49 protein-coding genes, 1 tRNA gene and 5 pseudogenes are annotated in these 55594 nt (G+C 61.7%); 22 read left to right on the forward strand and 33 right to left on the reverse strand.

The genetic code is table 11. From position 1 onward, the window contains the following. Positions 1-133, reverse strand: a pseudogene (locus P3T22_RS30425) (2-methylcitrate synthase); the annotation flags it as partial. A 290-nt stretch (positions 134-423) separates the two neighbouring features. On the opposite strand from P3T22_RS30425, the gene prpR reads away from it, so the two are divergent. The 8 genes and pseudogenes from prpR (at position 424) to P3T22_RS30465 (ending at position 12863) form a co-directional block, all read left to right on the forward strand. Continuing rightward, positions 424-2394 (forward strand): propionate catabolism operon regulatory protein PrpR, encoded by a 1971-nt coding sequence (gene prpR / locus P3T22_RS30430; protein WP_429326965.1) that lies wholly within the window; start codon positions 424-426, stop codon positions 2392-2394. 720 nt (positions 2395-3114) lie between these two features. Next, the gene (locus P3T22_RS30435) at positions 3115-4473 is read left to right on the forward strand and encodes an MFS transporter (protein ID WP_063500157.1); all 1359 of its coding nucleotides are present in this window, start codon (positions 3115-3117) and stop codon (positions 4471-4473) included. A gap of 278 nt (positions 4474-4751) precedes the next feature. Then, entirely contained in the window at positions 4752-6665 is a 1914-nt protein-coding gene (locus P3T22_RS30440; protein ID WP_429326966.1) for an SPFH domain-containing protein, read from the forward strand. A 76-nt stretch (positions 6666-6741) separates the two neighbouring features. Further along, positions 6742-7809 carry a protease modulator HflC gene (gene hflC / locus P3T22_RS30445; protein ID WP_429326967.1) on the forward strand — a complete coding sequence of 356 codons (1068 nt, stop codon included), beginning with the start codon at positions 6742-6744 and terminating at the stop codon, positions 7807-7809. Continuing rightward, a complete protein-coding gene (locus P3T22_RS30450; protein ID WP_063500160.1) occupies positions 7806-8975 on the forward strand; it encodes an SPFH domain-containing protein in 1170 nt (389 codons plus the stop codon). Before hflC ends, P3T22_RS30450 begins: the two co-directional genes overlap by 4 nt. Next, on the forward strand, positions 8972-10987 hold the full coding sequence (locus P3T22_RS30455; protein ID WP_429326968.1) for a heavy metal translocating P-type ATPase: 2016 nt from the start codon (positions 8972-8974) through the stop codon (positions 10985-10987). The genes P3T22_RS30450 and P3T22_RS30455 overlap by 4 nt, the downstream gene beginning before the upstream one ends. Before the next feature lie 2 nt (positions 10988-10989). Continuing rightward, positions 10990-11319, forward strand: a complete 330-nt coding sequence (locus tag P3T22_RS30460) for a hypothetical protein (protein ID WP_063500162.1) — start codon at positions 10990-10992, stop codon at positions 11317-11319. A 169-nt stretch (positions 11320-11488) separates the two neighbouring features. Then, positions 11489-12863: pseudogene (locus tag P3T22_RS30465) on the forward strand (NAD-dependent succinate-semialdehyde dehydrogenase). Between the two features lie 282 nt (positions 12864-13145). Here the strand turns inward: P3T22_RS30465 and P3T22_RS30470 are convergent. Next, positions 13146-14300 carry a porin gene (locus tag P3T22_RS30470; RefSeq protein ID WP_429326969.1) on the reverse strand — a complete coding sequence of 385 codons (1155 nt, stop codon included), beginning with the start codon at positions 14298-14300 and terminating at the stop codon, positions 13146-13148. Positions 14301-14574: 274 nt separating this feature from the next. On the opposite strand from P3T22_RS30470, the gene P3T22_RS30475 reads away from it, so the two are divergent. Genes P3T22_RS30475 through P3T22_RS30495 form a run of 5 tightly spaced genes read left to right on the forward strand, consistent with a single transcriptional unit; the run spans position 14575 to position 19007 of the window. After that, positions 14575-15129 carry a bacteriohemerythrin gene (locus P3T22_RS30475; RefSeq protein ID WP_429326970.1) on the forward strand — a complete coding sequence of 185 codons (555 nt, stop codon included), beginning with the start codon at positions 14575-14577 and terminating at the stop codon, positions 15127-15129. A gap of 50 nt (positions 15130-15179) precedes the next feature. Beyond that, the gene (locus tag P3T22_RS30480) at positions 15180-16151 is read left to right on the forward strand and encodes a PDR/VanB family oxidoreductase (RefSeq protein WP_429326971.1); all 972 of its coding nucleotides are present in this window, start codon (positions 15180-15182) and stop codon (positions 16149-16151) included. Between the two features lie 44 nt (positions 16152-16195). Further along, positions 16196-17497 carry a Rieske 2Fe-2S domain-containing protein gene (locus P3T22_RS30485; protein ID WP_063500165.1) on the forward strand — a complete coding sequence of 434 codons (1302 nt, stop codon included), beginning with the start codon at positions 16196-16198 and terminating at the stop codon, positions 17495-17497. 24 nt (positions 17498-17521) lie between these two features. After that, a complete protein-coding gene (locus tag P3T22_RS30490; protein WP_429326972.1) occupies positions 17522-18790 on the forward strand; it encodes a Rieske 2Fe-2S domain-containing protein in 1269 nt (422 codons plus the stop codon). Between the two features lie 13 nt (positions 18791-18803). After that, positions 18804-19007: a hypothetical protein gene (locus P3T22_RS30495; protein ID WP_429326973.1), complete on the forward strand. Its 204-nt coding sequence runs from the start codon at positions 18804-18806 to the stop codon at positions 19005-19007. A gap of 86 nt (positions 19008-19093) precedes the next feature. On the opposite strand, the gene P3T22_RS30500 is transcribed toward P3T22_RS30495, so the two are convergent. The 11 genes from P3T22_RS30500 to gtdA (P3T22_RS30550) all read right to left on the reverse strand — a co-directional run bounded on the left by P3T22_RS30500 (position 19094) and on the right by gtdA (P3T22_RS30550) (position 29843). Next, positions 19094-20410: an HlyD family efflux transporter periplasmic adaptor subunit gene (locus P3T22_RS30500; protein ID WP_429326974.1), complete on the reverse strand. Its 1317-nt coding sequence runs from the start codon at positions 20408-20410 to the stop codon at positions 19094-19096. A gap of 34 nt (positions 20411-20444) precedes the next feature. Further along, positions 20445-21953 carry an efflux transporter outer membrane subunit gene (locus P3T22_RS30505; protein ID WP_429326975.1) on the reverse strand — a complete coding sequence of 503 codons (1509 nt, stop codon included), beginning with the start codon at positions 21951-21953 and terminating at the stop codon, positions 20445-20447. A 49-nt stretch (positions 21954-22002) separates the two neighbouring features. Further along, on the reverse strand, positions 22003-22440 hold the full coding sequence (locus P3T22_RS30510; protein ID WP_429326976.1) for a MarR family winged helix-turn-helix transcriptional regulator: 438 nt from the start codon (positions 22438-22440) through the stop codon (positions 22003-22005). Between the two features lie 96 nt (positions 22441-22536). Then, positions 22537-24099, reverse strand: coding sequence for a DHA2 family efflux MFS transporter permease subunit (locus P3T22_RS30515; RefSeq protein ID WP_429326977.1), 1563 nt, complete (start codon positions 24097-24099; stop codon positions 22537-22539). Positions 24100-24189: 90 nt separating this feature from the next. Beyond that, the gene (locus P3T22_RS30520; protein WP_063500172.1) at positions 24190-24627 is read right to left on the reverse strand and encodes a MarR family winged helix-turn-helix transcriptional regulator; all 438 of its coding nucleotides are present in this window, start codon (positions 24625-24627) and stop codon (positions 24190-24192) included. A 473-nt stretch (positions 24628-25100) separates the two neighbouring features. Next, positions 25101-26165, reverse strand: a complete 1065-nt coding sequence (locus tag P3T22_RS30525) for a maleylacetate reductase (RefSeq protein WP_429326978.1) — start codon at positions 26163-26165, stop codon at positions 25101-25103. A gap of 37 nt (positions 26166-26202) precedes the next feature. Next, the gene (locus tag P3T22_RS30530; RefSeq protein WP_256390489.1) at positions 26203-26328 is read right to left on the reverse strand and encodes a hypothetical protein; all 126 of its coding nucleotides are present in this window, start codon (positions 26326-26328) and stop codon (positions 26203-26205) included. A gap of 2 nt (positions 26329-26330) precedes the next feature. Then, the gene (locus P3T22_RS30535) at positions 26331-26807 is read right to left on the reverse strand and encodes an aromatic-ring-hydroxylating dioxygenase subunit beta (RefSeq protein WP_429326979.1); all 477 of its coding nucleotides are present in this window, start codon (positions 26805-26807) and stop codon (positions 26331-26333) included. After that, positions 26804-28066, reverse strand: coding sequence for an aromatic ring-hydroxylating dioxygenase subunit alpha (locus tag P3T22_RS30540; RefSeq protein ID WP_063500175.1), 1263 nt, complete (start codon positions 28064-28066; stop codon positions 26804-26806). The genes P3T22_RS30535 and P3T22_RS30540 overlap by 4 nt, the downstream gene beginning before the upstream one ends. Beyond that, positions 28063-28779, reverse strand: coding sequence for a fumarylacetoacetate hydrolase family protein (locus P3T22_RS30545; protein WP_063500864.1), 717 nt, complete (start codon positions 28777-28779; stop codon positions 28063-28065). Before P3T22_RS30545 ends, P3T22_RS30540 begins: the two co-directional genes overlap by 4 nt. 17 nt (positions 28780-28796) lie before the next feature. Then, positions 28797-29843 carry a gentisate 1,2-dioxygenase gene (gene gtdA, locus P3T22_RS30550; RefSeq protein ID WP_063500176.1) on the reverse strand — a complete coding sequence of 349 codons (1047 nt, stop codon included), beginning with the start codon at positions 29841-29843 and terminating at the stop codon, positions 28797-28799. Positions 29844-30077: 234 nt separating this feature from the next. On the opposite strand from gtdA (P3T22_RS30550), the gene P3T22_RS30555 reads away from it, so the two are divergent. Then, positions 30078-30992, forward strand: a complete 915-nt coding sequence (locus P3T22_RS30555) for a LysR family transcriptional regulator (RefSeq protein ID WP_429326980.1) — start codon at positions 30078-30080, stop codon at positions 30990-30992. A gap of 223 nt (positions 30993-31215) precedes the next feature. Here the strand turns inward: P3T22_RS30555 and P3T22_RS30560 are convergent, their stop codons facing one another. From P3T22_RS30560 to P3T22_RS30575, 4 genes are all read right to left on the reverse strand, one after another. Beyond that, a complete protein-coding gene (locus P3T22_RS30560; protein WP_420488496.1) occupies positions 31216-32307 on the reverse strand; it encodes a porin in 1092 nt (363 codons plus the stop codon). Positions 32308-32606: 299 nt separating this feature from the next. Then, a complete protein-coding gene (locus P3T22_RS30565) occupies positions 32607-33671 on the reverse strand; it encodes a maleylacetate reductase (RefSeq protein ID WP_063500177.1) in 1065 nt (354 codons plus the stop codon). Then, the gene (locus P3T22_RS30570) at positions 33668-34390 is read right to left on the reverse strand and encodes a dienelactone hydrolase family protein (RefSeq protein WP_063500178.1); all 723 of its coding nucleotides are present in this window, start codon (positions 34388-34390) and stop codon (positions 33668-33670) included. Before P3T22_RS30570 ends, P3T22_RS30565 begins: the two co-directional genes overlap by 4 nt. Next, the gene (locus P3T22_RS30575; protein WP_158515372.1) at positions 34387-35484 is read right to left on the reverse strand and encodes a cupin domain-containing protein; all 1098 of its coding nucleotides are present in this window, start codon (positions 35482-35484) and stop codon (positions 34387-34389) included. The genes P3T22_RS30570 and P3T22_RS30575 overlap by 4 nt, the downstream gene beginning before the upstream one ends. 188 nt (positions 35485-35672) lie before the next feature. Here P3T22_RS30575 and P3T22_RS30580 point away from each other — a divergent pair, with 188 nt between their 5' ends. After that, positions 35673-36521 carry an IclR family transcriptional regulator gene (locus P3T22_RS30580; protein WP_158515373.1) on the forward strand — a complete coding sequence of 283 codons (849 nt, stop codon included), beginning with the start codon at positions 35673-35675 and terminating at the stop codon, positions 36519-36521. Between the two features lie 107 nt (positions 36522-36628). On the opposite strand, the gene P3T22_RS30585 is transcribed toward P3T22_RS30580, so the two are convergent. The 5 genes from P3T22_RS30585 to P3T22_RS30605 all read right to left on the reverse strand — a co-directional run bounded on the left by P3T22_RS30585 (position 36629) and on the right by P3T22_RS30605 (position 40883). Continuing rightward, positions 36629-37207: a cupin domain-containing protein gene (locus P3T22_RS30585; protein ID WP_063500179.1), complete on the reverse strand. Its 579-nt coding sequence runs from the start codon at positions 37205-37207 to the stop codon at positions 36629-36631. Between the two features lie 33 nt (positions 37208-37240). After that, positions 37241-37984, reverse strand: a complete 744-nt coding sequence (locus P3T22_RS30590) for a dienelactone hydrolase family protein (protein ID WP_429326981.1) — start codon at positions 37982-37984, stop codon at positions 37241-37243. A gap of 480 nt (positions 37985-38464) precedes the next feature. Then, on the reverse strand, positions 38465-39409 hold the full coding sequence (locus P3T22_RS30595) for a LysR family transcriptional regulator (protein WP_082855437.1): 945 nt from the start codon (positions 39407-39409) through the stop codon (positions 38465-38467). A 140-nt stretch (positions 39410-39549) separates the two neighbouring features. Next, positions 39550-40194, reverse strand: coding sequence for a maleylacetoacetate isomerase (gene maiA / locus P3T22_RS30600; RefSeq protein WP_063500182.1), 645 nt, complete (start codon positions 40192-40194; stop codon positions 39550-39552). Further along, complete coding sequence (locus P3T22_RS30605; protein WP_063500183.1) at positions 40191-40883, reverse strand: fumarylacetoacetate hydrolase family protein; 693 nt, start codon at positions 40881-40883, stop codon at positions 40191-40193. The genes maiA (P3T22_RS30600) and P3T22_RS30605 overlap by 4 nt, the downstream gene beginning before the upstream one ends. 342 nt (positions 40884-41225) lie before the next feature. Here P3T22_RS30605 and P3T22_RS30610 point away from each other — a divergent pair. Continuing rightward, positions 41226-41770: pseudogene (locus tag P3T22_RS30610) on the forward strand (AraC family transcriptional regulator). 93 nt (positions 41771-41863) lie between these two features. Here P3T22_RS30610 and P3T22_RS30615 read toward each other — a convergent pair. Next, positions 41864-42271, reverse strand: coding sequence for a carboxymuconolactone decarboxylase family protein (locus P3T22_RS30615; protein WP_236721022.1), 408 nt, complete (start codon positions 42269-42271; stop codon positions 41864-41866). 47 nt (positions 42272-42318) lie between these two features. On the opposite strand from P3T22_RS30615, the pseudogene P3T22_RS30620 reads away from it, so the two are divergent. Further along, positions 42319-42444 (forward strand): annotated as a pseudogene (locus P3T22_RS30620) (MarR family winged helix-turn-helix transcriptional regulator); the annotation flags it as partial. A 4-nt stretch (positions 42445-42448) separates the two neighbouring features. Here P3T22_RS30620 and maiA (P3T22_RS30625) read toward each other — a convergent pair. From maiA (P3T22_RS30625) to P3T22_RS30655, 7 genes are all read right to left on the reverse strand, one after another. Continuing rightward, positions 42449-43093, reverse strand: a complete 645-nt coding sequence (gene maiA, locus P3T22_RS30625) for a maleylacetoacetate isomerase (protein ID WP_063500184.1) — start codon at positions 43091-43093, stop codon at positions 42449-42451. A 15-nt stretch (positions 43094-43108) separates the two neighbouring features. Beyond that, complete coding sequence (locus tag P3T22_RS30630) at positions 43109-43807, reverse strand: fumarylacetoacetate hydrolase family protein (RefSeq protein WP_063500185.1); 699 nt, start codon at positions 43805-43807, stop codon at positions 43109-43111. Positions 43808-43889: 82 nt separating this feature from the next. After that, positions 43890-44936: a gentisate 1,2-dioxygenase gene (gene gtdA, locus P3T22_RS30635; protein ID WP_429326982.1), complete on the reverse strand. Its 1047-nt coding sequence runs from the start codon at positions 44934-44936 to the stop codon at positions 43890-43892. Positions 44937-45039: 103 nt separating this feature from the next. Next, positions 45040-45351, reverse strand: a complete 312-nt coding sequence (locus P3T22_RS30640) for a non-heme iron oxygenase ferredoxin subunit (protein ID WP_429326983.1) — start codon at positions 45349-45351, stop codon at positions 45040-45042. A gap of 8 nt (positions 45352-45359) precedes the next feature. Beyond that, positions 45360-45833, reverse strand: a complete 474-nt coding sequence (locus tag P3T22_RS30645) for an aromatic-ring-hydroxylating dioxygenase subunit beta (RefSeq protein WP_429326984.1) — start codon at positions 45831-45833, stop codon at positions 45360-45362. Between the two features lies 1 nt (position 45834). Next, positions 45835-47091 (reverse strand): aromatic ring-hydroxylating dioxygenase subunit alpha, encoded by a 1257-nt coding sequence (locus P3T22_RS30650; RefSeq protein ID WP_063500189.1) that lies wholly within the window; start codon positions 47089-47091, stop codon positions 45835-45837. Positions 47092-47132: 41 nt separating this feature from the next. Then, on the reverse strand, positions 47133-48119 hold the full coding sequence (locus P3T22_RS30655; protein WP_429326985.1) for a 2Fe-2S iron-sulfur cluster-binding protein: 987 nt from the start codon (positions 48117-48119) through the stop codon (positions 47133-47135). A 132-nt stretch (positions 48120-48251) separates the two neighbouring features. On the opposite strand from P3T22_RS30655, the gene P3T22_RS30660 reads away from it, so the two are divergent. From P3T22_RS30660 to P3T22_RS30680, 5 genes are all read left to right on the forward strand, one after another. Further along, positions 48252-49154: a LysR family transcriptional regulator gene (locus P3T22_RS30660; RefSeq protein ID WP_063500191.1), complete on the forward strand. Its 903-nt coding sequence runs from the start codon at positions 48252-48254 to the stop codon at positions 49152-49154. 133 nt (positions 49155-49287) lie between these two features. Next, positions 49288-50352: a selenide, water dikinase SelD gene (selD, locus tag P3T22_RS30665; protein WP_063500869.1), complete on the forward strand. Its 1065-nt coding sequence runs from the start codon at positions 49288-49290 to the stop codon at positions 50350-50352. A gap of 176 nt (positions 50353-50528) precedes the next feature. Continuing rightward, positions 50529-51596, forward strand: a complete 1068-nt coding sequence (gene mnmH / locus P3T22_RS30670; protein WP_063500870.1) for a tRNA 2-selenouridine(34) synthase MnmH — start codon at positions 50529-50531, stop codon at positions 51594-51596. Between the two features lie 29 nt (positions 51597-51625). Then, complete coding sequence (locus P3T22_RS30675) at positions 51626-52681, forward strand: permease (RefSeq protein WP_429326986.1); 1056 nt, start codon at positions 51626-51628, stop codon at positions 52679-52681. A 7-nt stretch (positions 52682-52688) separates the two neighbouring features. Further along, positions 52689-52823 (forward strand): hypothetical protein, encoded by a 135-nt coding sequence (locus tag P3T22_RS30680; protein ID WP_256390490.1) that lies wholly within the window; start codon positions 52689-52691, stop codon positions 52821-52823. Positions 52824-52837: 14 nt separating this feature from the next. Here P3T22_RS30680 and dhaK read toward each other — a convergent pair whose 3' ends face one another. The 3 genes and pseudogenes from dhaK to P3T22_RS30695 all read right to left on the reverse strand — a co-directional run. Then, on the reverse strand, positions 52838-54544 hold the full coding sequence (gene dhaK / locus P3T22_RS30685) for a dihydroxyacetone kinase subunit DhaK (RefSeq protein WP_429326987.1): 1707 nt from the start codon (positions 54542-54544) through the stop codon (positions 52838-52840). Positions 54545-54895: 351 nt separating this feature from the next. Then, positions 54896-54972 (reverse strand) — tRNA-Val (locus P3T22_RS30690). A gap of 144 nt (positions 54973-55116) precedes the next feature. Continuing rightward, a pseudogene (locus P3T22_RS30695) lies at positions 55117-55440 on the reverse strand (MlrC C-terminal domain-containing protein); the annotation flags it as partial. Positions 55441-55594 lie beyond the last annotated feature (154 nt).

The raw sequence follows: 55594 nt of genomic DNA on the forward strand, positions 1-55594 counted from the left end.
GGTAGTGCAGATCGTTGCCGGTCTTGCCGACCGTGCAAAGCGCGGTATTGCCAGCCGTCACGCCGGACAGCGCCACGGATTTCTTCGGTTTGAAGGCGCCTGCGGTCGGCGTGCTGTTATCGGCTTCACTCATAATTTCGTCTCCAACTGCGGGGGTTGCGTTCGTGCGGCAATCAGCGCGCCGAGCTTGTCTTCCAGGGTTTCAAGGCGGTGACCGGTGCAAACGGAGCCTAACAACGCAAAGATTGGGCCAGGCGGAACGCGAGCAGCTAAGTGCCTGATTTAACAAAAAATCGTCTCCTCGCCGCATCGCCACCCTATTTCATAAGTGAAATATAGAATTTCAAATTCGAAATCGACAGGTGCATAATAGGCGAACTTCTCATCCTTCCCACCTCTCCCTCCAGAGAACGAACCCCCACCGTGAGCACGCCTCCCTTCGACCCCGCGCAGCGCCCCCGCATCTGGGCCGTCAGTATCAGCCGGCTGCGCGATCTGTTCTTCGATATCGCCGGCGAGTACGTCGAACGCGCCGATCTGCGCATCGTTTCGCATGGCTTCGAAGACGCCGTGCACGAGATCGACGAGGTCGGGGCCGGGCGTCCGGATGTCGTGATTGCCGGCGGCTCCAACGGCGCGTATCTGAAAACGCGCGTCGGCGTACCGGTCGTGCTGATCAACCCAACCGGTTTCGACGTCATGCACGCGCTCGCGCGGGCGCGGCGCGACGGCGCGAAGGTCGCGCTCGTCACGCACGGCGATACGCCAGACGAGGTGCGCCGCTTCGCCACCGCGTACGGCATCGACGTGACGTTCGCTTCGTATCAGTCGGCGCAAGACGCGGAGAGCGTCGTTCTCGATCTGCGCGATCGGGGTATCGACGTCGTGGTCGGCCCGGGGCTCGTTACCGATCTCGCGGCGAACGCCGGCATGGGCGCGGTGTTTCTGTATTCACGCGCATCGGTGCGTGCCGCGTTCGATACCGCGCTCGAAGTCGCGCAGGCCACCCGCCGCGAAACGGTTCGCCGTCAACGGCTCGACAATCTGCTGCAGCATCTGCGCGACGGCGTCGTCGCGCTCGATGCGCAAGGGCGCGTCGAAGCGATGAACCAGCGCCTCGCCAGCGTGCTCGGCATCAACGCGGCGAATGCGGTAGGCCGTGCACTGCTCGACCTCGCACCCGATCTCGCCGGCAGCTTGCCGGACTCGGACGGCGACGCGTTCTGCACGGTGCGGGGCGCGAGCTATGTCGTGCATCGCGGCCCGCTGGCGAGCAGCAGCTCGGCGGCAGGCACCGTGCTCACGTTTCAGGAATCGCGCGCGGTCGAACGGCTCGACCGCACTTTGCGCTCACGGCAGCGCGTGCAGCAGTTCAGCGCGCGTTACCAGCTTGGCGATATCGTCGGCGTATCCGATTCGATCGAACGGGTCCGCACGCTCGTGCAGCGCTACGCCAAATCGGACGCCACCGTGCTGATTCTCGGCGAAAGCGGCACCGGCAAGGAGATGGTCGCGCAGAGCATGCATCAGCTGAGCGCGCGGCGTGACTTCGCCTTCGTCGCGATCAATTGCGGCGCGTTTCCTGAGGCATTGCTCGAGAGCGAGTTGTTCGGTTATGAGGAAGGCGCGTTCACCGGCGCGCGCAAAGGCGGCAAGGCGGGGCTGATCGAAGTGGCGCACCGCGGCACGCTGTTTCTCGACGAAATCGCCGAGATGCCGTTGTCGTTGCAAAGCCGGCTATTGCGCGTGCTGCAGGAGCGCGAGGTCGTGCGGCTCGGTTCGACCGAGCCGACGCGAGTGGATATCCGGGTCGTCGCAGCAACGCATCGTGCGTTGACCGAGGGCATCGAGGCGGGTGGTTTCCGCGCGGACCTGTATTACCGGCTCAACATCCTGAGCATCGCCCTGCCGCCGCTGCGCGAGCGGCCCGCCGATCTGCTGCCGCTCGCGGTCGAACTGCTGCTGCAGGCGGCGTCGCGCGAGCCCAGGCTGGCGGCACGGCTACCCGATGCGGATGCCGCAGCACGCGTGCTTAACAGTCTTGGTGAGCCGCTCAAGCGTTACACGTGGCCGGGCAACGTGCGTGAATTGCAGAACGTGATCGAACGGATTGCGGTTGAACTGGCAGACGCGGACATGGACACGAACTCAAACGGCGCCACAGAAACCGTCTTTACGCGCGAGGTACTGCGCACCGTCGCACCTGAAATCTTCGAGCAGCCCCAGGCGCGCACGAAGAAAGCTGCGCTCACGTTACGCGAGCGCAGCCGTCATGTGGAAGCAGACGAAATCCGCGCCGCCCTCGCCGCCTGCGACGGCGACCGCGATGCGGTTTGCCAGGCTCTCGGCATCAGCAAGACGACGTTATGGCGGAAGCTGAGCGCGACGCAGTAGCCTGAGCCACGCCGCCCTGTTTCACAGCATTCGCTCCGGCGCGCGACACGGCCGCGCGCTTCCTGCTGCTAGCCTATCGAACGAACCGTGACGAACGCCAGCGCAAACACGGGCATGAACGCAAGTAGCCGATGATCGGCCCATGCGCATTCAAAAACTAACGTGAAGATGAAAGTCTTTCGAAGCCAATACGCTCTGCCCGATTCGACGCGCATCTGCAACAGAGTCGGGTAATCCCGCGTTGCTCCTCGTTGTCAAACTACTTAGAGTTCGGCCTGTTCTCAGAGAGAATCCATGTTCTTTATGCGAACAAATCAGACGGAAATCATCAACGTCCGGGCCGTCCTTCTCCTCGCGCAAGTCAGGGCAGGTCAACCTGTCCGAGTACTATGCACTGCCGAAGCGCGCCGGCCCCTATGCGCCGCAGGCGTTCCGGCGCACCAACGGCAACACGCTCGGCACGGCGGCTGCGGCTGCGGCTGCGGCTGCGGCTGCGGCTGCGGCTGCGGCTGCGGGGCATATCATCGCGGCCACCGCAACCGTCGGCGACGGCTTGCAGAGCACGCCGTCACCGTTGCGCAGCCAGTTCGCTGCCGGCGCAGGCATCGTGCACCGCTTCTAAACGGCGTACGATCGTAAAAAAGAAAGGCTCGCTGCGGCAAGCCGTCACGGCGAGCCGTAACGGCAAGCCTTTCCGTATTCTGCAGTCAGGAGACCCTCATGAACCGCAGCACCGCTGTGAACGTTCAAACGTTTATCAACGACCATCCTTTCTCGCCGTTCCAGTGGCTCATCTTTTTCATGTGCTTCGTCATCGTCCTGCTGGACGGTTTTGACACAGCCGCGATCGGGTTCATTGCACCGTCGCTGATCTCCGAATGGGGCATCGCCCGGCCGGCGCTCGCGCCGGTGCTCAGCGCGGCGCTGTTCGGCCTCGCCTGCGGCGCGCTCGTCTCGGGGCCGCTGTCCGACCGGCTCGGGCGGCGTTCGATGCTGCTCGGCTCGGTGCTGCTGTTCGGCGTGGCCTGCTTTGCTTCGGCCTTTTCCAACAGCATCGAACACCTGACGATCCTGCGCTTCATCACCGGTGTCGGCCTCGGCGCGGCCATGCCGAACGCCGTGACGATGATGGGCGAGTACTGCCCCGATCGCCGCCGCGCGACCTTGATCAATCTGATGTTCTGCGGCTTTCCGCTGGGTGCGGCCTTCGGCGGCTTTCTCGCTGCGTGGATGATTCCGCACTTCGGCTGGCGCAGCGTGCTGCTGCTCGGCGGTATCACGCCGCTGGTGCTGCTGATCGCGCTGGTGCTGAAGATGCCGGAATCGGTCCGCTACATGGTGGCCAACAGTAAGCCGGTCGAACGGATTCGCGCAGCGCTGACGCGCATTTCGAGCGACGCCGCAAACGCCGGCAGTTTCGTCATGACCGAAACCGCGCCGCAAACCGGCGGCAAGGGCATGAGCGTGGTGCTCTCGCGTTCGTACATCATCGGCTCGGTGATGCTGTGGGTTGCCTACTTCATGGGCCTCGTGATCTTCTACGCGTCGATCAACTGGATGCCGATTCTGCTGAAGGACGCCGGACTCACGCCGCAACGCGCGACGCTGATTTCCGCGCTATTCCCGCTCGGCGGCGTAGGCGCCGTGCTGTGCGGCGTGCTGATGGACCGCTTCAACGCGAACCGCATCATTGCCGCCTGCTATGCGCTGACCGCGGTGAGCGTGTACTTCATCGGCCAGGCGGTCGGCAATGTCGGCGCGCTGGTGTTCATCGTGTTCGTCGCCGGCGTGCTGATGAATACTGCACAGTCGTCGATGCCGGCGCTTGCCGCCGCGTTTTACCCGACTCAAGGTCGCGGTACGGGCGTGGCGTGGATGCTGGGGATCGGCCGCTTCGGCGGGATCGCGGGCTCGTTCCTCGTGGCTGAATTGACGCGCCGCCACTTCACGTTTGGCGGCATCTTCGCGATGGTCGCGGTGGCGGGTCTGATTTCGTGCGTGGCCTTGCTGCTCAAGCAGGCGGCACGTCCGCATGTGATGGCAGAGGCTGGCGCGAAAGCGGAGTCGTTTGGGCATTGAGTTGGGCTTTACCGTGTCTCTGCTCGCAACGCCAGCTCGCCGCGTTCCATCCGGAACGGCGCGCACGGCGTTCGGGAGAGGCCGGTCACGACTGACTGACTGACTCGCGCTGCGACAAGGACAGTCCCGCTTCGCATTGCTTGTGCCCGTTGATTCTCTCGCAGACTAACCTTGAGTATCCTAAGCTGGCGCGTTAAATTGCGGCTCGCGGATCATCGCGAATGCCCACGGGGAGGCTGCACGTCACCCGATTTGTAACGCGTGCGTAAGGAATACTGATGTCAGAACGGCCTGCCGGCGAAGAAATCAACTTGGGCGAGCGACCGTCTGGACGTGGCGAAACCTCGCTGGCTGGATGGGCCGCCCTGGGACTCGCGGGTCTGCTCGGCACCCTGAGCCTGTTTAAAACCCTGCCCATCGATCTGCGCTGGAGCACGGTTCTGGCAAGCGCGTGCCTGAACGTGCTGGTTGTCACGATATGGCAGCCGTCGACGGCACGCACGGCACCTGATCCGGCACAGGAATCAGGCTGGAAGCGGGGCGTAAGTTTCGTGAAGCAGCTTGTCCGGCACGATGCCGAGGCGCCGTCCTTGAGTCTCGCACTCCGGGCTTTTCGCTGGCAGCCGTGGGGCGTGGCCATGTGCGGCTGTCTTTCCGTGGCGATCGCCGCGACAGCGTTGCAGCCCCTTTCGCCCGCCATGCTCGTTCACGCGATGGTCTCATCGTCTCTTGTGATCGTTAGCGGCGCTGCGGCGCTGACGCTGGCCTTCCTCACGCTCGTCGCCGAACGGTTCTATGCACAGGATGCGGAGCAATCCCATGCCTCGCTATCGGCATCGCTCGCCGGCATGCTGCGCGTCCTGGTGATGTGTGCGCTCGCTGCGGCGTTGTCAGCGGCGTGGTTCGTCTACCTGCACACAGCGCTCGATCTGCTGGTGCATGTTGCGGCGGTATTCAATGCTGCGATTGCCGTCGAAATGATGATCCGCGCCACGCTTCTGTGGTTCTTCGCACCGAGCGCCGGTGCAAACGCGGCTCATGTTCCGTCGAGCATCATTGCGGGTCTGTTGCGTTATCGCCGCTCACCGCTCTCGTCGATCGGCGCTGAATTGCATGACCGCTACGGTATCGATCTGCGTCAGAACTGGGTGTTGCGCAGTTTTGTGCGACTGTTGCCGGTCACCGTCGTGGCGATGGTGGCGTGTGCGTGGTTGCTGACATCGGTCGTGGTGCTAGGCCCATCCCAGCGCGCGGTATACGAACGGTTCGGCGCACCGGTAGCGGTATGGCCGCCGGGCCTTCACTTCGGTATGCCCTGGCCTTTCGGCAAGGCGCGCCTTGTCGACAACGGCGCCGTGCATCAGCTCATCGTGTCAGGTGGCGCCGACGACAGCAGCGTCGCAGCGCCCTCCACTCCCGCCGACGGCCCGACGCCCGAACAGCTGAATCGTCTCTGGGACGTCCAGCATCCCTGGGAGACAAGCCAGGTGATCGCGGGTGCAACCGGCGAGCAGCAGAGCTTTCAGATCGTCAACGCCGACGTGCGGCTCGATTACCGCGAGGGCTTGAGCGATACGGCGGCGCGTGCGGCACTGTACCGGTCGGTCGACCCGGAGAGCACCGTCCGGTCGATCGCCAATCGCGAGGTGGTGCATTACCTCGCGTCGCACACGTTGCAGGCGTTGCTCGAGACGAGTCAAACCGCCATGGCCGAGAGCGTGCGCCGTGCTGTTCAGCGGCAACTCGACCAGCTCGCGAGCGGCATCGAAGTCGTGGCAGTGGTGATCGAGAGCGTGCATCCGCCGTCGGGGGCGGCCGCGGCCTATCACGACGTGCAGGCGGCGCAGATTCGCGCTCAGGCGAGCGTTGCCGAGGCACACGGCTTCGCGGCCGGCTTGCTCGGCAATGCGCAGCAACAGGCACTGGCGGGCGTCGCCCAGGCGAGCGCCCGGGCGGCTGACACGATGGCGGCGGCGCGCGTGCAGCAAATTAATTTCGAAGCCGACACGGTGGCCTACCGGCTCGGCGGACCGGCGTTCCCCTTCGAGTACTACTTGAGCAAGTTGCAGCAGGGATTGCAGAATGCGCGCATCACGGTGATCGACGACCGGCTGACAGCCGACCGCCGGGCAACCATCGATCTGCGCTCGTTCACCGCGGGCGATCTCGCCGGCATTCCTCACGGCAATTGACCCCCTGGCTGCACCGTGCGCGCGCCGTACGGATACGCACGCCCAATGTCGGCGAAGCTGTTTTTAAGGTGACGATATGAGTTTGTTCCATTCGCATGCAGACGGTCACGATCACGGTCACGGTCACGGTCCGCATCGCCACGGCGGTGACGATGCGCTGGCTGCGGGCGGCGGTCCGTTCTACATACGGGTTCTGCTTGCGTTGCTTTGCGTGATCGTTGCGATCGCGGTGGCGAGCTTCATCTCCGTGCGTGCAGGCGAAGCCTCGGTGATTACGCGCTTCGGTCAGCCCGTGCGCGTGTTGCTCGAACCTGGCCTCGCGTGGCATCTGCCGGCGCCGATCGAAGCGGTGGTGCCGGTCGACCTGCGCTTGCATACGACGTCGAGCGGCTTGCAGGACGTGGGCACGCGTGACGGCTTGCGGATCATCGTGCAGGCGTATGTCGCATGGCGCGTCGCGGCGGACCCGAACGACGTGCGCCGTTTCGTTCGGGCCGTGGGCAACCAGCCGGACGAAGCCGCGCAGCAAATCCGCTCGCTGCTCGGCTCGTCGCTGCAAACCACGTCGGCAGGATTCGACCTTGCGTCGCTGGTCAACACGGATCCGTCCAAGGTGCGCATCTCTGCCTTTGAAGACGCGTTGCGCAGTCAGATCGACGCGCAACTGTATTCGGCTTACGGCGTGCATGTCGTGCAGGTTGGACTGGAGCGCCTGACGCTGCCGGCCGTGACGCTCGCGGCCACCGTCAGCCGGATGAGCGCCGAGCGCGAGACGGTGGCCGCGCAGCGCACGGCCGACGGCAACCGCGAGGCCGCGCAGATTCGCTCGGATGCGGACCGCGATGCCCGGCTTGCCGTCGCCGATGCGAATGTGAAAGCGGCGGAGATCGAGGCGCAGTCCCGCAAGGACGCTGCCGCGATCTATGGCAACACTTACGCGGGCAATCCGCGGCTCTACACGATGCTGCGCTCGCTCGACACGCTCGACTCGGTGGTTAGCGCCAATACGAATCTGATTCTGCGCACCGATGCCGCGCCGTTCCAGGCCCTGGTGCAGGGCCCCACCGAACTGCGGTCCGAGCCATTGCCGCAGCCCGGCGCCGGCTCGGCGCCCGCGTCGAAAAAATCCAGGTCCGCGCGATGAGGTCGGAAGCCGGCTTGCCGCCGCTCGGCCCGGGAGCCCAGGCGGTACGACTCTCGTTCTGGTTTGTCGCCGCCCTGGTCGTGCTCGCCGCTTGTGCATGGGCCGGATCGAACATCCGGCGCATTCCGCCTGATAGCCGGGCGGTCGTGTTGCGGTTCGGAAAGTTCGTGCGCACCCAGGAAGCGGGCCTGCTGATTGCGTGGCCACGTCCCTTCGAGTCGACGTTGCTGGTGCCCGGCAGTGCGCGGGTCCTGGAGCAACGCATCCAGTCGCTCGAACGTGATCCGCGGGCGCGCGCTGCGGATATGAAATTACCGGAAGCACCACCATTGGTTCAAGGACAGTCCGACACCGGCGCCGTGATCGGGCCGCAGGATACGCCACCTGGCCCACCGCTCGCGCAAGACAACGTGGCCGGCCCGGACAATCCGCCGGCCGGTGTGCAGTTGCCCGATGCGCTAGCCGGCTCCGGCTATGTGCTCACTGGCGACAACGGCGTGTTGCAACTGCGCGCCACGCTGTATTACCGGGTGGTGAATCCGTATGCCTATGTCCTGCAAAAAGATCAGCTGGCTGCGGCGCTGGAGCGAATCGTGTCCGCATCGGCGGTCGATGTCGTCGCCCAGCGTGACCTGGATGCCATCCTCGTCGCACGTCCCGAGTTGTTGTCGGCGGATCAGCAGGTCGCCGTAAAGCGTGAGCGTCTGCGGGGCGATCTCGCGCAGGAAATCGAGCGCCACTTGCGCCAGCTCGACGCGCAGCACGCGGGACTCGGCGTGGAAGTCGCGCGTGTCGACGTCGAGGTCGCGTTTCCCGCTGCCGCCGTGAGCGCGTTCAATTCGGTGCTGACCTCGTTGCAGGTGGCCGAGCGCAGCATGGCCGAGGCGCGCACGTCCGCTGAAAAAATACGCCAGGATGCGCAACAGGACGCCGACCGGATCGTGCAGAACGCACAGGCGAACGCCGTTGAGCGTGTCGCCACCGCGCAGGCCAAAACCATGACTATCCAGCAACTGGAAGTGCCGCTTCGCACCAATAGCGATCCCGGGCTTCTCGCGCGCGTGTATCGGGACCGCGTTCAGTCGGTCCTCTCGAAAGCGGGCAACGTGACGACCGTCGGACCGCACGACACATCGAATCTGATCTTGCCGGGAAATGCGCGATGAGCACCGGCGTCAAGCACACAGCGCATACAGGTGGCCACGCCTCGCACGCGGACGAAGCGAACCGCATCGCTCAGGGGCGTGCGATTGTTTTGTCGGCCTCCGAGCAACGGGGCGTCACGCAGCAAGTCGCGCTTGCCTTGCTGGCCGGCGGCCTGTTGATTCTGTCGACGGCATGGCACTACTTCGCTCCAGCGGACGAAGCGCTTGCGCAGGTCCTGGCCGGCCTCGCTTCGCTGGCCGTCGCCGGACCTGTGTTCGCCGGCGCGTGGCACAGCCTTAAGTCGCCGAGTCTGCACGGCGTGACTGACCGGCTGATAGCACTCGCCATGCTGGCGGCGTGGGCGGTGGGAGACATGGCGACCGCCGCGTTGTTGCCGATCGTCATGACGTTCGGGCATGCACTCGAAGAGCGCAGCGTGCTCGGATCGCAGGAGGCGATCCGGGCGCTCGGCAGGCTGACCTCGGGCAAAGTTCGGCGTGTGAAGGCGGACGGCTCGATCGAAGAAATGCCGTACGACGCGGTACGGGCGGGCGACCCCATCGAAGTCGTAGCCGGTGCGCGGATTCCTGCCGACGGTATCGTTCAGCATGGCGACTCCAGTGTCGACAATGGGCCGATTACCGGCGAGTCGGTGCCGCTCGATGTCGAGCCGGGGTCGACCGTGTTCGGCGGCGCGATGAATCTCGACGGTCCGCTGCGTATCGAAGTCACTCACGCGGGCAAGCAGTCGACGCTCGGCAAGATCATCGAGTTGATGCAGCGTGCCGAGCAGGCGAAGCCGCCGATTACACAGATACTCGAGCGCTACATGGGCGGTTATTTGTGCCTCGTCCTGCTGATTGCGGCGCTGGTGTGGTTCGTCTCGGCGAATGCATCGGCAATGCTGGCCGTGATTGTCGCGGCGTGTCCGTGCGCGCTGGTGCTCGCCGCACCGTCGACGGCCATTGCCGGCATCGCTGTCGGCGCGCGCCACGGCATTCTGTTCAGAAGCGCCGCTTTTCTAGACAAGTTTGCGCAGATCGATTCGCTGGTGATCGACAAGACCGGCACGTTGACCTACGGCGAAATGCGTGTCGAAGACGTGATGCTGGAACCCGGCGCCGACGCGGCGCAGGTTCTCGAACTCGCGGCGCGGCTGGGCGGCAGCAGTGCGCATCCGGTGAGCCGCGCGCTGCTGCGTTACGCGACTGAAGCCGCACCGGCCGGATTCGAACGGGAGCCGTTCGAACACGCACGCGAACTACGCGGGTTGGGCGTCCTCGCCGAGACGCCGGACGGTGTCGCGGTGCTGGGCCGCTACGGCTTGCTAGCGGACTACGTGCAGGCTTTGCCGGACCCGCGCCGGGAGATTGAAGGGCCTTGCGTTGGTCTTGCATTGAATGGGCGGTTGCTCGCGTGGTTCGGGTTTGCCGATGCATTGCGGGCGGAAGCAAAGGATGCGCTGGCGGAGTTGCGGGAGCTCGGGCTGACGCGCCAGACACTGTTGACCGGCGACCGCGAGCCGGTGGCGCGAAAACTGGCAGCGGACACCGGCATTGCCGTGGTCGTCGCGCAGGCGCTGCCGCACGACAAGCTCGATTATGTCGTGCGGGAAATGGCGGCCGGCTATCATCCGTTAGTCGTGGGCGACGGCCTGAACGATGTGCTCGCCATCAAGGCCGGCCCCACTAGCATTGCGATGGGCGAGCGAGGCATCGACATTGCCGTGGCGTCGGCCGATGTCGTACTGCTCGGCGACGACTTGCGTCGTATCCCGACGTGTGTCCGCCTCGGGCGTCGCTGCCTGCACACGGCGGCAGTCAACGCCGCGATCGGGTTGGCGTGGACTGTCGCGGTGATCGCGCTTGCCGCGACCGGCGTGCTCAGCGCCGTCTGGGTTGCGCTTTTGCACAACCTGGGCACATTCATTGTGATCGCGAATGCGGGGCGGCTGCTGCGAATGGATGAAGGTATTCCTCCGTGGGAGAATCGTGTGCACCTTGTTGAAGGTGCACACAAAGACAGGATTTGAAAATGAAACGTGTATTTGTATCGGCAGTGCTCGCAGTGTGCCTCGCGCAGCCGGCGGTTGACGCCGTTGCACAGACAGTCAGCGATCGGTGTTTTGCGATTGGCGATATTGCCGCCCAGGTGGCATCGTGGCGTGCGCACAAAAAGACGAAAGCGCAAGCGCTTGATCAAGCGGCAAAGTACTACAAGGATGAGTCCGACCGGCAAGCGGTCTTCGGCATCATCGATAAGATTTACCGGCCCGGCGCGCCGCATATGACGCCCGATCAGGCGAGCATGGCGTTTACGTCGGACTGTGCTGAACAGCACAAACCGCAGGCACCCAAGCCGTAGTGCTTGCTGTCCGTGCGGATATTTCGCTGCGCGACCGCCACCCATCCCGGCACGGCGGCGTCACGCCACATTCAGCAGAAAATGCTGTCGAGGCCCGAAAAAAACGCTCCGCGCGCCGTGAAAGCCTCGATTGCCGATTTCGTCGACGGCAATCTGAAGGAGCAACCCGATGTTTCTCGCCTTGACTCGCAACGACCTGATTCGCCCGCAGAATCTCATCGACGGCAAGTGGATCGACGCCGCCGACACCGCGCGCTTTCCCCGCGTGGCGCGATAAGCTGCCGCGCGAGCGCGCGGAGATTCTGCGCCGCTGGCACGCGCTGATCGTTACCCATACCGAAGACCTCGCCAAGCTGATGTCGACGGAACAAGGCAAGCCGCTCGCGGAAAGCCGTGGCGAAGTTGCCTACGGTACGTCGTACGTCGCCGGGTTCGCCGACGAAGCGACACGCATCTACGGCGATCTGATCCCGCAGCAACAACGCGGCAAACGCATGAGCTCGGTGAAGGAACCCGTCGGCGTGGTCGCGGCGATCACGCCGTGGAATTTCCCGCTGGCGATGATTGCGCGCAAGATCGCGCCGGCGCTTGCGGCTGGATGCACGGTCGTAGCCAAGCCCGCCGAAGACACGCCGCTCACCGCGCTCGCGCTGGCAGCGCTCGCCCAGCAGGCGGGCTTGCCGGACGGCGTGCTGAACATGCTGTCGGCTTCGCGTGAACAGGACATTGCGGCGGTCGCCGACTGGCTCGCCGACGCGCGCGTGCCCAAGATCACCTTCACGGGTTCGACGCCGGTCGGCAAGCATCTCGCCCGCGAATCGGCTGGAACGCTGAAGAAGCTGTCACTGGAATTGGGCGGCAATGCGCCCTTCATCGTATTCGACGACGCCGATCTCGACGCCGCGGTCACCGGTCTGATGGCCGCCAAGTTCCGCAACGGCGGCCAGACCTGCGTATGCCCGAACCACGTCTATGTGCAGTCCGGGGTCTACGCGCGTTTCGCCGATCTCCTCGCGAAACGCGTTGCCGCACTGAAAGTTGCGCCCGCCACCGACCCGGACGCACAGATCGGTCCCATGATCAACGCGCGCGCCATCGACAAGATTGCCCGCCATATCGAAGACGCCGTCAAACAGGGGGCCAAGGTGCTGACAGGCGGCAAGCGCCTGACCGAACTCGGCCCGAACTACTATGCGCCGACCGTGTTGATCGATGCACAGGCCGGCATGCTCGTCTGCTGCGAAGAAACCTTTGGCCCGGTCGCGCCGCTGCTCCGCTTCGATGAGGAAGCCGAAGCGATCCACCTCGCGAACGACACGCCGTTCGGCCTCGCCGCCTATTTCGACACGCAGGACGTACGGCGCATCAATCGCGTTGCGGGCCAGCTCGAAGCGGGCGTGATCGGTATCAACGAAGGCGCAGTGTCGAGCGAGGCCGCACCGTTCGGCGGTGTGAAGGAATCGGGCTATGGCCGCGAAGGCTCGAAGTACGGGCTCGACGATTACATGTCGATCAAGTATCTCTGCCAGGGCGGGCTGGACTGACAGCCTCCCGCGCGTTCTTCCTCCCGGCTCTTGGGCATTGCACCGTCTACCGCATAACCCGCTATCCTCTGACTACCGAAGCTGTGTCTGACCGGTTTGTTCATCTACACGCACCGGTTTGCGTCGTGACGATGACGAGTTCGTCGTGCAGATGCCATATCACGACTTTATCCGAACCGTCCTTGAACGTAGTACGGCGAGCGCGCGACGATCCCCTGCGTCGCGGCGCCGGTAATTAGGAAAAAGGGCTTATCTGATTAGAGGTCCAGCGTCGCTGACCATTTAGAACTGGTGGCGAATACCCACCATCGCACCCGTTTGATTCACCCCGGGCAATGGCGAGGAAGCCGGTGGGATCACGCCGCCGTCAATCGTGAACGCTGCGTTGCGCTGGTTGAACACACGCCCCGCGGTGACGTACACGGCAGTGCGCTTGGACAATAAGTACGTCGCGCGCGCTGCGAACAGGGATGCGCCCGCGGAACTCCCGCCGTTCACCGATATATGTCCGAACTGGGCGTCAAGGGCGATTTGTGGAAGGACGAAATAGGTCCCGCCAAGCCACCAGTAGTTGCTGACCGCATCAAAAAGGGTCGGCGTCTGCTCCCCGTGATTGATTCGGTGGAGAAATCCCGCACCGATAGTCGCGGTACCAAACTTCACGTAGCCGTCGATAACGGCACGTGTATCCGTTTGCGAGCTAAGCGGCAGGGGCGAGCCGACGCCGCCACCACCATAGTTGCGGTCGAAGGCCGTCGCTACGCCCCATGTCGCCGCTTCATATTTCACCATGGCAGAGATTGACTTGCAGGCCCGCCAGTCCGTCGGCGACTGCCCGGCGCATCCTCCGGCCTCCGCAGGATCCACCCCGTCACGCCCCAACGAATACGTTGCACCCACGGTCAGCCCCGATGACGTGAAGGAGTAGGCGACAGCGTTGTCGAGTCGCGGTTGAGCCAGGTACGGGTCCAGATCGCCGGCGGCATAGACATTCGGCCCCATCGTGTCTCCCGGCAAGGCCCAATAGATCTGAGAGTATTGCCGGCCCAGGGATAACGTCCCCCATCGCCCTGAAAGCCCGACATAAGCCTGCCGGCCGAATAAACGGCCACCTTGATTCAGCGCGCCGGTTGACGGGGCAAAGCCCGACTCCAATACAAAAATCGCGCTAAGACCACCACCCAGATCCTCCTTGCCACGCAGACCCCACCTTGAGGGGATCGATCCCGTGAGCGACGGCTCACGCACCACGCTCGACTTGTGAGGACCGACGTTTGTCACGTACTCAATGCCTGTATCGATAATCCCATACAGGGTGACAGAGCTCTGTGCCTGGGATACTCCCGGCGCACATACCGCAAGAAACGAAAGCCCCCACCCAAGCATCCGACGCCATGCAAAACCACACCCTTGCCGACTCAACTGCGAACCCATCATCTGTCTCCTTTTTGGTTGTGCGCTTCCGTGGAAGATAATTTTTATTCATCTTCCATGTCAAACCATTTACTGTGGGGAGTTACCCGTACCAGACACTTACGAGGTTCACGATTGCTATATCCGGCAAGCCACACCGGCAATATTCCGGCGCTTTTACCGAGATTTTTGCGCGGATCGGCGTTTGCCCTACCTCGACATCCGTCACGCTATTTAGTATCTTCCGTGGAAGACATAATTTATCGGCGTGATCAGCTGAGCAGGAGTGCGTTGACAAATGAAAGATTTGGAAGACCAACAGACAATTCACGGCCGCGGTATCGCGCCATCGCTGAACCCAGCAGTGGGGACGTCAATGGCCGAGGCAACGAGACATGCCGGGGCGAAGGATCGTGTACACCCCGGCTTCGTCTGGCACGACGACTATGCACTTGGCCATCAGGCGATGGACGAGACTCACCATGAGTTTGTCGCATGTGTACACGCGCTGCTGAGTACGGAAGACGACAATCTTGAGCACGCACTCGAAGCGTTTGCCGACCATGCGCACCGCCATTTTGGCGAGGAAGACGCCTCGATGCGCGAGACAGCCTACGGTTCAGCGGGCTGCCATATCGACGAGCATGCGGCCGTGCTCCGGTCGCTCGACGATGTACGCGCCATGCTGGCTGATGGACGAACCGAGGTTGTCCGCTCTTTTGCCAGAGCACTGATGGATTGGTTTCCGGAACACGTGCGCGTGATGGACCAAGGTCTGGCGCGCTGGCTAGTTCAGCGCCAGTTGGGCGCCTCGCCAGTCGTCATCCGGCGTCGACTTCACATCGACGCGTGACACGCTACCCTCTTTATGCCTACATCCCCATGGAAGATAAATCGATCCCAATGAATACCTTGCTGCAAGTCAAAGTCGCCAGCAAGATCTGGCTGGCGGACGACATTGGCGGCTACGAACTCTCGCCGTTGTCGGATGGTGGACTGCCTGCCTTCGAAGCAGGTTCGCACATCGACCTGCACGTGCCTCTGGGTCCCATGCGTCAGTACTCCTTGTATGACTTGCCGGGCGAAAACCCGTGCTACCGGATCGGCGTGCTGCGGGCCCCCCAGTCCCGCGGCGGCTCGGTGAAACTTCTCGATGACGTGCAGGTGGGAGACACGCTCACGATCAGCGCCCCGCGCAACCACTTTGCCCTGCACAGCGGTCAGGAAGACCGTTCGATTCTGTTCGCGGGCGGTATCGGCATCACGCCAATCCTCTGCATGGCGCAGCAACTGGCGCGCGAGCGCCGCCCATTCGAGATGCACTATTGCGGGCGCACGTTGTCGCGCATGGCTTTCGTCGACCGCCTGCAACAAGCGCAATTTGGCGACGAGTCGCAGGTGCACGTGCACGTCGACGACGGCACCCCCGGCCAGCAACTCGACGCCAGCTCCTCGATCGGTTCGCCATCGCCCGACAAGCATCTGTACGTGTGTGGACCCACCGGTTTCATGGACCACATCCTGCAGACTGCGCGCGAACTAGGCTGGGACGAGGGACACCTGCACCGCGAATATTTCGCGGCAGCGCCAATCGATTATTCGGATGACGAACGGTTCGAAATCGAGATCGGCAGCAGCGGCCGGATCATCGAGGTTCACGCGGATCAAAGTGCCGCGCACGCTTTGCTCGACGCCGGGTTCAACCTGCCGCTGTCCTGCGAACAGGGTGTCTGTGGTACCTGCATAACGAAGGTGCTGGACGGCGTTCCCGACCATCGAGACCTTTATCTGACGGACGAAGAGCGGGCAAGCAACGACAGCTTCATGCCGTGCTGCTCGCGCGCGAAAACTTCCCGGCTGGTGCTCGATCTTTGAGCCTGCCAGTCACCCACTGCCAAACATCGTAGCGAGGGATCAACATGTTGACCAGGCAAGATAACGAATTGTTGTGCCGTACTGGAACAGGTACGGCGATGGGCGATGCGATGCGCCGCTTCTGGCTGCCCGTGATCCAGTCGTCGGACATGCCGCAGGCGAATGGAGAACCGCAGACAATTGACCTGCTCGGTGAGCGGTTTGTCGTGTGGCGCGACCAGTTGGGGCGGCCCGGCATCTATGCGGAGGGGTGCCTGCACCGGGGTGCTTCAATGCAATTGGCCCGCTCGGAGGGCGATGGGCTGCGCTGCATCTATCACGGCTGGAAGTTTGCGGTGGATGGGACTGTCCTCGAGACCCCAAACGTCGAGGATCCGAAATTCAAGGAGCGCATCAAGGGTCGAACCTACCCCGTTCGGGAGGTGGGTGGCATCGTCTGGGGTTATCTGGGCCCCAAAGGTAAAGAGCCGCCCTTCCCGCATTGGGCCTTTATGGACCAGCCGGACTCGAACCGTATCAATGCCTGCGCAGTTGTCAACGCCAATTTTGTTCAGGTGATCGAAGGTCTTGTCGACTCATCGCATTTGACCGTCCTTCATAGTTCCGTACTGGCCAAAACTAACGACTCCAATCTCGACTACGCGAAGAAGACTTCGCACATGCAGTTCGACGCGGCCCCCAAGATCGAAGCCGACGAGACAGACTTCGGCTTCCACTATGTAGCCATCCGCCAAACCGGCGACAAGCGTATCGCTCGAGTCACGTCGTTCATCGCCCCCTGCTTCATCGCTAACGCGAACGGGGATGTCTGGCTTGCGATCGTGCCGGTGAACGACGAGCGCTGCAACCTGTATCACGTGTGGTGGGATGCCGAAAAGCACGTTGGCGAAGAGCCGCTGCGCACCGAGCAACTCACGTTCGTGGGTCTGGATGAGCCGACCCTGCGCAAGTACGGGATGACGGCCGACACTTGCGACTCTCCGGCGGCAATGTCCGTTGCCAATGGCTACCGTCAGGACCGCGGACAGCAGCGGAACGGTCATTTCACCGGCTTTGACAGCATCACGCAGGAAGATGCCGCATGCAGCGTGTCGAGCGGCGCGATTCGCGACCGATCGCAGGAGATGCTATCCACGGCCGACATCGCGATCAGTCGTCTTCAGCGCTGCTTGCTGACGTATGCCCGGGCGGCTCGCGACCAGCAGGAGATAGCCGCGCTGCGAGCGGACGCTGGCAGCGCCATTGGCGTATCCGGTGAGATCGGTCTCGACGAGGACTGGCGGACCCTGGTTCCGCACCATCGGATCGTTTCGTCCCATGCTGCCCGTGCAGAGCGCAGCCAATAACGAAAATCAAGAAAGGAGCTTTATATGTTGAGCCACAATGACAACGAGATTCTCTGCCGCGTCGGCCCGGGTACGCCGGGGGGCGCCTTGATGCGACGTTACTGGCACCCAGTGTGCACCTCGGCCCAGTTGCCGCATCCGGACTGCGCGCCCCTCCGCGTCCGTCTGCTCGGCGAGAACTATGTCGTATTCCGCGACACCGAGGGCAAGGTAGGCTTTCTGGAAGAGCTGTGCATGCATCGCGGTGCGTCGCTCGCACTTGGAAGGGTCGAAGAAGGCGGCATCCGGTGCCTCTATCACGGCTGGAAGTTCAGCGTTTCCGGTGCCGTAATGGAAACGCCGAACCACGCCGATCCGAAGTACGCGGCACGGATGAAGGCACCGGCTTTTCCAGCGCGCGAGGAAGGCGGCATCGTCTGGGCCTACGTCGGCCCGCTCGAGTTGCTTCCGGCGTTTTCGCGTTACGCTTTTATGGACTCCGCACCGAACAATCGCGTCGTGCTGCGCGTCAACGTCGCCTGCAATTATCTGCAGCTGGTCGAAGGCGGAGAGGACAGTTCTCATGTCGGCGTATTGCACACCAACATGGCGCGCCCCGGCTGGAAAGACGACGAATTCACGCCCAACCCTGACGTAGTCAATCCCGCTGCGCTTGCATCCAATGACCTGGAACCGGCTCTGAAAATCGAAGATACGGCCTTCGGATTCCACTATGTCGCTCTGCGCAAGACTGCGGACCCGAGAGTGCGCAACGCACGCGTGGTGCCGTTTATCGTCCCGTACGGTCGCATCATCCCTGCCCCGGCGTTTCAGTTCACCGTCCTCGAGGTTCCGGAAGACGACACGCACACAAGCACCTACATCGTCGTCCACGGCGACGCCCCGGTGACTGAAGAGAAGATTATCGAATTGCTCGGCTTGAACGACCCCAAGTACTACGACCGCAAGAATTGCACGTTCTCGGCTAGCTGGATGGACACGTTCGGCCAGAACCGCGAACTGATGAAGGAAAACTGGACCGGATTGCGCGGCGTCGAGGTGGAGGACGCAACGATCGGGCTGTCTCAGGGACCGCTCTACGACCGATCGCGCGAGCACCTGGTGCCCGCCGACCAGGCTGTCGTGCGCGTGCGCCGTGTGCTGCTGGATGCGATCAAGCGTGTGATGGAGAACCGGCAACCGCCAGCGCTCGGCCTCGACCTCCGGGGCGTGAGCGCCTGCGACCGACAACTCGAAGACGGTACAGCCTGGCAAGACCTGCTGCCAGGCCATCGCCAGACAGTGACTGCCTGAGAAGGCGACTCCCGTGACCCACAACAGCCATAACGATGTACCGGACTACTTGTCCTTGTTACGGCTCGACGGCCGCGGTTTTGTGGTGCTCGGCGCGGGCCAGGGTATCGGCGAGCAGACCGTTCATGCTCTCGCACAGGCGGATGCTCGCGTGCTCTGCGTCGACCGCACCCACGATTGCACACTTTTCGGATGCGGAACGCGCTGCGGGCAATGAGTTTTGCCTGCGCACACTGGCGTTGATGGAAGAATTGGCACTTCCGGATCTTGACGAACCTGACGATGCATTGCCGAAGCCCCGGGTCAAAGGCACGCGGCGCTCGCTGCGCAATCGCGGATGATCCCCCTCACCTTCCTCGCGGCCGACATCGCCGTCTTCGCCTGCACCGCCACCTCGTTCTGCTCGACGATCTTCGCGATCTCCGCATCGGCTTGTTCGCCGTACTGCGCAAACACGTCGGTGTGATACGTCGTGTTCACAGCAGCGCCGAGCTGCGTGCCGGAGTCGTCGCGCGTGTCGGCGTCGACCGCCATCGACAAGCCAATGCGAAGCGGATGCGCCTCCAACTCCTTCGGGTCGAGCGCGATACGCACCGGCAAGCGCTGCACGATCTTGATCCAGTTGCCGGTCGCGTTCTGCGCCGGCAACGTCGCGAATGCGCTGCCCGTGCCCGCCGAAAAGCCGATCACCCGTCCGTGGTACTTGACGCTCGAACCGTAGACATCCGCCGTCATCGTGACCGGCTGACCGATACGCATCCGGTGCAGTTGCACTTCCTTGAAGTTCGCATCGACCCACACGCCGTCGAGCGGCACGATCGACATCAGCGGCGTGCCCGGCGCGACGCGCTGGCCCACTTGCACCGAGCGCTGCGCGACGTAGCCCGTCACCGGCGCCGGCAGCGTATTGCGTGCGTAGTTGAGGTAAGCGTCGCGGACCTTGGTAGCGGCGGCTTGCACGTCCGGATGCTGTTCGATCGACGTGCGGTCGGTCAACGCATGGTTCGATTGCGCCTGCTGGCGAGCAGCGTCGAGCGATGCCTGAGCGGCGGCCACGGCGTCGTGGGCATGCGAGACGTCTTCCGCCGACACCGCACCGGTGTCGGCCACCGCCAGACGGCGCTTCAAATCGTCCTGCGCGCGGGCCAGGTCCGACTCGCGCTGCGCGATGTTGGCCGCGTAGTAGTCGTTGTTCACGTAGAGCGTGCTCACCTGGCGCACGGCCTGGCCGAGCGCCGCCTCGGCGTTCAGGAGTGCGATCCTCGAATCGGCCGGGTCCAGCGTGACGACCGGGTCGCCCACTTTCACGATCTGCGTGTCGTCCGTGTCGACCGCGTTGACCGTGCCGGTCACTTGCGGCGTGAGCTGCACGAGGTTGCCGTTGACGTACGCGTCGTCGGTCGACTCGTGATATTGCCCATACGTAAAGTAGTACCCGCCGTACGCAGCACCCGCGACCACGACCCCAATGCCCAGCAGGGCGAGCCACAGCTTGCGCTTGCCGGAGGCGCCAGGCGGCGTCGCGTTCGGCGGTGTTCCGGCCGGGGCATCGTGTGCACCGTTGCGGTTCGATTGTGCCGAGTCCGCGCTCGTGCGCTCGGTCGTGATGCTGTCGCTCATGTCAATTCTCCAAAGAGTTTGCGAACGTGCCGGTTCAACGCGCGGCGACGACGGAGTTGGAATGCGTGGCTAAAGCCGCACTGTGTGCCGAGTCGGATGACGTATCGACGTAGCCGCCGCCGAGCGCCGATGCGAGCGCGATCTGCTGGTCGCGCCGGTCCATCAGCAGGTTGGCGACGGCCTGATCGGCCCGCAGCGCGTTCATGTCGGCGTTGAGCACGGTCAGCTGATTGGTCAGTCCGCCCTTGTACTGCGTGATCGCCAGATCGTCGGCCTCGCGCGCGGCTTGCTGCGCGGTTTGCGCATCGCCAAGCTGCACGTCGCTCGAGCGAATCTGCGCGAGTTGCGTCGCCACGCCGCTCAAGGCGCTGATCAGCGTCTGGTTGTAAGTCGCGACGGCGTCGTCGAAATCGGCGTAACGGCCCTTCAATTGCGCACGCAGTTCACCCGCGTCGAATATCGGCAGATGGATCGCCGGACCCGCGCTGGCCGTGCGGCTCGCCGCCGTCAGGAAGCGGCCAAAACCGAACGAATCCAGACCGATCGCGGCGCTCAGATTGATGTCCGGGTAGAACTCGGCCTTCGCTTCCTTCACTTCGTGCGTAATCGCATCGACGCGCCAGCGGGCCGCGACGATGTCCGGGCGGCGGCTCACGAGGTCGGCGGGAAGGTTGTCCGGCAGGCGCACCTCGTCGCCGACGCCAAGCGCAGGCCGCGCAATCGCGAGCCCGCGGTCCGGGCCTTCGCCCATGAGCGCGGCCAACTGGTAGCGGGTCGTCAGGACGCTGCCGTCGAGCGCGGCGAGCGCCGAGCGGGCGGTCGCGAGATTCGCCTGCGCCGTCTTGCGCTCGACCTGGGTATCGAGCCCGGTCGCGATGCGGCCGGCCGTGATGCGGTCGATCTGTTCGCGGCGCTCGACTTCCTGCTGTGCGATATCGCGCAGCACGTAAAGCCGCGCAAGCTGGTTATAGGTGCGAGCGATCGCGGTCGTGAGCGTGAGCCTGACGACTTCCGCGTCGGCCTCGCTTGCCTGCAATTGGGAGACCGCCGCCTTCAGCGCTTCGCGATTCTTGCCCCACAGATCCAGATCGTATGAAGCGGTCAACAGTCCGCTGTTCTGGGTTTGCCAGCTACCCGCGTAGGGCGGCGGCACTTCCGCCGTGCCGCTGAACTGCTGGCGCGTCAGCGAGTAATCGGCGTCGACACGCGGCATCGTGCTGGCCTTCGCGGTTTCCACATAGGCTTGCGCCCCGGCAATGCGGGCGCGCGCCTGCGCGATCGTCGGGCTGCCCTTGAGCGCTTCCTCGAGCAAGGCCTTCAGTTGCGCGTCACCGAACTGGTCGGCCCAGCCAGCCGCCGGCCAGTGACCGCTTTCGCCCGGCAGGCTTTGCGTCGTCGCGAACTGTTGCGGCCGGGCCATCTGCTTGTCGCTGTGGATGCCCGCATAGTTGGCGCATGCCGAGAGCACCGCCGCCAGGATCGCCGACAGCCCCGCCTTCGTTACACGGATACCGCTGCCGGATTTAATAATCTGCACTTTCATTTTCTGACCTGTCAGATTAATGCTTAAAAAAAGGGGAGCGCCGCGGCGCTCACTCTCCAATGAACTTGTTAAGCAGACGGCACAGTTCTTCGAACTCCGCCCTCGTAAACTTCTTCAACCGCGCGTTGAGCACTTCCGGCGCGATACCCGGAATCCTGGCCGCGATTTCTTCGCCCTTCTTCGTCAGCATCAGGTTAACCACCCGGCGATCGTCCACGCTGCGCGAGCGTTCCAGCAACCCCTTCGTTTCCAGCTTGTCCAGCATCCGCGTCATCAGTCCGGTGTCGACGGACAGCATCTTCGAGAGCTCGAACGGCGTGGAGGCCAGGCCGCGCTGCATTGCGAGGAGAATGCCCATGTGTGGGCCGGTGATGTCGAGATCCTCGAGGGCCGTGTCCATTTCCGCAGTGATCAGGTTGCGAGCCTTGGTCAGCAGGAATCCGACGCTTTGTGTCAGCGAGAAGTTTTCGGGCGTGTAGTGCTTCATGGTGCGCCTCAATGTGAGTGACTCGCACAATAACTGCAAAGTCAGATTCTTGCAAGAACAATTTTCCGATTTCTTCCCGTCCGGGCCGCGCGCTGCTCAGTGACCGCCCGCGCCCGCTGCGTTCCTGGCACCGTCCTTGCCGGGCGTGGTGATCCAGATGAGCGGAATGATTACGACAAAGATCACCGCCGACAACCAGAACACATCGTTCAGGCCAAGCATCGACGCCTGTGCGCTCAATTGCGCTTCGAAAAAGGCTTGGGCTTTGAAGAGACTCGCGTGCAGCGTCGTCTGAATACCGGCGAGCGCGTGCACGTAGGCCGGGTTGTTCACGCTGGTCTGCTCGGCGAGTTGCGAATGGTGCAGGATCGTCCGGTCGTTCCAGACTGTGCTCATGAGCGACGTCCCCGCCGCGCCGGCGAAGATCCGCGCGAAGTTCGACAGGCCCGCGGCCGCTGGGATCTTCTCCTGCGGCAAGCCCGACAGGATGATCGCCGTGAGCGGCGTGAAGAACAGCGCCATCGGGATGCCCTGCAACAGCGTGGGCAACACGAGCGTGTAGGGGTCGACGTCCGTGGTGTAGAGCGAGCGCATGAAGAACACGCCGGCGAAACCCAGGAACGCGAGCGTCGCCAGCATCCGCACGTCCGATTTCGGCATGACCTTGCCCATCACCGGCGCAAGGAGCACGGCGAAGATGCCGAGCGGCGCGGTCACCATGCCGGCGTCGACGGCCCGGTAGCCCAGGTACTCCTGAATCCACGTCGGCAGGATCACAAGGTTGGCGAAGAAGACCGCGTACGCGACCGAAATCGCGATGGTGCCGCCCAGGAAGTTGCGTCCCTTAAACAGGCGCAGGTCGACGATCGGCCTGGCCTCGGTCAGCTCCCAGATCAGGAAGAACGCGAACCCGACCAGCGCGACGATCGTGAGCGCCCAGATCACCGGCGAATTGAACCAGTCGAGATCCTTGCCCTTGTCGAGCATGACCTGCAGCGCGCCCACCCAGACGATCAGCGAGAGGAGCCCCATCTTGTCGACCGGCAGCTTGCGCGACGGCGTTTCGCTCTTGCGGTAGAGCGCCCAGATCACCGCGGCGGCGAAGAGGCCGACGGGCACGTTGATGTAGAAGATCCACGACCAGTTGTAGTTGTCGGTGATCCAGCCGCCGAGAGCCGGCCCGGCGATCGGCCCGACCGTTGCGGTCATCGCCCACAGCGACAGCGCGCTCGAGCTTTTTTCCCGCGGAAACGAAGCGAGCAGGAGCGATTGCGACAGCGGCACCAGCGGCCCCGCCACCGCGCCTTGCACGATGCGCGCCACAAGCAGCACGGGCAGGTTCGGCGCGAGGCCGCACGCCGCGGACGACACCACGAACAGCAGGATCGCGGCCACGAAGAGCTTCACCTGCCCGACCCGCTGCGTGAGCCAGCCGGTCAGCGGAATCGACACCGCGTTGGCTGCGGAGAACATCGTGATGACCCACGTGCCTTCGTCGACCGACACGCCGAGGTCGCCCGAGAGCGTCGGGATCGCGACGTTGGCGATCGACGAGTCCAGCACATTCATGAAGGTAGCGAGAGCCACGGCGAACGTGCCCAGTGCGAACTGCCAGCCAACCAATGGCGCCGGAGCGCTCGCGTTTTTCGGCGGATTCATGTTGCGTCCTTTAAGAGGATTTGACGATCGGTTGTCCTGACAATGTCGTCATTTATCTGATATGTCAGATATTAGAATAAAAAAAACGGCCTACCCTTCCAGCAACTTGTTGAGGAGCCTGCACAAGGTTGCGAATTCCAGTGGGGTAAAGCCCGCCAGGCGCCGGTTCAACATCGCCGGCGCAATCTCCGCGATCCGCGTGGCGACATCCCGCCCTGCTTCGGTCAGCGTCAGGCTGACCACCCGCCGGTCCGCACTGATGCGAGCCCGGCGCAGGAGACCCTGTCTTTCCAGACGGTCGAGCATCCGTGTGACGAATCCCGAATCGATGCCAAGCAGCCTGGACAATCCCACCGAAGTGTGCGCCCTGTCCCGCGACAGGAGCAGCAGCACGCCGACCTGCGAACTGGTGACGCCGGTGCCCGAGAGCGCCACATCCATTTCCGCCGTGAGCAGGTGGCGTGCTTTGCTCAACGCAAAGACGATGCTATGACCGGGTCCAAAAAAGTCGTCGCAATAATGACTCATCCCTGATATCTCCGTTTCTGATTCGCAATATATCTGACTTTGCAGATATATGCAAAAACTTTTTGAGGACGACCGGACCGGGCCGACGTCGACCCGTCACACTTACCGCGAACGTGATACAAGCACCTCGACACGCCGCCCCAATCGACGTCTTTATTGCAGTAGAACCCAACGCCCGTTTTTCACGCAGAAGTCGCGCATTCCGGGTAGTACCGATTCGGTGCAGGAAAGACTCCAGTCGCTACGCATTTCCATTGACGTCTCCTTTGTTTTAATGACCGGCACTTTGTAACCTATGGTCTGCTAATCAATCAGATCAGAGGTTGCGCATTTTTCTGTGTGGATCGACTTCCAGGTTCCTTGCAAGTCCGGACGGCGGTATCGCCCAGCTCATGCGATACACGCCAGCCGCTAGCGGCCTCAAGGGGAAACCGCCAGTGTCGGATGGATAGTGCGATGAACTCCCGCCCCGCTTACCTCGAGGACGGCTCCTCTCCAGTCCATGCGGCTTGCAGCAAGTTGAGCACGGCTGCCTCGTCAACAGGCAAGGGGTTGTGGTCGATGTGGTGGTGAGATTCCGCGGCGATGGCGACAATGCTGTCGGCCGGAACGCCCAGCTCGCCTAGCGAGGCGGGAGCCCCCAAACTGCGCGCGAGCCGGTACAGTGCCACCGCAGGATGCGCGCCCATCACCGACTCCATCGCCGCGCATGCCTCGGGTATCGCCGACGCGTTGTAAGCAAGCACGTGCGGCAGCACGACACAGTTGGATTCGCCGTGGGGCACCTCGAAGCGCCCGCCCAGTACGTGACAGATCCGGTGATGCATGCCGATGCCCACCGAGTTGACCATCAAGCCGCCAATCGTTGCGCCATAAGCCGCCTCGGTCCGGGCTTCCAGGTCGGTAGGCTCGTCCGCCAGCTTCTTCAACGCACGGTAGAGCATGTCGATGCCGGTCAGCGCGAGCTGGCTGGTCAACGGATTGCTCTTCGGAACATACAGCGCCTCGATGCAATGCGCGAGTGCATTCATGCCAGTGGTCGCTGTCTCGCGGATCGGCAAAGATTGCGCGAGCACCGGGTCGACAATGACGGTGTTGGCGAGCGCCCTGGGCTCCCGCCTGGTGCGCTTTTCGCCATCCACCAGCACCCCGAACAGCGGCGTCATCTCCGACCCCGAGAGCGTGGTCGGCAATGCGATATGGGGGGCGCCGGTTTCCGCCGCAATATATTTGCCGAGGCCGATCGTCGAGCCCCCGCCAACGGTGACGACGACGTCACATTCACGGTTGCGGAATGTCTCGAGTGCGGCGCGCGCCACCTCGATAGGGCAATGCGGTACGGCACCATCGAACGAGGCGGCAAGCTGCGACGCGAGGACCTCCGCGACCTCCCGATAACGGCGGGCGCCTCCCTCCGTCGTGATGAGCAGGGCGCGCGATTTTCCCAGCTGCTCCAGTCGGATCGGCAGATCGGCGAAGCGGCCAGCGCCGAACATGACGGTCGGCGAATGGCAGAAGAAATCAAAAACTGGCTTCATCGAAACATCCTTCTCTATGTTCTGGTGGAACGCCTTGCTACTCAAAAGCGACGTAGACCCGGTCGTTACCGATCCTGACGGGATAGGTCCGGATGGCCTGCGTCACCGGCACGTCATCGACCGCGATGACGTCCTGCCACGAAAAAATCGCATCGGTATTCATGATCAAACCGGGTAGATGATGGAGTTCGGAATCATTTCGCTGTCGTAGATCGCCAGACGCGACGCAAACTTCAGACCGTTAGGTGTTGAAACTATTTCGTCGATGTAACGACCCGCATTGAATACGGTCGACAGCTGGTTCAGCTTCGTGCGGATCACGACGTAGTTGGCTTCGCTGTAGATGCGACCGTCCTCGACCGCGTGCACCAGAGGCGCACCCACAATGTGCCGCTGATAGTACGGGTCGTGGAAAAGCGTCTCCTGGATGCCGTAGACGCGATCCTTGAGCATCCCTTGGCTTTCGAACGACAGCGTCGCCAGTGGAAATCCGCGCTCGAAGTTTTCCCGGGGCTGCAGACGGTAGATGCACCGCTCGGTGAAGAACTCCGGCCACAGGTTCCAGTTGCCGGAGTCCACCGCGCTCGCGTAGTCTGCGTACAACTGCGTCAGCGCCATCCAGTCTTTCAGGTTTTCCATCATTCCGGTGCCTCCATGACTTCGCGCCAGTAGCGGTACATGCCCCGGATGAGCGTATCGCTCACCATATGATCCGTGTCGGCGACCTCATGGCCGCCGAGCTCGGCCAGTGCCCGATGAAACGGACGGCTTTCGAACGACGACTGGGAGAATTCGATCACCTCGCCATCGTCGGCCGAGACGAAGCCGGCCGGGCCGAACAGATTGGCCTGTCTCAGCCGTCGCTGGATCATCTCCTCGGAATCGTCCTCAAACGCGAAGTGCGTCCAGAAGAAGTCGAAGGAGCCGTGTCCGTTGGGCTGAATCTGCCGCGTCGAGACGCTGTTGACCGACTGCTGGAGGATGACACTCGGAAAGAGGGTCGTCATGACCGCAGTCGGGCCGCCCCACCAGGGCTCCGTCACGATATCCAGGAAGCGCGGGTCGTTGAGTTGCATGTCCTCCTTAAAGCGCGCGACCTGCGACACCTCCGACGCCTTGAGCGAGTTGCCCCGTGTGGAGATCATTGCGGCATGCCGCTTGTGCGCGTCCATCTTCAGCGCGGACCGGTTGTCGGCACGCCAGAGTCCGAAGGTCACAAACCACGTATGCAGAAGTCCGGGATGATAGGAATCCTTGATGTTCTCCTGCATCAGTTTCCAATTGCCCGGAATGCGCTGCCGGTTGTATCCGAGAACCTTCAGCTTCCGGCCGTTGAACGTCCTGTCGAAACACTGCAAGATAGTCGGCCCCAGGAAATCCTCGAACGACTCGATCCCGTGGTCGAACGAGGCAAAAACCACCCCGCCCCGTGTCGCGACCTTCAGCTTCGTCAAGCCGTTGTCCTGCATCTTGAAGTCAGCTGGCATGCCGCCCAGCACCTTACCGTCCTGCTTCACACCCCGGCGAAATGGAACGCCCTGCAGATCCCCCTCCAATGTGTAATTCCATTGGTGGTACGGACAGGTGAACCCGTCTTTCCTGTTCCCGTGACGCTCTCTGCAAAACGCCATGCCGCGATGGGCACACGCATTCTCGATGACGTTGATATTGCCGTCGGCGCCTCGGACCATGATGACGGACCGCTCACCAATTACGGTACGGGTGAAGTCGCCGGGGTTCGGAATCTCGGCTTCAAGGCCGACATAGCACCAGTGCTTGCGATAGAAGAATCTCTCCAGCTCTTTCTTGTACGTCGACTCATCGGTGTATGCCGTGAACGGGATACGACTGGTACCCTCGCCTTCCCACTTGACGGTTTGGGGAAATAGGGTGGATGTCATTGTGTTGCCTCCATCGTCCGCTGGATCACGGTCACGCTCACTTCCGGGAGTCCTTCGATTCGGCCACGCATCACATCTCCAGCCACCACGGGACCGACGCCTTCTGGTGTTCCCGTCATGATCAGATCGCCAGGGCGCAGCGGTTCGTAGAGCGACAGGTGCGCGATGCACTCCGCAGTTGACCAGATGAGCTTTGCCACATCGGATGCCTGCCTGGTCGCTCCGTTGACCGTCAATTCAATCGCCGCCGAGTTCAGATGCCCAGTTTCGCCGACGGGGTGCACAGCCCCAATCGGAGCCGACTCACTGAAACTTTTTCCAAACTCCCACGGCCGGCCTGCGTCGCGAGCCGCAAGCTGCAGGTCGCGACGCGTCATGTCCAGTCCAACGGCGTAACCGAACACATGATCGAGCGCCTCGCTCGCCGGAATCTCAAAGCCGCCCTTGCCAATGGCAACCACGAGTTCGACCTCGTACTGGTAGTTCGAGGTCATCGACGGATAGGGAACCGACACGGGCGCCGAGGCGTCCACGATGGCGCTGACCGGCTTCATAAAGAAGAACGGCGGATCCCGGTCCGGATCCTTGCCCATCTCGCGCGCGTGGGCCGCATAGTTACGGCCGACGCAGAAGATGCGATTGACCGGAAAACGCTTCTCGCTCCCATGTACGGTCAGCGAGTAAAGGGGTGAAGGCGAAACTGCGAAATCGATGTGGTTTGTCATTTCTTTTACTCCCGCGACTCGCGCCAAAGACCAAGCGCCTGATGGACCGGACGATCACTGAAACTGAACAGGTGCGTGTCCGTTGTTGCATGGATGCGCAGCTCATTCCAGGAAGGAACGATAAAGATGTCATTGGGACCGAAGCCATGCGCGGTCCCGTTTATTTCGGCGTGGCCGGAACCCTCCAGACAGACGTAGACGGTACCGTCAGTGCATCGGTAAGGTCGGGTCTCAAAACCGCGAGGGAGCCTCTGCGCATAGGCCCCGATCGTCGGCATCGGTGATCCGCCGGTGGCAGGGTTCACATAACGCAGCTTGAAACCGAGGTGTTTGTCCGGCTCCCCTTGAGCAATCCCTAGCAGCGATTCCCTGGTACGTTCGTAGGGATAGACGAACACTGGGCTCGATGAGACACCAACGGGCTGGTGGTCGATAGGCAGCATGTTCGCGCCGTATCGCTTCAGGTTGTCCCCTTCCGGCCTGATGGGCAATTGAGTGGTCACACTCGCCCGCTCCGAAAAGCTGGCATCAAGGAACTGCACCAGTGGCACGTCGAGCCCATCGAGCCAAACAGCCGGCTGAGTGCCAGGATTTCCGTGGTCGTGCCATATCCAGGAAGGGGTAAGGATGAAGTCGCCTCGTCGCATCGTGGTGCGCTCCCCATCGACAGCGGTATATGCGCCCTCGCCTTCAAGTAGAAGCCTCAGCGCCGACTGAGTGTGGCGATGGGCCGCCGCCACCTCGCCGGGCATGATCAGTTGCAGGCCCGCATACAGGGATTGCGTGATGGCCGAACGCCCGCGCAGCGCGGGGTTCTCGAGGACCAGTACGCGGCGTTCAGCCTCGGCTGTACTGATGAGGCGGCCTGCTTCCATGAGAGGCTCGCGAATCTCGGCGTAGCCCCACAGGGCCGCCACGGCGGCAGAGGCCGGCGTCGGCGTGACCAAGCGGCCAAGCACTTCCCACAACGGCGTCAGGTTCTGTTGACTGATGCGGTCGTAGTATTCGCGCCTCGCCCGCGCTTGCTCTGGTTCAACGGTGTGACTTTGCATGGGAGTTGTCTCCGATTTACGGGCCGCTCGAGTAGAACGCGTCGGCGTAGATATGCTCGGGCGGTATCCCGCGCTGTTTAAGAAGTACAGTCATCGTGCGATTGAGCGGACAGACAACTAGCTTCATGAGATTTGTTCAACTCGGAAATCTATCGTGGATGAATTCTATGAACTGCTCTAACATTGGTAAATGCGATATCGTGAATTGCCAACATTTACCTTGTGAATGAAATCGTGGAACTGAATGACATCGACCTGAACCTGCTGGTCGTATTTAGCGAACTGCTCATCGAGCGTCGTGTAGCCAGAGTGGCTGACAAGCTTGGTTTAACGCAACCGTCCGTGAGCAATGCGCTCAGCCGCTTACGCAAGCTGCTTCAGGACGATCTTTTCATTCGCACACCAAAGGGGATGGAACCAACCCCCTACGCAAGTCAGCTTGCAGAGCCAATCAGCTTCGCGTTAAGCACGATTCGAAGCTCCTTGAACCAGCAACCGGAGTTTTCCCCCGACACGAGCACGCGAAGATTCACCATCGGTATGGCCGATGTGGGGGAAATCTATTTTTTGCCCAAGCTAATGGACAGGCTGGCGCACGTCGCCCCCCATGTTTCTGTGAGCACGCTGCGCAACACGTCGGTGAATCTACGGGATGCGATGGAAGCGGGACAGGTCGATCTTGCAATGGGTTTGCTGCCACAACTAAAGGCCGGATTCTTTCAGCGCAGCCTCTTCCATCAGGCTTATGTATGCATGTTTCGCCAAGGTCACCCGCTTCAAGGGAGGAAAATTTCCCTCAAACAGTTCACCGAAGCCGACCACGTGGTTGTCGTTTCTCCGGGAACAGGACATGCGCAAGTGGACGACATGATCGAGCGAAAAGGCATTCGCAGAAACGTCCGGCTTACCGTGCCACATTTCGTCGCCGTCGGGCACATCCTTTCCAATACGGATATGATCGCCACGGTTCCGGAGCGTTACGCGATGGAGTGTCTGGCGCCATTCAAGCTCGCGTACGTCAAGCATCCGGTCGAATTGCCAGGGATCGACATCAACATCTTCTGGCATGCGAAAGTGCACAAGGAACCGGGCAACCAATGGCTGCGCAATCTGATTGCCGATACGTTCTCGGATGCCGCACGAGGGTGAGAGCCATGTCCGTCACGAACCCGGCGTCCTGCATTTTCCAACGAGGCTGCGCCATGAAGACGAGCGCCAGGCACGGAAACGGGGCGGCCGCGAACCGACTGTGCAACATGCCGCCCCTGTGGCGTTGCGATCCTGCAGGTGACATTGCGTCTGGTTGTTTCCCAGTTGTGGAGACTACATGCCCGCGCATCGGGTCGAGGTGCAACGCAGTCGTGCCCCCGATTCAGAATAGGTGGCGCATACCGAGCATCACGCCAAGCTGCTCCGCACCTGCCTCGACCGTACCGCCGGCGGATACCGGCGTGCTGCCGTGACGGCCGTTGATCATGTAACCCACGGATGAATAGACGGACGTACTCCTGCTCAGATAGTAACTGGCACGCGCAGCCAGCCCGGTCGAACTCGTCACGCCCGACTGGATGTATTTGTCGACCTGCGCGTCGAGGGCTAGCGACGCTATCGGCGTATAAGTGAGTCCGAAAAAGTACAGGTTATAGAGTGTGCTTGCCGCGCCGGCCGACAGGTTACGGTGAATCCAGCCACCGCCTGCCTTCACGCTCGGGAGCTTGAAATAGCCATCGACGACAGTGTGAGTGTCTGTGTAGGCGCTACTGGTCAGCGGTGCCGACGCCCCCGCGCCGCCACGCATCCGGTCATACGATGCCGCCGCCCCGAAGTGGGACGAATCGTAGGCAATCATGGCGGTGTATTGCTTGCAGGCGAGGAAATTGCCGGCCACCTGGCCCGGACAATTCGTCGCGGAGGGGCCGGCGGGCCCGGCGGCGTCACGCCCGAAACTGTACGTGGCGCCGACGGTCACACCCGCAAACTTTTCCATGTAGCCAACGGCGTTGTCGCTGCGTGCATAGGCCAGATAGCTGTCGAAGACGTACAACGAATGAATCGACGGTCCGATAACGTCGGCGTTCAGGAGTGTGTAGGTCGTCATGTTGATCTGCCGACCAAGTGTCAACGAGCCGTAGGCGGTCTGCAGCCCCACGTTCGCCTGCCGCCCGAACTCCCGGCCACCGAAATTGAAGCCGCCGGTACCCGGCGCGAAGCCGCTCTCCAGCCTGAAAATCGCCTTGTTGCCGCCCCCGAGATCCTCCACGCCCGTCAATCCCCACTCCGAAGGCATTTCGCCAGTCAATGTGGGCACACCGGCAAAACTGCCACCACCGGCTGCATGGTTGTAGTATTCGACTCCTGTATCGATGATGCCGTATAGCGTGACACTGCTCTGGCTGTGGGCGAGGCATGACGCTTGCATGAGCGAAAAGAACGCGACACTCCTCAACAGACTACGCATTTCCATTGACGTCTCCTTTTTTTAACGACCGGTGTTTTGTAATTTTTGGCATACTAATCAAACATATAAACGGCTCTGTATCTTTGTGCGTGGCTCTGTGTTTGTGACCGCAACACGCCGACTGTCTACCGTGTTGCTGCGCTCGCCCGTATTCCCGCTCGACACGCCGGGCGGGCAATCACCGAGCAAAGCGGGTGAGCCGGACGGCCGGTATCGCCCAGCTCATGCGATACACGCCAGCCGCTAGCGGCCTCAAGGGGAAACCGCCAGTGTCGGATGGATAGTGCGATGAACTCCCGCGCCGCTTACCTCGAGGACGGCTCCTCTCCAGTCCATGCGGCTTGCAGCAAGTTGAGCACGGCTGCCTCGTCAACAGGCAAGGGGTTGTGGTCGATGTGGTGGTGAGATTCCGCGGCGATGGCGACAATGCTGTCGGCCGGAACGCCCAGCTCGCCTAGCGAGGCGGGAGCCCCCAAACTGCGCGCGAGCCGGTACAGTGCCACCGCAGGATGCGCGCCCATCACCGACTCCATCGCCGCGCATGCCTCGGGTATCGCCGACGCGTTGTAAGCAAGCACGTGCGGCAGCACGACACAGTTGGATTCGCCGTGGGGCACCTCGAAGCGCCCGCCCAGTACGTGACAGATCCGGTGATGCATGCCGATGCCCACCGAGTTGACCATCAAGCCGCCAATCGTCGCGCCATAAGCCGCCTCGGTCCGGGCTTCCAGGTCGGTAGGCTCGTCCGCCAGCTTCTTCAACGCACGGTAGAGCATGTCGATGCCGGTCAGCGCGAGCTGGTTGGTCAACGGATTGCTCTTCGGAACATACAGCGCCTCGATGCAATGTGCGAGTGCATTCATGCCAGTGGTCGCTGTCTCGCGGATCGGCAAAGATTGCGCGAGCACCGGATCGACAATGACGGTGTTGGCGAGCGCCCTGGGCTCCCGCCTGGTGCGCTTTTCGCCATCCACCAGCACCCCGAACAGCGGCGTCATCTCCGACCCCGAGAGCGTGGTCGGCAATGCGATATGGGGGGCGCCGGTTTCCGCCGCAATATATTTGCCGAGGCCGACAGTCGACCCTCCTCCAACGGTGACAATGGCATCACATTCCCGCCGACGGAACGCGTCTAGTGCAGCATTCGCCACCTCGAGTGGACAGTGCGGCAACGCGCCATCGAACGAGGCGCGAAGCCGGGACGCGAGCACCTCGGCGACTTCCCGGTAGCGGCGGGCGCCGCCCTCCGTTGTGACGAACAGTGCGCGCGACTTTCCCATCTGATCGAGACGGCCCGCGAGGTCCGCGACGCGGCCTGCCCCGAACAGGACTGTCGGCGAGTGGCACTCAAACTGGAACGCCGGAATCATCGAAGTCGCTCCGTCAACAGTTCGAGCATGCGGTGATCCGCTGCGAGGAAAGCCTCCCGGTTGAACGCCTCCTCGCGCAACGAATTGAAGAATCCATGTTGCGCGCCCTTGTAGGTGTATACGGTGGCGTTCGGCATGCCGCTGACGACACTCTCGACGGCACGGACATGCTCGGGAAGTATGTGCGTATCGTCTTCGCCTACGTGGTATTGCAGCGGAGATTCGATAGTGCGCAACTCCTTCAGATGCTCGTGAACCCGCACTCCGTAGAAAGAAACCGCGGCGTCGCAATGAAAGCGGGCGGCATACTTCAGCGCGAGCAGGCCGCCAATGCAAAACCCGACAACGGCCAGCTTGCCATTGGCGCCGGGTAGGTGACGCGCCCACTCCGCTACGGCATTGCAGTGATTGAGTGCTGTCTCCGGGTTAAATGCCTGAAGCAGTGCGAAGCCACGTTGGCGGTCGGCCTCGCTATAGCCGAGATCGACCCGGCGCTCGAGATGGCCGAAAACGTCTGCGCACACCACCCTGAATCCCTTCTCGCTCAGTTTCGTCGCGATGTGGCGCATCGCCTGGTTCACGCCGAAGATTTCCTGAAGCAGCAGAACGGTGCCGCGCGGTGCATCGTCCTCGCCGTGGGCGGGACCGACGCAGAACGCTTCGATGTCTTCTTGCTGAGAAACTGTCTGCCAGCCGGACGGGAATTGCGCTGCGGTCATGCTACCTCCAGTTCAAAAATGGTTCCGTCGTCGTTACGCGCCTGTTTGCGCATTAAGCCGAGTTTCTTGAGAGCGGGCTCGTCAGTCACCGAATAAAGCGCTGCTTCGCCGCCGGTCGATTCATGCTGATACCACGACCACGGGGGCGCGCAGAATACATCGTTGGGTTTCCACTCGAAAGTTTTCCCGTTGATTTCGGTTTTTCCGGTGCCTTCCAGCACGACGAATACTGAGGAAGAAGTTCGCCTTTGGGGCAGTGTCCGTTCGCCTGCGCGCAGCAACGTGCTTCTATAAGACATTGTCTGCATAACAGGGCCGCCGCTAACCGGGTTTGTGTATTCGACCGTGATCGCGTCGTATGGACTGCCAGGCAGACTGGACATGGCATCGAGCGCTGCCCGCGTGTCCTTCCATCGATAGACGAACATCGGGGAGTGATCGACGCGGCCCCTGCGGTGGTCAACGAAGGTCGGCGTGAGTCCCCCGCGCGAATACAGATGCGTGGAATGACCCGACGGTGCGGCGATTGACTGGACCGTCCTGCGCTGCTCATCTTCGACGTAGTCGAACTCGAACATCGTTGCATTGAGCGACTCGACTAGCGGAACATCGAGAACGTCAACCCAGATGACCGGTTCCGTCCCTTCGTTTCCGTGATCGTGCCAGCAGCCGTTGGGCGTCAGCACGAGATCGCCGCGCGACATCAGGATCTTCTCGCCATTCACCACGGTAAACCCGCCCTTGCCTTCCAGCACGAAGCGGCTCGCATTCGGCGTATGGCGATGGACCGGCGCCTGTTCCCCCGGGTTGTACAGCGAATAGGCCGCAAATATCGTCTGCGTGATGTAGGGCTTGCCAGACAGCCCGGGATTGGCGAACACCAGAGCCCGCCGCTCGCATTCCTCGATTGGCACGGTCCTGGCGGCCACCGCGAGCCGCGGCTGGATATCGGACCACTGCCAGTGATACGGCACAGCCCTCGGCCGCGGTTCCTCAATTTCGATCTCCATACGCTGTTCCCAGAACTCCACCAGATTGAGCGCGGATGCATCGCTCGAGAGTTGGGCGCGCACGCCAGCGTGATCAAGCTCCATGGTCATCTCCTTCTCCTTTTTGGGTTCACTTCTCATAATACATTGTATGATGCATCACACAATATAAGATGAAATATCGCCCGTCAAGCGTACCCGTCGCGAAGGTTCGGCACGGCAGCGAGGACGGCGCAGGTTGAAGGCAAGTGATGCCGCTGATACCCTTTGCACCAATCCATGAAAGGAAGGCGATGAACGTAGAAATGAAAGCCGAGCAGGACGATCAGGCCGACGACCAGCGCCCCGGCATTCAGTCGGTCGAAATCGGGGCGGAAATTCTCAGAGCACTCGCGACTTTTGGAACGCTCGTTCCCTTGCGATCACTCGCGGCGAAATGCGGCATGCCCGTCGGCAAGGTGCACCGCTACCTGGTGAGCCTCACGCGAGCGGGACTGGTCGAGCAGGACGCGGCCAGCGGCTACTACGGGGTTGGTCGGGGCGCGATCGCGATAGGACTCTCCGGACTATGGGCGTGCTCACCGGTCAAGGAAGCGGCCCGGGCAATCGCACAGTTGAGGGACGCCACGCGAGATACAACTTTCGGCGCGATCTGGACCGATATGGGTCCGGTCGTCTGTTTGCTGGAGGAAGCCGACAGCCCCGTTTACATGAACATCCGCGTCGGAGCGCAACTGGCCATTCACCGTAGCGCGGCGGGACGGGTATTCGCAGCCTATTTGCCCGAGGAGCGTGTGAAGAGGGCAGCCAGGTTTCAGGAGCACACGCTTTCCGCTTCCGGGCAAAAGTTTACGTCGGCCCAACTGCGCGAACTCCATGGAGAAGTACGCGCAAACGGTTACGCGGCAATCTCGGGGCTGAGCGTACCCGGCATCAATGCCGTCGCCGCTCCTATCTACGATCACAAGGGTAAAGTCACTGTCGTGATCGGCGTGCTTGGACGGGACAACGACCTGCCGCTTTCCGGAGAATCGGCGCATATCAAGTCGTTGCTCGATTGCGCCGCGCTCGCATCGGAGCGACTGGGTTACGACGCAGGCGTCATCGGTCGGGCAGCCGGAGAAGCTTGGAATTCGAACTGAGGTGAGGCTATCTACAGGCTGCTCCGCGACGACAACAAACCCCACGCTTCGGAAAACATGCGGTCTGCCAGCAGTCTGGCTGGCACCTCCAAAGAGGTGCCGTCACATCACGGTTGATGGGGGCGATTTCCCTCCACCGCGTGGAAGACGTGGCCCATCGGTTCTTCCCAGATCAGGTTGCGTTCCATCGCACGTGCGGGCATGTCCTGGATCACGTATTGGATCGCGGGCTCAGTGCCGGTGTTGATGTGCTCGTGGCTGGCCATCGGTGGGCAGGCGAACGTGTCGCCGCGCTTCCAATCAAAGCGCTTGCCGTCCAGGATCGAGTAACCTTCGCCCTGCATGATGTGATACAGCGCGTACGAGTTGTGACGGTGCGCGACGATGTGCTCGCCCGGGTTGATCGCCTGAATGCCCAGAAAGATTGACGGGAACACGCCACCCGCTTCGCCGGTATCGCCATGAACCAGCGCAATGAAGCGCCGATCCGCGTTGCGCAGCGGGTCTTTCATCACCACATCCAGCCGCTCCACCACATCCTGCCAGCGCCAGATGGCGGGACGCAGGTTCTTCTTGATGAGGAACGGATAGTACTCGTCGTCCGTCATCATCTGAGCCCACTCGGTCCGGTCGACGACTTCCGTCACCGGCGACGTCTTGAGATTAACTGCGTTGTCTTCGCTCATGTTTGCCTCCTTAATTAAAATGAGAGTTATTGACTAGTGCGCGCCGACGCGTCCGCGCAGGTGCCAATTCAGGAAAGTTCGCGTGCGCTGCCAGGCGGCGCTCGACGCAGCCGGCCGAAAAACCGCTGGTCGGAACCACTCGTCGAACGCGTGCGGCGCGCCGCCGTAGATGAAAAGCTCGTACGGCTTCTGGGCCGTGCGCAGCCGGCTGGTAAATCGGTCAATCTCATCCCGGCCGACCAGGCGGTCCCAGTCGCCGTAGTGGCACAGCAACGGCGCCTTCAGGGACTCGGCGACATCAACCGGTGCAATGGGCTTGCGCTCGGTACGGGATGCATAGTCAAGCTGACCGTAGTAGTCGACCGCGCAACCGATCGCATGTTGGGCACTTGCCAACGTGGCATAAGTTCCGCCGATGCAAAAACCGAGCAGACCCACATTCGAAAGCGGGAAGCCTGCGGTACGCGCCCACCCCAAAATTTCTTCGAGATCCGCGAGCACACGCCGATCGTCCAGTGCGGCAACAGCCTCACCAATCAGCTGCGGCGTAGAAATGTCCGGGACCGCGCCTTCCCGTCCGAAGTAGTCGAGCACCGCGACGGTGTAGCCGTCCGCGCACAGATTTCGCGCCCGAGTGACGACGTAGTCGTTGACGCCGGCGATTGCCGCCAGCATCACAACGAGCGCCGGTACAACCTGCGTGTCCTGGACTGGCCGCAGAAGGCGGCACGATGCGCCACCGGGAAACGAAAGATGCTCAATATCGATACCGTTCATATGGATACCTATCCTTATTTCGTTAACCTGAAGTTTCGTCGGAACGGTCTATCCACGCAATGTTGATCGTTTTGTTCTCACTATTCGAGAGACGAATGATGGTCCGGCTCCCATGGACCTGATGCCGCCGGCACCCATCACTTCATCGCGGCAGGTACACACCACAAGGACCAGCGATGAATGGGAAAATAATCCAGTACGAGAATCGCACGGCTGGGGTCGTCGCACGACCGCTCAACGGTCAAACAACGTATTGAATGCGTGGGCTGATACGGCAGTGGAGCATCCGGCGGGTGGCGCCGTCGCGAAGCGTATCGCCGTTCTGCACGCAAGGCTGGGCTTTGATTGAATTTCGCATTGCTGAATATCTACGCGAACGACGTGTCGCGCCACCCGAATACCCAGTCCTTAGACGACGATCGCCGTGGCGCTCGCTGGAGCACGCTCCCGGAAACGGCCCACGATCAGTCAGACTGTCAGCTAGTCCGCCTCGCGACGAAAGCCCGGTGTTCCGCTTGCAAACACCTGTTGCATGGCACGATGAACAAGGTTTCTCAGCCAGCGAGACGCGGCGTCGTCGTGAAAACGTTCGTGCCAGAACTGCTCGATCAAGAGTTTTGGCAATCGGATGGGAACCGGATGGATTCTCACTCGGGCAACGGGCAGCATCAGTTCCGCCAATGGTTGCGGGATGGTCGCAATCATGTCGCTCGCTGCCACGATGGTCGGCAGCGACATGAAGTGGGGGACACGAGCGCCAATGGAGTCGAGCAAGCCCATCCGCTGCAATGCGGCTTCCACCGTGTGATGTCCGGTTCCCTGGGATTGCGCGACTGCATGGCGCTCATTCAGGAAGTCTTCGGAACGGAGCACATTCTTGATTCGTGGATGGGCCGAACTTGCAATGCAGACGTACTCGCTTCGAAAGAGGGATTTGCGAAGAAGGCTGGCGCGCAATGCCGGATTAAAACCAATCGCGATGTCCGCCCCCCCGTCACGCAGTGCGCCCACGACCGATTCGGTGGGCAACTGTATCGCGCGAAACGAAACAGCCGGTGCGCTCTCCCGACAAACGCCGATGATACGGGGCAGAATGACGGCTTCTGCAATGTCGGTCATGATGATCGCAAATTCTCGACGACTTGACGAAGGATCAAAGTCGCCGCGGATGTCCAGCCCCTGCTCGAGTAGCGCAAGCGCCTGACTGATGCGACGCGCGATGATTTCCGCCAGCGGGGTCGGCATAACCCCGCCAGGTACCCGCACAAAGATGCGATCGTTGAAATGCTCACGAATCTCTCGCAGCGCATGGCTCACCGTCGGCTGGGATACCCCCAGGTCCTCTGCCGCACGCGAGACATTGCGCCGCTCCCATACCGCGCGAAAGACACGAAGTAAATTCAAGTCGAGCGACTGCTTATTCACGATCGGAATGGGCCGTTATCATTAAAATAGTATGCCACGTCCATCAGAACCTGCAAAACTGCATCGATTGCAAAAGAGCGGATCATCCGGTCGCCCACGGATTGACGAACTGGCGGCGCAATCACAGGCAGACGCAGCCGTTACTCCGCATCGGGTTGCCGGTCCGGATGCGCTGCCTGAAACGCATCAAGTGTTTGACATTCAGCGTCAATCGCCCGCAACGCAGGATAGCCATCAACGTCAACGCCGAAACGTCGTGCGCTGTATAACTGCGGCACCAGGCAGCAGTCCGCCATTGTGGGCGTATTGCCGAAACAGAATTTTCCACGCGTAGCGGTACCATCGAGTTCGCGTTCGAGCGCTTCGAGCCCTTTCTTGAGCCAATGGACAATCCATGCCTGCTTTTGCTCGACGGACAGCTGGAGCGGCCCCGTGAGGTACTTCAGGACACGAAGATTGTTCAGCGGATGTATTTCGCAGGCGATGTATTGCGAGAGTTGTCGCACCCGGACCCGATCGCTGCTCGCCGCGGGTAGCAATGCCGCATCCGGATAGCATTCCTCCAGGTATTCGATGATCGCAATTGATTGAGAGATCGGCAATGTGCCATCGAGTAGCACAGGTACCAGTTGCTGCGGATTGAGCGACGAAAAATCTGCAGCAAACTGCTCGCCGCCATTCCGGTTGAGATGGACCGGCACATATTCATACGGCAATCCCTTCAGATTGCACGCAATGCGCACCCGGTAGGAGGACGTGCTGCGGAAGTAGTTATATAGCTTCATACGCGAACGACGATCTCGCCAAGGCGATCGATCGCACCACGCATGACATCGCCGCGTTGCACGGCATTCACGCCCTCCGGGGTACCTGTCATGATGAGATCGCCGGGTTCAAGCGTGTCGTATTCAGACAGGTGTGCGATGCATTCGGCCACGGACCAGATCAGCTTCGAGATATCGGATGCCTGGCGGGGCTGTCCGTTGACCGTCAACGTGATGGCCGCGGCATTGAACACGCCGAGTTGGCCGGCCCGGTGCAGGGGGCCAATCGGAGCCGACTTCGGAAAGGATTTCCCGAATTCCCAGGGGCGTCCTTTGTCGCGCGCTTCGAGCTGCAGATCCCGGCGGGTCATGTCCAATCCCACCGCGTAGCCGTAAACGTGCTTCAACGCGTCGGTCACCGGGATGCGCGAGCCCCCTTTGCCGATGGCGACGACCAGTTCGATTTCGTGGTGAAAGTTTGATGTCTTCGGCGGGTACGGAATCGTGACCTCGGTGGCGCCGGCCTGCACCACGGCATTGGCCGGCTTCATGAAGAAGAACGGCGGATCCCGGTCAGGATCCTTGCCCATTTCACGTGCGTGGGCGGCGTAGTTACGGCCGACACAAAACACGCGGTTGACGGGAAACACTTCCGTGTGACCTGCTACCTGGAGCGCGGACACGGGAGCGACTGGAACTGCAAATTCCATGATTTTCTCCTGACAGACTACGAAATTTTCCCTTCACGCCAACGACCCAATACCTGTTGGACGGGCCGTTCGGAAGAAAAAAATGAACACCCGGGCCGGCTTCTAGCACGTCCTCTCCGAGAGGTTGAATGATCTCGCGACGTCAGTATGTTTCCACGGGTGTCAGCACGCAATGCGAATGACTTAGTTGCTTCTATTCAAAAACTGAATATCGCTGAAGATCGAATTGGCATGTCGACGTGTCGAGTTCGACGACGCCGCCGGCCGGCAGCGGTCGACCGCGTTGCCACACTGTGCCGCAAGCTCGGTAGAATGCTGGCTCGTCTCGTTGCGAGGATCGTCATGCCCTCTCTGGATTGGCTCAGTCGCCTGCTTGTCATGATGCCCGTCAGCGGCCAGCTCGAAATCCGCTGCTCCTATGGCGCGCCATGGCGTATTGCATATGATCGCGCCAACGCCGGAGAGATGCCCTATCACGTCGTGCTTGGCGGGTCAGCCATACTTGAGATTCCGGGCGGTGGTGCGCCACAGCACCTGGCGGCGGGTGATATCGTGCTGCTGTCTCACGGCTCGCGCCCGCGCTGACGGCCATGTTCAATGAGCCGGCGCACCCGTGGACCCTCCCCGAATTGGCGCAGCTGTGCAATATGTCGCGTGCAACGTTGGTTCGTCAATTTCACGACAAAGTGGGGCGTTCAGCCAGTGATTTGTTGACCGATATCCGAATGACCCTGGCGGCCAACGAATTGAAGAAACCATCGGCATCCACCGAAGCCGTCGCCGAAGTCGTGGGCTATCAATCCCTCGCGGCCTTCAGGCGTGCCTTCACGCAGCGTATGAGCATGACGCCGGGGGATTGGCGCCGTTCGGCGCGTGTACCGGAATGAAAGCAGCCGTCGAACGCGTTAGTTAATCAGGCATGCAAACCGTTTCGAGGCAAAGGCGCAGGCGCCGGAGAAGCGCGCCTGCCCCGTTGCGCTTTACTTGACCGGCGGGAAGTCCACGTAGGTGTCGTTGATGCGGTTGAAAGTGTTTGTGAACACCGTCAACGCAATGGCCCACGTGATTTCCACGAGTTGCCCATCGGTATAGCCAGCTGCTTTGATCGCCGCAAACTCGTCCGCGCTGATCGTGCCGCTGGTTTGCTGCAGGTTCTTCACGAAGCGCACCAGCCCGTCGCGCTTCGCATCGCCCGTTGGCTGGCCCGTCCGGATCTGCTTGAGCGTTTCCGGCGACAGGCCCGCCATCTTGCCCAGCATCACATGCGCGGCCACGCAGTAGTCGCAGCCGGTCAGTTCGCTGACCAGCAGCTTGATTGTCTCCACGTCCTGCTTGCTCAGCGTGCCCGAAGCCAGCACGCCTTCGGCGTTCAGGAACGTCTTGAGCACTTCAGGAGACAGCGCGCCCAGCGCGGCGAACAGGTTAGGGATGCTGCCGGCGGCTTTCTTGCTTGCGCCCGCGCGTCGAAGGGGTCGAGCGCATCCTCACCGCTGCGCTTACTCCGCAGGACTCTTCGGAACCGCGGCGCCTGCTCTCAGCCCTGCTGTCGGAGCGCGAGTAGCGTTTTACGGCGCGACAAAGTCCGGCTGACGTCCCGGTTGTGCTGCCTGAAATGCCGGATGAGAGGCCGCGTGGCGATAAACGGCCATACTCGTTGGGTACACATCCAGATCGCACCCCATCCTCAGCGCGTTCGCAATCTGTGGAACGAGGCAACAGTCGGCCAACGTAGGCTGTTCACCAAAGCACCAGGGGCGTGCTCCGTATTTCGAAAGCAGCCGTTCGACGCCATCCATCCCTTCAGCCACCCAGTGCTTGTACCACTCGCTCTTCTGCTCCGGTGTGACCTTCAGAACCGTATCCAGGTATTTGAGCACACGAAGGTTGTTGACCGGATGCATATCGCAAGAAATGAGCAGTGACAGTTCCAGCACACGTGCACGCTGCTCCGGCTCGGCAGGAATGAGTTGCGGCTCCGGATAGCGTGTGTCGAGCCAATCGACGATTGCGAGTGACTGGCTCAGGCTGAACTCTCCCTCCGTCAAGGCCGGAACGGCCCCCGAGGGATTCACCGCTGCGACATACGCTTCTTTGCGGTGCTCACCGGTCCGGATGTCGACCGGTACGTATTCGAACGGAACGCCCTTCAGCGCAAGCGCAATACGTACCCGATAGGATGTCGAACTATTGAAAAAGCTGTGCAGCTCCATGACGCCCTCGTTGCTCTACACCACGCGGACGTGAAGCTCGCCCAGTTTCTCGACGCCCACCGTAATTGAATCCCCAGCTTTTACTGCGCCGACCCCTTCTGGCGTTCCTGTATAGATGACATCGCCCGGCTCAAGGCGGAAGAACTTCGAGAGGTCAGCAACGGTGTCCGCAACCGACCAGATCAGATGCGAGATGTCGCTCTGCTGCTTCATTTCACCGTTCACCGTCAACCATATGCCACCTTTTTCAAAATGCCCGACGTCGCTCGCCTTGTGAATCGGGCCAATCGGCGCGGAGCGATCAAAGGCCTTGCCGATTTCCCACGGGCGCCCCATTTCGCGCATCTTCATCTGCAGGTCGCGGCGCGTCATATCGAGTCCGACGGCATAGCCCCAGACGTGATCGAGTGCACCGGCCACCGCGATGTCCGAACCACCTTTGCCAATCACCGCCACCAGTTCCGCCTCGTAGTGATAGTTGCTGGTTTTAGGCGGATAGTTCAACTCCAGCAACTCGCCATAGGCCACCGGCACAACTGCGTCTGCGGGCTTGCAGAAAAAGAACGGCGGTTCACGATCGGGATCGAAGCCCATCTCGCGCGCGTGTGCGGCATAGTTACGGCCGACGCAATAGACGCGGCGCACGGCAAAATGCACATCGCTACCGGCAACAGGCACAGCGACGGGTGCTTCGGGTTGAAAAACGAATTCCATAAGAAGAGGCTCCTAATAGCTAGCAGGCTGGACAATTTGTGCAAGGGACACGCCGCGTATCCGTCGCGCTGAAGGCGAAAACCTAGTCACGCTTTTCACGCAGCAGGTTCAGCGCGGAAAGGATGGGGCGATCCGAATAGCTGAAAAGCACGCTATCGTCTTCGGCGTTCAGGCTCACTGGCTGCCATGACGGCACGACAAAGACATCGTGTGGTGCGAACTCGAAGTGTGCATCGCCGATACGCACGCTACCCTTGCCTTCCACGACGCAAAAGATGGTGGCGTCGGTCGTGCGATAAGTCTTTCCGGAAAACCCCGCTGGCAAAAACTGCATGAAGGTCGCAATGGTCGGCATCGGCCAGCCGCCCGTCAAAGGATTGACATAGCGGAGTTTGACGCCGTCCCATGCGTCCAGCTCGCCGTTGCGATAGAGCGCATCGAGTGCTTCCCGGCTGCGCTCATAGGGGTAGCTGAAGATGGGCGACGTCGGATCGCTGACCACATGACGGACAGGCGCCATGTTGTGCCCAAACCGCGCAAAGCTGTCGCCCTCCGGGCGAAGCACCGGTTGGCTGAGTTCGGGGTAGCTTTCAGCGAATCCTGCGTCAAGCGCTCCAACGACAGGAATGTCCAGACCGTCAAGCCACACGACGGGCTCGCCACCGTCAGCGACGACCGGATTCCCGTGGTCATGCCACGTCCAGGAAGGCGTGATGATGAAATCACCGGGATGCATGGTGGTGCGTTCGCCGTTGACGGCGGTCCACGCACCCCGACCTTCGACAATGAAACGCAGCGCGGACTGAGTATGGCGATGACTCGGCGCGACCTCGCCGGGCAGGATCAGCTGCAGGCCGGCGTAAAGCGCCGGTGTAATACTTGACTTGCCCGGCAAGCCCGGATTTTCGAGCACAAGTACTCGACGAACCGCTTCCTCGGCGCTAATGACCGAGCCGGCCTGCATGACCAGATCACGAATTGACGCGTACTTCCAGATCGCTGCCTTTGCCTGCGGCCGCGGCTCCTTGGGCACTAGGTTGTGCAACGACTCCCAGAGCGGAGAAAGCTGTTGAGTCGAGAGTTGCCGATAATAGGCAGCGCGCTGTTCCTTGACCGTATTAGCAGTCATGTGTGTCTCCTGATGATGGTCGTCCCTGCATCTGCGTTCTTACGGTGCGAGAACGCTCGGAATCTGTCGCCGAACGCCAGATTCCCCAGCGTCCAGCGCCGGGCTAGATTTCGATGTAGACCGAACCGCCCTCGATCTTGATCGGATAGGTCTGGATATCCACGGTCAACGGTTCGCACATGGCCTTACCGCTGCGTACGTCGAACCTGCCCTGATGCAGCGGGCACTCGATCTCGTGACCATCCAGGAATCCGTCGCACAGACGGGCGTGTCCGTGCGTGCAGACGTTGTCCGTCGCGTAGACCGCGCCATCGACGCTGTAGATAGCGACCTCGCGCCCACCGGCGATTACAGCCGTCACATCGTCGGCCGGTATGGCGGCCAGCTCGATGACCTTCGTCCACTGCTTTTCCATCTTCAACCTCAGATCGGGTAAATAATCGAGTTCGCGATCATTTCGCTGTCGAACACGCAGATGCGGCTGGCGAACTTCAGTCCGTCGGGTGTTCGTCGAACGATGTCGATATAGCGGCCCACATTGAACACACTCGTAAGTTCGTCAGGCTTTGTGCGAAATACCGCGTAGTTGGCCTGCGACACGATGTGCTCCGCGTCAACCGCACTCACTTGAGGAATGCCGACTACGTGCCGCTGGTAGTACGGATCGTGGAAGATGGTCTCGGTCATGCCATAGACGCGGTCCTTTAGCATGCCTTTGCTTTCGAACGCCAGAGTCGCGAGCGGGAAGCCACGATCGTAGTTTTCGCGAGGCTGGATCTTGTAGACGCAGTCGTCGATAAAGAATTCCGGCCAGCGATCCCACTCGTTGGTATCCAACGCGAGGGCATAGTCGGTGTATAGCGCAAGCAATTGTTGCCAGGTTTCGAAATCGAGCATCTCAGACCTCCATCACACGGCGCCAGTAGTCGTACATTCCACGAATCAGGGTCTCCGTGACCATGTGGTCCGAGTCCGCGACTTCGCGCCCTCCAAGTTCAGCGATGGTTCGATGGAATGGCTTCTGCTCGAAGCCCTCCTGCGAAAACTCGATGACTTCGCCGTCGTCGGCAGAAACAAAGCCTGCCGGGCCGAACAGGTTGGCTTGGCGCAGCCGCCGGCGCGTCATTTCTTCGCTATCGTCCTCGAATCCGAAGTGCGTCCAGACAAAGTCGAACGAGCCGTGACCATTCGGTTGAATATGACGTGTGGAAAGCGAATTGACCTGTTGCTGGATGATGACGCTCGGGAACAAGGTCATGAGAACCGCCGTGGGACCGCCCCACCATGGCTCATGTACGACGTCGAGGAAACGGTCGTCGTTGAGCGTCATCTGCTCCTTGAAACTGGACACGCCACTCGTGACTTCGCCCTTGCCGATCGAACCACGCGTCGAGATCATCGCTGCGTGGCGGAACTGCTCGTCCATCTTGAGTTCGGACTTGTTGTCCGCGCGCCAGAGCCCGAACGTAACGAACCACGTATGCAGCAAGCCCGGGTGGTACGGGTCCTTGATGTTTTCCTGCATCAGTTTCCAGTTTCCTGGAATGCGCTGCCGGTTATAGCCATAGATCTTGAGCTTCCGACCGTCGAATACGCGGTCGAAATAGCTGAGGATAGTTGGTCCCAGGTAGTCTTCGAGCGAAGGCGCGTCGTGATCGAACGACGCAAAAATGACGCCATTGCGCGTGACAACCTTCAGCTTCGTCAAGGCGTGTTGCTTAGGATCGAAATCCGCCGGCATTCCCCCATTGATCTTTCCGTCTGCTTTCACACCACGACGGAAAGGCACGCCAACGAGATTACCCTTCAGGTCGTAGTTCCACTGGTGATATGGGCAGGTGAAATCCTTCCGGTTGCCGGACTTCTCACGACAGAAGCGCACGCCTCGGTGGGCGCACACGTTCTCCACCACGGCAACCTCGCCGTCGTTCGTCCGCGTGACGATGACCGAGCGCTCGCCGACCACGGTGCGCTTGAAGTCACCCGCATCAGGAATCTCTGCTTCAAGCCCCACGTAGCACCAATGGCCCGAATAAAAGAAGCGCTCAAGCTCCTTGCGATAGGTTGAATCGTCGGTATAGGCCCAGAACGGGATGCGGCTCGAGCCCTCTCCCTTCCATTCGGGCCGTGTAAAGATAATGGGGGCCTCATTCATGATTTGTCTCCAGATACGGAATTGATTGACAGCGTCGGCGTCTAGACGCCGCTCGCGTAAAAAGCATCCGCGTAGATATGATCCGGATCGACACCCTTCTGGCGCAACAGGATCGAAGCGGCGTCCACCATCACCGGTGCACCCGCCAGATAGGCGCGCCAGCCGGTCATGTCTTTCCAGTCAGCGTTCACCGCTTCGGTCACGACGCCTGTGCGATACAGGCTGTCTTTTGCGCCGGCCGCGACCACGACGTGCACGGTCAGGTTCGGCAACGCCTCGCGAATCTCATTGAGCCAACGAACGCCATAGACGTCCTCGGATGAACGAACGCCGAAATAGACGTGTACGGGGTTGCTCATGCGGGCATCGACCATGCCGCGCAGGATCGAGAGAATAGGCGCTAGCCCCGTTCCTCCCGCGACACATACGATCGGGCCAGGATATTTTTTCCGCAGGTATGCTGTTCCGAGCGGACCGCTCAAACGCACTGCCTGTCCGACCGCGAGATCTGCCGCCACATATGAGGTGACGCGGCCGCCCGGCACCAGACGAATGTGAAATTCGACTTCGCCCGAATTCGCTGTGACCGCCATCGAGTACGGCCTAATATGCTGCGGCGTGAATTGAAGAGTGGCGTACTGTCCCGGCGAGAATTCGAATGACTTCGACAGTGCGAGCCGCACCCGCTTGATGTCGTGCGTCAGGTCGTCGATCGCCACGACAGTCGCCTTGATGATCTTCGCTGGGTGCGCGACGATCTCGTCGACCTCCGGTATTTCGATCACACAGTCTTCCACGACCGTCGTCTGGCATGCCAGCACCGATTGCCCGTTGTCGGCAGGCGAATTGGAATCAGTCGCGCCAGTGACAAGAACGTTTCCCGAAACGACACGGCAGCGGCACGTACCGCATCGGCCGGCCATGCAACTGTACGAAACCGGAATTTGATTGTTGCGCAGGGCTTCCAGCAAATTTTCGCCCGAACGTACATCGAGCGTGCGCTGAAGCGGCAGGATTGAAACTTGCATGGAACCAGTGTCTCCGAGCTGGACAACGTATGGCTTTATGATGCTTGGAAAGGCAAAATTGATAAATAGAAGTTTCTTGATATGACATATCACCAATATCAATAATGCTTGTCAGGCTTTCGGAGACACGAGATGGAACTTCAGGACATCGACCTCAACCTGCTCGTCGTATTCAATGAACTACTGCGGCAGCGACGCGTGTCGGCCGTTGCGACCAGCCTTGGCATATCCCAGCCGGCGATCAGTAACGCGCTCAACCGGCTCAGAAAGGTACTCGGCGACGAGCTCTTTCTTCGCACCTCCAAAGGCATGGTGCCCACTCCGTTCGCCGAGACACTCGCCGAGCCGATCGGCTATGCGCTGGGCACGATTCACAACACGCTGAACGTGACGCCTGAATTCGACCCCGCCTCGACCTCTCGCGCATTCACGATTGCGATGACCGACATCGGCGAAATCTATTTTCTTCCGGGTCTAATGAAACGACTCGCACTCGTGGCACCCGGAATCACGATAAGCACTGTGCGAGATCAATCCGACACGCTGCGTGACGAAATGGAACGCGGCGCGGTCGATCTCGCGATCGGGTTTCTGCCTGATCTCAAGACGGCCTTCTTTCAGCGACGGCTATTTCGCCAGCGTTACGTCTGCCTGTTCCGGAAAGGGCACCCTTTCGCGGAATCCGGTCTGACGATGAAGTCATTTCTCAACGCCGAGCATGTTTCCATCATCGCGGAGGGCACCGGACATGGCATGGTCGATACGGCGATCCAGCGCGCAGGGGTGCAAAGAAATGTGCGGCTGCGGGTGCCCCACTTCGTAGCTGTCGGACATATCGTGCAAGAGACGGACTTGATCGCCGTGGTCCCGGAGGCCTATGCGGCCCGGACCCTTGCGCCGTTCGATCTGCTGAGTGCGCCATGCCCGGTCAGAATTCCGGACATCACTGTCAATGTCTTATGGCATGCGAGGAATCATCGCGAGCCGAGCAATCAATGGCTGCGCCAACTCGTGTTCGACGAATTCGCCGTCTAGCCTCGACTGTGCGTGAAAATCCACGATGCCGTTCGTGTACTGCACGATCGCGCCCGGCGAAGGACACGCCATGCCGACGCCATACCGAAACAACCATCATAATGTCGTCATTCAGAGCCTGAAATCCGCACCAATGACCGATACCACCGCAAACACCATTCAGTCGCCCCGCCTGACCAGCTTGTCGCACGGCGGAGGCTGCGGCTGCAAGATCGCCCCCGGCCTGCTCGCCGATCTGCTCAAGCGCAGCGCGCCGCTGCCGTTCTTTCCCGATCTGCTGGTCGGCAACGATACCGCCGACGACGCCGCCGTCTACAGGCTCAACGACGAGCAGGCGATCGTCGCCACCACCGACTTCTTCATGCCGATCGTCGACGACCCATTCGACTTCGGCCGCATCGCCGCCACCAACGCGCTGTCCGACGTCTACGCCATGGGCGGCAAACCAATCATGGCGCTGGCGATCGTCGGCATGCCGATCAATGTGTTGCCGCACGACGTAATCGCGGCGGTGCTGAAGGGCGGCGAGTCCGTCTGCGCCGAAGCTGGCATTCCCCTCGCCGGCGGACATTCGATCGATTCGGTGGAACCCATTTACGGCCTGGTTGCGATCGGCGTGGTCGATCCGCGGCGTGTCAAACGCAATGCCGGCGCGCAGGGGGGCGACGTGCTGATCCTCGGCAAGCCGCTGGGCGTGGGCGTGCTGTCGGCGGCGTTGAAGAAAGACCGGCTCGATTCAAACGGCTATGCGGCGATGATCGCAGCCACGACCAAACTCAACCGGCCGGGCGCGGCGCTGTCCGCGCTCGACGGCGTGCATGCCCTCACGGACATCACCGGCTTTGGCTTGCTGGGCCATACGCTGGAATTGGCCCGCGGTTCGAATCTGACCGCCCGTGTGCGCTATGCGGATTTGCCTTGGCTGCCGGATGTGGCCAGCTTCGCCCAGGCCGGCATTTTTACCGGCGCTTCGGGGCGCAACTGGGACGCTTACGGCAAGGACATCGCTTTGCCGGCCTCGTTGCCGCCGACGGCCCGCACCCTGCTCACCGATCCGCAAACCTCGGGCGGTCTCCTGGTGTCGTGCGCGCCAGAAGCCGTCGACGAGGTGCTCGCCCTGTTCCGCGCAGACGGTTTCGACGAGGCGTGCGTGATCGGCGAAATGGTCAGTGGAGAACGGCGAGTCGAGGTGATTTGAGGCGCGGGTGGGTTGATGGGCAAGGCAAGGCACGAGCCTGGCAGATGGATTGGCATTTCGCCCGATACATGGGCTGGCACATAGCTTGAAAGCGGCACGGAGCGGCTCGCCAGCCGGCTTTGACGGCGCATGCGATAATTTCGCTTCTCCCGCCGGTCCGTTTCGCCCGTAACCCCTTGAAAAACCTACTCGTCAGCCTCGATCAAGCCGGTGATTTCGACGAAATCATCGATGTGCGCACACCTCTCGAATTCGCCGAGGATCACATTCCGGGCGCGCTCAACGCGCCTGTTCTGAGCAACGAAGAGCGGGTTCTGGTCGGCACGACCTACAAGCAGGTCTCGCCGTTCGAAGGCACGCGGATCGGCGCGGCGCTGGTTGCGCGCAACATCGCACATCACCTGGAAACGACGTTTGCCGACCGGCCGCGCAACTGGCGGCCGCTGATCTACTGCTGGCGCGGCGGGAAACGCTCGGGTTCGGTCACGACGCTCTTCAATATGATCGGCTGGCAGGCACGTCAGCTGGACGGCGGTTACAAAGGCTACCGGCGCGCGACGCTGGACACCCTCGAATCGTTGCCGAAGACGTTCCGCTACATCGCGCTGGTCGGCCCGACAGGCAGCGGCAAGACGCGTCTGCTCGAAGCGCTGCATCAGGCCGGGGCGCAAATACTGGACCTCGAAGCGCTGGCAGCCCATCGCGGCTCGCTATTAGGTGCGTGGGCGGGCGTTGCGCAGCCTTCGCAAAAGCGCTTCGACACGCTGCTGGTCGGCGCGCTGCGCACATTCGATCCCAAACGGCCGGTTTTCGTCGAAGCGGAGAGCCGGCGGATCGGTTCGATTGCCCTGCCGCTCGCGCTCCTCGAAACGTTCCACCAGGGCGCCTGCGTCGAAGTGTTGTCGAGCCACGCAGACCGCGCGGCCTTCCTGCTGCACGACTACGCGCATCTGTTCGACGATCCCGAATCGCTAAAAGCGCAACTGCAGAAGATGATCGGTCTGCATAGCCGGGAGCGTGTCGCGGGCTGGCAACGCCTCGTCGATGAAAATAGCCGGGCCGAACTCGCTCGCGAGCTGATCGAACAGCATTATGATCCGGCGTACGCGCGCAGCAGCCACCAGCATTTCGTCCAGTTGCCGCACGCGTTGCAAATGAATTTTCGGCCCAATGGGGCCGATGTCGTTGAGCAGGCAAAGGCGCTCCTTGCTCAACTCGATAACAGCGCGCTCGCTGTCATCTGATTAATAACTAACGTCCAAGACCCTCCATCATGCAATCAACCCTTCGGCAGCCCCGTGTCGCCCTTGGCTGGATCGTGTTTCTGCTGATCGCCGTCGTCGGCCTCTTCTATGTGAAGTGGTTCCCGTACTACAACCGCGCCTTCGTCGCCGCGAGCCTGCATTCCATCGGCAAATCGATCCTGATGGGCGCGTCGTCGAGCGCACCGCCGGCCTCATGGCAGGCGGCCATCGATTACGCGCTGGCTTACGGCAAGGCGATCTGGCAAGCCATGGTGCTCGGCCTTCTGCTGGGCTCGGCGGTGCAGGCGCTGATTCCGCCGCAGTGGGTCGCGCGTGCGCTCGGCCGGACCGACTTCAGCAGCGTGGTGAAGGGCGGCCTGATGTCGTTGCCGGGCATGATGTGCACGTGCTGCGCGGCGCCGGTCGTGGCCGGCTTGCGCGCCCGTCAGGCGGCGCCGGGCGCGGCGATCGCGTTCTGGCTGGGCAACACGGCTCTCAATCCGGCCACGCTGATCTTCATGGGCTTCGTGCTCGGCTGGCAATGGATGGGTTTGCGGCTCGCCTTGGGCCTCGTGATGGTGTTCGGCCTCGGCTATCTGGTGAACCGGATGGTTACGCCTAAGGAGGCCGAAGCATCGCGCGAAGCGATGGCGCAACTCGTTTCCACCGACGAACCAGGCACCGCGTTCACGCGCTGGGTGAAAATCCTCGGCACCATGACGCTGCGGCTGATTCCCGAATACATCGTGCTGGTGCTGATTCTCGGCGCGGCGCGGGCATGGCTGTTTCCGCACATCGGACCCAGCATCGATAACAGCCTGCTGTGGATCGTCGCTTTGGCGATCGCCGGAACGTTGTTCGTGATTCCGACCGCGGGCGAAGTGCCGATCATTCAGGCCATGCTCTCCTTCGGCATGGCCGCCGGCCCGGCCGGCGCTTTGCTGATGACGCTGCCGCTGATCAGCGTGCCGTCTATGGCGATGCTCGGCCGCTCGTTTCCGACGCGCGTGCTGACGGTGGTGACGCTGGCGGTCGTGGTTTGCGGGGTTGTCAGCGGGTTGCTGGCTATCGTATTGGGGTTTTAAAGCAGTTATGAAACACATTGCAGCATTTTCCGCCGCGACCTGGTCGGCCGCGGCCATTCTTTACTTCGGGCAACACTCGGTATCGCTGATCGTCTTGAGCGGCATCGTCGCACTGGCTGGCTTCGATCTATTCCGGCCGTAGCCGGACTTCACGGCTCAAGGAACCAGCGCCGCGCGAATCGCAGCGAGCCACAACGCCACGGCATGTGCACCAGGGTCCGCGTAACCGAGTGCGCGATCGCCGACATAACTTGAGCGCCCGCGCCGCGGATGCATCGACGCGGTTTGCGCCGCACCTTCGGTTGCTGCATCGACCGCGGCTTTCAATGCCGCGTCGAACCCGGTTTCTGACTTTGAGAGCGCGGCTTGCAACCCGTCGGCGGCAGGTTTCAACGCATCGACCATTGTGCGATCGCCCGGATGCGCACCGCCTAACGCCATCAATCCGGCGACACCCTCACTGAACGCCCCCGACCACGCCTCCGCCGACGCTCCGCCCGCCTGTTCGAGCGCGACCGCGCCGCGCAACAACATCACCGCGTAAAGCGGGCCCGAAGTGCCACCGACCACCCGCCGGATCGTTGCGGACATGCTGCGCAATACTGCACCCGGTGTTGTTTCCGCAGGATAAGCATCGAGTTCATTGAGAATGCCGCGCGCCCCACGCGACAGGCTGATGCCGAGGTCGCCATCGCCGACGCGTTGATCCATGTCGGTCAAGATCGGCTCGGCTTCGAGCAGGCTCGCGCAAACGGCTTCGATCACGCGGCGCATCGTGGCTTCTCGCGTGAGCGTCGCGCCGTTTTTACGATCCGGCGTGGCGGGTGCGGGCCGCACGGAAACCTGCGCGACGCGTCCGCTCAACGCGGGCCATGCGGTGGTGTGCGCGGCGGCGTCGAGCCAGCCAAGCCGCTCATCGTCCGCGCGCAGCAATGTCAGCGAGACGCCCGCCATCTCGAGCGCGCTCAGGAACGTGCCGGCCCACGCACGTTCCACATGGATGCCGCGTGCCGCCAGATAACGCAGCGCGGACCCGGCCACGATGTTCAATTCGCTCGAAGGCGTCCCGCCGAGATTGTTCACCAGCAAAGCGACCCGCGCACCAGATTGCAACGACAAGTCGCCGACGATCTTCGCGAGCAGCCTTTCGACGATCACATCTGCTGGCTCCATCGCGCCGCGCTCTACACCGGGTTCGCCGTGAATGCCGAGACCCCATTCGATCTCGCCGTCGGCCAGCTCGAAACCGGGCTTGCCCGCCGCCGGCACCGTGCACGGCGTGAGCGCGACACCCATCGTGCCGAGCGAGGCGGCCACGTCGCGCGCAATCTGTGCAACCTCGGCCAACGGGCGTCCCGCTGCGGCAGCCGCGCCGGCGATCTTGTGAACCAGCACGGTCCCCGCAAGCCCGCGACGGCCCGCATGGTCACCGCTCGCCGCCAAGGCGACGTCGTCGGCGACGATGACCATTTCAGTGGGGATTCCCTCGGCACGCGCAATCTCGGCGGCAAGGCCGAAGTTGAAGCGGTCGCCCGTGTAGTTCTTCACGATCAGCAGGACGCCCGCAGTGCCGGCTACTGCGCGGATCGCGTCGAGCACGGCATCCGTGGAGGGCGACGTGAACACTTCGCCCGCTACCGCGGCGCTCAGCATGCCATGACCTACGTAACCGCCATGAGCCGGTTCGTGGCCCGAGCCGCCACCCGAGATCAGCGCGACTTCTCCGCGCGCGGCAACAGCCTCGGCGTCGGCGCGCACGACGATCGTGCTGCCTTGCAACAACAAGAGATTGGGATTGAGCGCCGCGAGTCCGTCGAGCATGTCCGGGACAACCGCGGAGACCTCGTTGATGAGCTTCTTCATTGCGTCAGCTTCCTTTTAAGCCGCCGGCCCTGTGTTCCGAGCTCACGGCAGTTTATGCAGTTGCGAGACCTGGAGGCTCAACTGTACCGCGCATTGCGACGTGAAGCGGCGACGGTACTCGCGCGCATGCCTCGGCATACTGACCAGCGTGCGCTAGTGAAAACGCATCGACATGCGAAGACCGCAGCCGCGCGAAGGCATCAGCGAACGAGTCGGACAGTGGCGAAATACAGGCAATGCGGAAGGGGGAGACTGACAGGGCAGCCGCACGATGACAATGTGCGCCGATGTGATGCGAGAACAGGACAGTAGACGAAAGCGGAGCCGCTTTCGTCTACGTCACTGATGCGTTGGTAGGCTCGATTGGATTCGAACCAACGACCCCCACCATGTCAAGGTGGTGCTCTAACCAACTGAGCTACGAGCCTTTAGAGGCGCGAATTATAGAGACTCATTGCGCGTCGCACAACCCCACACGGCAAGTATGTTCTCGAGCGGGGGTCCATCGGTTCGTCGCGCAGTGAGTCGCGCGGTTCGGCGGTGAACTTGCTTCAGTTCGTCGACACCCAGTCGCCGAGATCCCATGGTTCGTGCGTGTGCTCCGTCATCACGAGCTTGACCGTGCCGGTGTCGAGCACCGCGCGCCCCATGAACGCACGCTGGCGCGTATAGGTCGGGCCGCTGATCACGTATTTGCCATTGGTTAGCGCACGCGCTACGCCGGTCACGGCAAGCGGCCGCTGCGGGGTCTCCGCGCGGCTTGCGACCTTGTTGCAGACCGTCACCGTGCTGCCGACGCCCGCTGCCATCAGCGCCGCGCCCGCCTGCGGATCGCACAACGGCCCGCTGACGATCCCTTCGAGCTTCTGCTTGAGCGCCTCCTCCAGCAGATCGATCGCGACGCTAATACACGGCGCCTCGATATCGGCTAGCGAGAAGCCGGAATTTACCGCCACTTTTTACGGCCGTAAACGCAAAAACCCCACCTTTGTGGGGTGGGGTTTCTGGACATGCTGGGGAGCCTGACGATTACCTACTTTCACACGGGAA

The organism is Paraburkholderia sp. GAS348 (assembly GCF_050434205.1).
Classification (GTDB): domain Bacteria; phylum Pseudomonadota; class Gammaproteobacteria; order Burkholderiales; family Burkholderiaceae; genus Paraburkholderia.

Bases quoted from the DNA above. Each gene is read 5' to 3' on its own strand.
- P3T22_RS30585 (WP_063500179.1), bottom strand. From the start codon at position 37,207: ATGAGCGAAGACAACGCAGTTAATCTCAAGACGTCGCCGGTGACGGAA.
- maiA (WP_063500182.1), bottom strand. From the start codon at position 40,194: ATGAAGCTATATAACTACTTCCGCAGCACGTCCTCCTACCGGGTGCGC.
- P3T22_RS30470 (WP_429326969.1), bottom strand. From the start codon at position 14,300: ATGATGGGTTCGCAGTTGAGTCGGCAAGGGTGTGGTTTTGCATGGCGT.
- P3T22_RS30650 (WP_063500189.1), bottom strand. From the start codon at position 47,091: ATGAATGAGGCCCCCATTATCTTTACACGGCCCGAATGGAAGGGAGAG.
- P3T22_RS30450 (WP_063500160.1), top strand. From the start codon at position 7,806: ATGAGGTCGGAAGCCGGCTTGCCGCCGCTCGGCCCGGGAGCCCAGGCG.
- selD (WP_063500869.1), top strand. From the start codon at position 49,288: ATGACCGATACCACCGCAAACACCATTCAGTCGCCCCGCCTGACCAGC.
- P3T22_RS30655 (WP_429326985.1), bottom strand. From the start codon at position 48,119: ATGCAAGTTTCAATCCTGCCGCTTCAGCGCACGCTCGATGTACGTTCG.
- P3T22_RS30530 (WP_256390489.1), bottom strand. From the start codon at position 26,328: ATGAATACCGATGCGATTTTTTCGTGGCAGGACGTCATCGCGGTCGAT.
- P3T22_RS30475 (WP_429326970.1), top strand. From the start codon at position 14,575: ATGAAAGATTTGGAAGACCAACAGACAATTCACGGCCGCGGTATCGCG.
- P3T22_RS30485 (WP_063500165.1), top strand. From the start codon at position 16,196: ATGTTGACCAGGCAAGATAACGAATTGTTGTGCCGTACTGGAACAGGT.
- gtdA (WP_429326982.1), bottom strand. From the start codon at position 44,936: ATGACTGCTAATACGGTCAAGGAACAGCGCGCTGCCTATTATCGGCAA.
- P3T22_RS30645 (WP_429326984.1), bottom strand. From the start codon at position 45,833: ATGCTCGATTTCGAAACCTGGCAACAATTGCTTGCGCTATACACCGAC.
- maiA (WP_063500184.1), bottom strand. From the start codon at position 43,093: ATGGAGCTGCACAGCTTTTTCAATAGTTCGACATCCTATCGGGTACGT.
- P3T22_RS30605 (WP_063500183.1), bottom strand. From the start codon at position 40,883: ATGGAATTTGCAGTTCCAGTCGCTCCCGTGTCCGCGCTCCAGGTAGCA.
- P3T22_RS30565 (WP_063500177.1), bottom strand. From the start codon at position 33,671: ATGATTCCGGCGTTCCAGTTTGAGTGCCACTCGCCGACAGTCCTGTTC.
- P3T22_RS30505 (WP_429326975.1), bottom strand. From the start codon at position 21,953: ATGAAAGTGCAGATTATTAAATCCGGCAGCGGTATCCGTGTAACGAAG.
- P3T22_RS30520 (WP_063500172.1), bottom strand. From the start codon at position 24,627: ATGAGTCATTATTGCGACGACTTTTTTGGACCCGGTCATAGCATCGTC.
- P3T22_RS30560 (WP_420488496.1), bottom strand. From the start codon at position 32,307: ATGGAAATGCGTAGTCTGTTGAGGAGTGTCGCGTTCTTTTCGCTCATG.
- P3T22_RS30455 (WP_429326968.1), top strand. From the start codon at position 8,972: ATGAGCACCGGCGTCAAGCACACAGCGCATACAGGTGGCCACGCCTCG.
- P3T22_RS30480 (WP_429326971.1), top strand. From the start codon at position 15,180: ATGAATACCTTGCTGCAAGTCAAAGTCGCCAGCAAGATCTGGCTGGCG.
- P3T22_RS30510 (WP_429326976.1), bottom strand. From the start codon at position 22,440: ATGAAGCACTACACGCCCGAAAACTTCTCGCTGACACAAAGCGTCGGA.
- P3T22_RS30525 (WP_429326978.1), bottom strand. From the start codon at position 26,165: ATGAAGCCAGTTTTTGATTTCTTCTGCCATTCGCCGACCGTCATGTTC.
- P3T22_RS30490 (WP_429326972.1), top strand. From the start codon at position 17,522: ATGTTGAGCCACAATGACAACGAGATTCTCTGCCGCGTCGGCCCGGGT.
- P3T22_RS30675 (WP_429326986.1), top strand. From the start codon at position 51,626: ATGCAATCAACCCTTCGGCAGCCCCGTGTCGCCCTTGGCTGGATCGTG.
- P3T22_RS30580 (WP_158515373.1), top strand. From the start codon at position 35,673: ATGAACGTAGAAATGAAAGCCGAGCAGGACGATCAGGCCGACGACCAG.
- dhaK (WP_429326987.1), bottom strand. From the start codon at position 54,544: ATGAAGAAGCTCATCAACGAGGTCTCCGCGGTTGTCCCGGACATGCTC.
- hflC (WP_429326967.1), top strand. From the start codon at position 6,742: ATGAGTTTGTTCCATTCGCATGCAGACGGTCACGATCACGGTCACGGT.
- P3T22_RS30440 (WP_429326966.1), top strand. From the start codon at position 4,752: ATGTCAGAACGGCCTGCCGGCGAAGAAATCAACTTGGGCGAGCGACCG.
- P3T22_RS30500 (WP_429326974.1), bottom strand. From the start codon at position 20,410: ATGAGCGACAGCATCACGACCGAGCGCACGAGCGCGGACTCGGCACAA.
- P3T22_RS30630 (WP_063500185.1), bottom strand. From the start codon at position 43,807: ATGGAATTCGTTTTTCAACCCGAAGCACCCGTCGCTGTGCCTGTTGCC.
- P3T22_RS30575 (WP_158515372.1), bottom strand. From the start codon at position 35,484: ATGGAGCTTGATCACGCTGGCGTGCGCGCCCAACTCTCGAGCGATGCA.
- P3T22_RS30515 (WP_429326977.1), bottom strand. From the start codon at position 24,099: ATGAATCCGCCGAAAAACGCGAGCGCTCCGGCGCCATTGGTTGGCTGG.
- gtdA (WP_063500176.1), bottom strand. From the start codon at position 29,843: ATGCAAAGTCACACCGTTGAACCAGAGCAAGCGCGGGCGAGGCGCGAA.
- P3T22_RS30535 (WP_429326979.1), bottom strand. From the start codon at position 26,807: ATGATGGAAAACCTGAAAGACTGGATGGCGCTGACGCAGTTGTACGCA.
- P3T22_RS30640 (WP_429326983.1), bottom strand. From the start codon at position 45,351: ATGGAAAAGCAGTGGACGAAGGTCATCGAGCTGGCCGCCATACCGGCC.
- P3T22_RS30435 (WP_063500157.1), top strand. From the start codon at position 3,115: ATGAACCGCAGCACCGCTGTGAACGTTCAAACGTTTATCAACGACCAT.
- P3T22_RS30460 (WP_063500162.1), top strand. From the start codon at position 10,990: ATGAAACGTGTATTTGTATCGGCAGTGCTCGCAGTGTGCCTCGCGCAG.
- P3T22_RS30570 (WP_063500178.1), bottom strand. From the start codon at position 34,390: ATGACCGCAGCGCAATTCCCGTCCGGCTGGCAGACAGTTTCTCAGCAA.
- P3T22_RS30540 (WP_063500175.1), bottom strand. From the start codon at position 28,066: ATGACATCCACCCTATTTCCCCAAACCGTCAAGTGGGAAGGCGAGGGT.
- P3T22_RS30590 (WP_429326981.1), bottom strand. From the start codon at position 37,984: ATGAACGGTATCGATATTGAGCATCTTTCGTTTCCCGGTGGCGCATCG.
- P3T22_RS30660 (WP_063500191.1), top strand. From the start codon at position 48,252: ATGGAACTTCAGGACATCGACCTCAACCTGCTCGTCGTATTCAATGAA.
- P3T22_RS30680 (WP_256390490.1), top strand. From the start codon at position 52,689: ATGAAACACATTGCAGCATTTTCCGCCGCGACCTGGTCGGCCGCGGCC.